Here is a 55107-nt window from a genome sequence, read left to right as displayed (position 1 = left end):
ACGTATGCAGAGAAAGTTTGTTTTATTGAGAAAAAGCAGTAGAGTGAAGCGGCCACTGCGCCACATAGTGCGAGGCGAAAAGACGGAATGAACGACGCATGCCGAATCCATTCATACAGATGAGCGAGCCCGATGCCACACAGCGTATAACAAGGAAAACGAATCAAGCGTGAATGGATAAACGCATCGATGAATGGTGCGAGACAAAATCCGAAAAGTAAAAAGAGCGGTAAAATAAAAAATAAACTGTATGTAAAATAAAGAGCAAAACTAAAGAAATAACTCGTTACCGAATCACGTGATTCTAAAAATAACATCGCAATGCTGAGCAAGCTTACAAATGTTGCAAAACTAAGCGCAGTCACTCTTCCATAAGCGCGCATAAAAATCCCTCCTTTCCTCTAAACAAGACGAAAGGAGGAAGAGAATGTTGCCGGTCTTTATTTCTTTTTTAGCTGTAAGTAAAAGCTGTATCCTCCGATGAATAACAGGGTAAGTGTTGCGATAGGGTACACGATAGAACGCATTGTCGCGATTTGAGGGAATCGCTCGACGAGAAGGACGAGAAGTAATGTACTCATAATGAGGAATACGAAAATACGCTTCATCGTTTCGTTCCGATCGTCTCGGTGCGGAAATGACGCTTCGTCATCCAGTATGAAAGACTATAAAGTAATAGTCCCACCACACTAATGATTACAGCAGCATTCCATAAGCTTGGCGACGTGCTGAATAGAACAGGAGAATCTGTTTTTGACCCTGCCATCATAATGACCGCTGATCCGATGTACAAGCTCGCGAATATGAGAATGGCACGATTCGTTGAAAAGCGTAAAAAGAGCCAAAGCACGACACTCATCGTTATTAATGTAATTCCCCACCAAATGAGCATGATTGCAGGATTTGGAAGTTCTTGAAACGCTCGAACATTGTAAGTGACGACGAGTGCCCCGTACATCGCGATGGCGAAGCTCGTCAGGTTGACGAAGTGAGCGAGAAAGCGAGCTGTCATCCATTCATCGCGTGACATTGGTAAACTTAATTCGAGCTCGATCGTCTTCGATTGGCGTTCGGTTATCACTTGATAAATAATCGCCCCCGTCATAAAAAAGGTGAGCGGCAATAAAATGCCATATTCCACAAAGTAGACGAGAAAACTACAAATGATGAGAAGCGGGATGACGTATTTCCAATACATCCATTCTTTATACAATGCGAGTCTCATTCGCTCACCTCCGTTAAAAAGTATAAAACATCTTCCAAACGAGCACGTTCGATGTACAAGTTTTCAGGGATGACCATGATTGTTCGGTCGATTAAAGCGGTCGCTTGATTGTTGTGCGATTCCATCGGTACACCGAGCGCTCGTACAGCATCGACCGGACCTTTCACGAGCACAAAACGCTCTTCTAACTCATCAGTCGGTAAGAAAAATCGCACATTCCCTTGATCGATACATAAAATATAATCGGCGAATTGTTCTAAGTCGGATGTAATATGTGTTGAAAAAAGCAATGTTCGATTTTCGCGTGCGGCCATCCAATCGCGCAATTGATGAATGAACGTACGACGAAATACAGGGTCGAGTCCAGATGTCGGTTCATCCATGATGAGCACATCGGGTTCATGAGAGAGCGCGAGTGCAATTTGGGCTTTCATTCTCGTCCCTTTCGACAATTGATGAATCGCTTGTCGTTCATTTAACCCGTACGCATCGAGCAACTGTGTATACAGCTGGGGTTGCCACGTCGGATAAGCGCGTTCATACAATTTGCGCACCGCTTTTAACTTCGTATTTTTCCAATGATGAAAATCATCATAGATGAATCCGATTTTTTCTTTTTGTTGTTGATCGAGTAGTGCGCCGTTCCATAGTACTTGTCCTGTCGTCGGTCGGTATAAGTCCATCATCGTTTTAATGAACGTCGTTTTCCCTGAACCGTTCCGCCCGATACATCCAATCACGTAGCCTTTCGGAATGGTGAGGGAAATATTTTTCATTTGAAAATGTTTAAATTGTAAAGATACTTCTTGAAATTCAATCATTGTTGGACGCCTCCTTTTTGAATGAGACTAAAGACGATGAGCAGGGCGAGTGCTACCGAAAAATAGCCGACTTCGTTTTGTATAATGCCGATCACAGAAATCGGAATCGTAGTTAGTAAGCCGAATCGAACGAGTTTCATGATTTTTCCTCCTCTATATAAATGCGTAACATGTCGAGCATTTCTTCATTGGATAGTCCAAGTGCTCGTCCTTCTTGAATGAGCGCTTCGCATTTTTGTTCGAATGCGAGGCGGAGCCATTCTGTTTTGACATTGTTCGTCTGTGCTTGAACGAAGCTTCCGCGTCCGTGGACAGAGTAGATCAAGCCTTCTTTTTCTAACTCTTCATACGCCCGCTTCGTCGTAATGACGCTCACTTCTAACTGTTTCGCTAAATTCCGAATCGATGGTAGTTGCTCGTCTGCTTGTAACGTACCGTCTGCAATTTGTCGTTTCATCTGTTCGACAATTTGCGCATAGAGCGGTGTCGGGTCTTGTGGAGAAATGATAATCGTCATCGTACACCTCCTTTTAAATTAAACTGTATATACTGTATATGTACACTATATACTCACATATACACACTGTCAATAAAAAATAATTGTTTCATATGGGAAACATTTCGGGTATACTGAAGATACGAACGAGAACGGAAGGAGATGAGAAGAATATGACAGTATTCATTTTAGCGGTGACGACGATGCTTACAGCCGTTCTCATCCTGAAAGCAAACGAACAAAAAAATCGCGCACGCGGATATAAAAATTAATGAAAATGCCCTCATTCGTTAAGGATCGGGGGCATTTTTTTAAGGAGCGTTACAGATGACATGGCAATCGTTAATTTTGAAAGAAGAAGGAAAAATCGAACAGCAATTACCATACATCCATTACATCGTACAAGATGAAGTTGTCGCGACACGTACTATGAACAATGGAGAAACGTATCGTATACAACAATATGCACCGGTTGGAAAAGCAGTTTCAGAAGAGGAAATGTGGCGCGCAGTCGCTCAATTAGGTGCGCTCATTCCCGCTCACTATACGTACGAGCGAGTACAGCGAGCAGACGACGGGGCGTGGGATATTTTTTATTACCGGGAAGAGCGAGGACACATCATCGATATTGATGGCATTACTTGTACAATTCGACGAGATGGACTCATGGAACAGTTCGAGCGAGAAGTATTTGTAGAGCTCGACTTCTCAGAGCCAGAAGAGCGTCCAAAGGATGTGTTGAACGAAGCGCTTCAACATAAGAGAATGTGCCTTCAATTAGCTCGTCCAACTCTTGGAGGGAAGATCCGTTACGTTTACACGATTGAACACAATGAAGGAGAAGAGCGATTACAAGAGAGAATCGATGAAACGAGACGTGAAGTTTGCGAGACGTTAGCGACTTGCCAGTCACTCATTCCGCATAGTGAGTGGCGTGTTCATTTTATTTCGGAAGAAGATGCTGAGACGACTGTATTTGTGGAACGATTGTGTGACGGTCAATCGACGAATCGCTTTGTCGAAGCAAAGTGGGAACGAAATCGTCTTCTCTCTCTTCATATCGACCCGCTTTTGTACGAATCGTGGGAAGAGGTAGAACTTGCGCAATGGAGTGAAGAAGAAGCGTTTCAAAAATGGAAAGCGTCATTGCGCGTGAAAGAGACGTGGGCATGGACGACACCGCGAACGCGTGCGTATTATGTCGACGTGCCGACAGCGATTGATGCGGTAACGGGAGAAGTTTATTTCTCTTCTTCTATTTTACGAGAAGGGAGACGAGATCAATGTTGACGAAACTTGCGCATCTATTACGAGCGACATGTGAAGACGGGATAGTGAAGAAGGATGGAGAGGAAATCGGCATTTATGAATACCGAGAAGATGCGCCGTATCCACTCCTTTATTATATGGCGACGACTGATGTGCCGATGCAAGAGCAGCTAGATCGTGAGACGCTCGAACGACGAGGTCGCGAGTCGCTCATGCATTTATACGGGGACTACGTGACGACTTCGACAGACGTGACGAGCGTGCGAGTGGACGACCAATATTATGTGACGCTTCATTTCATGCATGAACAACAAAGGCTGGAGTCTTACGGATTCGGTATCGTTCTTCGTTTAGATGGCGTCATTGAAATGATCAGCGCTCCGAGTGTAGCGTATGAAATCGTTCCTTCTCACGTACACACGACACCAAAACAATTAGCGACTCGTGTTGCAGAAGCGACAAAATGGACGTTGCGCTGGTTGTACGTGTCGCAAAATGATTTTGTCGGAGGAGATGATGCGTATCATCTCGTGTATGACGTTTCTTACGGGATGCCCGTTGTAGAAATGAACGGCGAAGTACAAAATCCCGCTGTTTCCGAGTTAACGTCGGAAGAAGAACGATGGGGAGAGCTTACGATCGAATGGATTCGGACGCACATTCATGACGCAACTTTACGCGTCGAACACGTCCTCATCGAAGAAGAAATCGTTCACGTCCATGTATCCCGTACGTATAAACAGTTACCCGTTGGCGACTCTATGCTCGTGCAATGGAATCAACCTTTACAAAAAGTAGAAGAAGCGCATATGACACATGCTTTATACGATCCAATCGACGAATGTGCCGAACCGCTCGTCTCATTAGAAGATGTGAAAGCAAAGTGGCGAGAAGATTTGCGCTATGAGTACGTATGGTTTCCGACGGAAGAAGTGGAAAAAGAGGGGCAAATCGTTCAACAATTTGAACAAAGTTTCATTCAACTGAATCCTCCTCATACTGGAAATATTCAAGCGTATGATGCTAAAACAGGAGCGGTTATTCGTTATAAGCTTAATTAGAAAAATAGGAAGAAAACGAGCGATTGAAAAGGCTGAACGAGAAAAATCGGGAGATTGTCCATTTTTGGATAAAATCTCTCTTTTTTACGTGCATTTATGTTGAGAATGATTATCAATACATGTATAGTGAGCGGTAACATCGAGTGAAGGAGAATGAATATGCAAATTTATTGGACGACGATTGAAGAGATTATTGAGGAAACACCACAAGTAAAAACGTATTTATTGAAAGTGCCAGAAGGGTTTACGTGGGAAGAAGGGGCGCATACACATTTCGCTTTAGAAGGATTTAACGCAGGAGAAAAACCGAATCGCAGCCTCATTCGTCACATGTCAATTTCTACATTGCCAAATGAGAATTACATCGGCATTACGACACGTATTAAAGAACAATGTTCGGAGTTTAAGTCGATTTTGCGCAATATGGAGCGAGGCGAAAAAGTAGCGATTTTTAAAACGTCATCGAATGTTCCGTTTAAACGACATGTTCCAAATGTTTACTTATTATCATCAGGAGTTGGACTTGCGACATTCCGTCCGCTCATTTTGCAATATTTAGAAGATCAAACAGGAATTGAGAAATTGCATTCTTTAAACGTCGACTCAACGAAAGATTATTTATATCCGAATGTTTTTGAATCGGTGGAGGGACATCATCAGCTCATTTCGGAATTTGTCGATAATCGCGCATACTATTACGAACGTGTGAAACAGTTAGCGGAAGATCGAGACGGACTATTTTACATCGTCGGTAGCGACCCATTTTTAGAACAAAATATTGAGATTTTACGAGCTGCGGGAATTGCGCCAGACCAAATGATGCTAGACAAACATCCTCACCAACGAGAAGCGTTCTTTACACAAGAAGAAATGGCTTAAGGTGAAACATGCAAAGGAAGCGAAACATACTTCCTTTGCATGTTTTGTTATATACTGCAGTAGGGGTGTTCCTATGGTGCTGTTCGGAGTGATACTCATTATTTTCATCACAACATATGTTTTAGGCAATCGAAAACGCTCGCCTTTATACGAGGAATGGGTGACGATGACCGAGAAGCGTTGGGCTGAGCAATATCCTACACTTTATAAAGAAGTGAAACGAGAAATGATGCACGGCGCTCAAAGTTATGTTTTTTCTCTACAAGACATCGATGGAGAAACGATGGATGACATGATCGAATGTCTCGTCGAATGTAGTCGGCAAGAGACGTATGTGGACAGTTGGGAGTTATGGGAAGATGAGGACGAGGGAGAAATTCGGTTCGACTATGAACTTCCGCGAGAAGAGATTGAACGACAGCGACAAATTGTTCAACGAGAAGTGAAACGAATCATTCATCGCGTTATTCACAGCGACATGACCGATACAGAACGTGTCAAGGCGCTCTATGATGATGTCGTGACGCAAGTCGTATACGATGACGATTTGGCGGAACGAGAAGCGGGCATTGATGCATATGGCTATCATTGTTCGAATACTGCTTACGGAGCGCTGACCGAACGAATGGCCGTATGTGAAGGGTTTGCTAGACTATTCGTCGCTTTATTAGATGCTGTCCATATTGAAAACTATTACGTCCAAGGCGTGAGTGACGGAGAAGGGCATGCGTGGAATCTCGTTAATATTGACGGTCAGTACGTCTATTTCGATGCGACGACGGATGCGAGAACACCTCATGAAGCACTTGCCATAACGTATGAAGATTTTCTCGTCCGAGGAAAGCAGCTCGACTATGAATGGAACGATCGAGACTATCCGCGCACGTAGTTGTTTTTGAATAGAAAAAGTAGGGAAAAGATATCGTATAAAGCGATGTCTTTTTTATTTTTTAAAAAAGTGTATACTTTTTCGTTCGTCATTCGTTATAAAGGTGAAAGGGGGAAAAGGAGTGGCCGAACAGACATTAGAACAGCTTTACGAAGAGAAAGCGCAACTCATTTTTAATTATTTGCGCAAGCTCGGTTGTCCGCGAGAAGATGCGGAAGATATCGTGCAAGTGACATTTTCAAAAGCGATTGAACAATGGATTCATATCGCCACCGATCAACCGTCTGCCTGGTTGTTTCGCGTCGCCATTCATCATTATTATGATCTGTATCGCCATCGCCAAGCTTTTCCTCACTTACAAGTCGATGAAACATTGATGGAACGATTGCTTCCGGGAATGGCAGAAGAAGGTGAAGCGAGTGTGCTCAAAAAAGAAGCACAAGAAGAGTTTCGCCATACTTTACAACAGATGAACCGTGCGTATGCTCATATTTTACTATTGAAATATGAAGCCGAATATAGCTACGAAGAGATTGGACAGTTGTTACAGATGAAGGAAGATTATGTGCGCACTTCCTTATATCGTGCGCGCAAACAGTTTAAACAACATTGGGAGGAACGAGTATATGGAAAAACGGGAACGATTTGAATTAGATTCGAACGTCATTCAAAAAGCGCGTCGCAAAAGTTATCGCAATATGGTCCTTGCCAGTTTCATCGTCGTCGTGACAATTGTTGTGACGAGTAGTTTACTCGCTTGGCAATGGAATAATTGGCGATTGCACGAGAAGATGGTCGATACAGAATTGCGCTATGACGTATACGGGATGAATCGTTACATCGGAAACTTTGAAGAGAAAGTACGTCCGTGGGGAGCGGAAGCGAAAGCGCCAACGTATTCACTCGTTGCCAATCGACCGGCAAATACCGCAAGGCTCGAGTCTCCTTTTCATGAACCGCGTGCGTATATCGAACCGAGTGAGACGGTGAGATATTTGCAAAATGGTCGCAAATTAAAAATGTGGTACGCTCCGTCTGCGTCGTACGGTGAGCTAGCGAATGAACGCGCTCAGCTGCTTCACATGCCCGAGACGAAACGATTGGAATTAGCGGTTTCTTTAGACCGGTCTTATTCCGTGGAAGAATGGAACTCGCGTTTCGGTTCACTTGAAGTCGCTTATTGGTTGGAAGATGGTGCGGAAGCAGAAAGCGATGAACCAATCGATGAACGTTTTGCAGTTGGTGTGTCGATAACGAATGAAGCAGGAAAGCGTTACGCCTCTCCTTTTGACCAGTTCGTAGAAGATGCGACGCGTTATGTGGAGCGGACGAAGGATACGTATGTAGGAAAGGTGCTCGAAGCGTATAAAAAAGAACCGCGCATACGTGGCGTGTTACTCGTCGGCAGTCCGAATGAGTTGTACGAAGCGACCGAGTCTGAAGCGGTGCGTGCAACGAGTATTGGCGCCATCATTGATTATTATGAGGAGGAAGTACAATGAATAAAACATTACAATGGATTTTAACGATAGCGATTGGGCTTGTCATTATCAGTTTAGCTTGGCCGATCGCTTCATTTTCACTTTTTGGTACGGCGGAAGGAACGTCGATTTTTTCGATTGATTACGCGATCGCCTTTTTATTAATGATCATTCCGTTATTCGTTGTCGGATTGCTCGCTGTGTCGACGTATCGCGGGGTGACGAAATGGGTGTATGCCGGCTACGGCTTAGCGACTATTGAAATGCTCGTTTTAGCAGGGCTCGTCTTTAGTTCTCTACCCTTTACTATATTCGTTATCGGAATTTTATTTGTCAGCGCAACGAGTGTGTACGGACTCGTTCAATTGAAAAAAGAAAGATAAAAATAAGCGCTCCCTTTAAAAGGGGCGCTTATTTTATAAACCTTCGTCTCTGTGAGGGAGTGCGTGCAAATAGTGTGAAGGGAAGAGACAAAGGGAATCAATGATTAATGATTATTCTTTTTTTGGTTGTTGTTACTGCTGTTGTTATTGCTGTTGTTATTATTGTTATTTTCTGCGTTTGCCTTTCCGCCTTTACTTCCAATTTCTTCGTAAAATTCGCGGTCATGGTTGCGTGATGTCGCTTCGCCACCTTTACGTCCAGCTTCTTCCACTGTCATGTTCCCGTCTTTGTTATTGTTGTTATTATTGTTGTTATTATTTTTAGCCATGTTAGTTCTCTCCTTTGAATTGTATAGTAAACCAATGTCTAAGAAACAAACTGTCCAAGGGCTTTTTAACATCTTCCAACGACAACTGAGGCGAGTAATGCATCGGATGTTTTGCGTTTAGTCAATCAGAAAATAACCCCTCCTTTAATCGTGATTATTGAGTGGTTACCCGGTTAAAATGTGAGTAAACATTTATTTTAAAATTATTTTTCGAAAAATAAACGAAAGAGAATCGTCAATTCATTCTAAACATTGTACAATGAACAAGAAACGTTGGACGATCGATTTTCTCTACAGTCATTGGCCGTATAATGAATGGTTAGACGATATGCTTATGATGGGACGAAGTGGGCAAAGGATCATCGAATGAATTTGAATGAGAAAAGAGCGTGGAATGATGACAAGTTTATTTGTTAATATTATTTTTTTATTTCCGTATAGCCAAATCGTTTTATTCGTAGTGGGCTATGCATTAAGTATTTTAGCGAATGTGCAGCGTGCTCAAAATGATATGATGCCGATGAGTTATGTGCCGTATCGTCAAGCGAGAATGGATTGGAAATTAGCCGATACATTAGCGCTCGTCGCTTTCGGTTTTGCGATTTTTACAGCAGTCGCCTATTTATTTATCGCGGGCTCTATTCAAGGATAAGGATTATTTGAAAGCAGCATAAATAAAATGACAGGAGCGATTTATCGAAAGGTAGATCGCTCTTTTTTTGTAGGAACGAGTAAAAATCAGTGTCATATAGAAAAAGTGAACGTTAAGTTAGAATAGTATTTTTATAAAGTATAATATCTCTACCTAAAGATAATAAAGAATAGTTTATTTATGTCAAAAACCTAATAATCAGGCGATTCTAAACAGTTTTATTGCTTTTATTATGAGCAAAATGATTGATAGACACATGTAATCATCCTATACTTAAACTATTCTACAAGAACGTTAAAACGTCAATCTCACTTGTGGAATTTACTCAAGGAGGATGCCTTATGGCTAAACAAAGTTCATTTTCAATGCCGACAACGAATCTTTTCGGTGCTGGCGCAATTCAAGAAACGGGAGTCCGTTTAAAAGGAGCAGGCGCTAAAAAAGTATTGTTAGTGACAGACGAAGGCTTATTCAATTTAGGATTAGCTGACAAAATTGCTGACATTATTAAAGCGGAAAATATCGAAGTTGAAATCTTCCCGAAAGCAGAGCCAAACCCAACGGATCAAAATGTTGCAGAAGGTGTGGAAGCATTCAAAGCAGCAAACTGTGATTCACTCGTCTCATTAGGTGGCGGGTCAAGCCATGACGCTGCAAAAGGTATCGGAATTGTCGCATCAAACGGTGGCACAATTCATGACTACGAAGGTGTAGACAAATCAGAACACCCGATGGTTCCATTAGTTGCGATCAATACGACAGCAGGAACAGCAAGTGAAATGACGAAATTTACGATCATTACAGACGTTGCACGTCATGTGAAAATGGCGATCGTGGACAAACACGTTACACCATTCGTCTCAATCAATGACCCTGAGTTAATGTACGGTCTTCCACCAGCATTAACAGCAGCGACTGGTCTTGATGCATTAACGCACGCAGTGGAAGCTTACGTATCAGTTGATGCGAACCCATTAACAGATTCAGCAGCTGAAAAAGTATTCGAATTAATTCCAACATACTTACCACGTGCTTATGCGAACGGTCAAGATGCAGAAGCTCGTGAAATGATGGTATACGCTCAATTTTTAGGTGGAATGGCGTTCAATAACGCAGGTCTTGGCTACGTTCACGCAATCGCTCACCAAATGGGTGGATTCTACAACTTACCACATGGTGTATGTAACGCATTATTATTACCGTACGTATGTAAGTTCAACTTAGTCGGACGCGAAGAGCGTTTCGCTAAAATTGCACACTACTTAGGCGAAAACATCGAAGGTCTTTCAACATTAGAAGCAGCTGAAAAAGCGATCGAACGTATCGAACGTTTAGCAACAGACCTCGGCATTCCAGAAGGATTCGCAGAGCTCGGTGCGAAAGAAGAAGACATTCCAACACTCGCAGCGAACGCAATGAAAGACGTAACAGCAGCAACAAACCCACGTCGTGCTCGCGTTGAACAAATTGAAGAAATTATTCGTCAAGCGATGTAAGCAACAAAACGTAACCAGTTTCTCTTTTAAGAGAAGCTGGTTTTTTATCGTTTTCTGAAAAGTAGTTGAGTTTTCCTAATCACTTGTGGAATAATGGTACAAACGAAAGGGGGAATGGGGATGGAATATCGTTTAGCCATTTACCAACAATTTAAAGAAGAAGGGAAACCATCGATTGAAGAAAAGCATGCGACGTCTACATTGTATGATGCGCTGATGTGGTTTTCAGACGAAACGACACGTTTAGGGATTACGGAAGACCGCATTGAAGTAGGAGCGTTAAATCAGTGGGTGGACGTAGAAGAACCGGTCAGCTATCGTTACATGTTAGAATTACATGTAAAAAACCCGTTAGGTGAATACGTTCCGTTTAAAACATTAAACGGATGACGAAACGCAATCTTTTGTTTGTTGTCGTCGGCGGTGCACTAGGGGCGGCTTGTCGGTACGGAGTCGATGTCGTATGGGGAGTGGCACTCACGTCATATGTTCGATTGCTATTCATTAACGGTATCGGAACTTTTGTGCTCGGACTTTGGACGACTGTAGAAGTACCTTGGAAAGAGCGTTGGCATCCACTCATTGCGACAGGTTTTTTAAGTTCATTTACGACGATGTCTGCCGTACACGTTCATTTACTCGAGCGCACATTAGACGAACCGTTACTCGGTCTTATTTTATTCATTTTTATTTTTTTCGTCGGGTTTATTAGTGCGATGCTCGGGCTAGTCGTAGGTGATCTGTGTAAAAGGAGGCGGTCGTCATGATGCTCGTTATATTTGGAGGAGCGCTCGGAGCCCTGGCGCGTTACGTTCTTCAAAGCGCGATGCAAGATGAAAGTCGTGCACTCGTCTGGACGAATAATATCGGTTCTATGTTGTTCGGATGGTTGGTCGCACTCGCTGTACGAGAGCCGCTTTATTTAGCATTCGGCATCGGTTTTTGCGGGGCTTTTACGACATTTTCTACTGTCTTCGTTCAGTTAGCACAACAGTGGAGAGCGAAACAGTATGCGCTTTTTTTCTCTTTTCTGATGAAAAGTACGCTTGAAGGTTTTCTATTTGCGACACTCGGATATTTTATCGGAATACTTTAAACACTCTACTTTTATAGTAGGGTGTTTTCTGTTATTTACGAACTATAGCGGCAACGATTGAATTGTCTAGAGTGAAAGACAAATTGAATGAAAAATCGGTCGATGTGTTCGGCGATATGAAAATATGTCTCCAAAAAGAAGATGAACTTCAACAAGTCGCTATATTGAAAGAAGTTCCGACGCAAATGGCATCGGAACGAAACCGTCCCCGTGAGGAGTATTTTGAACGTACTGCTTCGAATGAAACGAATATCGACGAAGTAATTGCGAAAGTGGAAGCTGCACTTTGGATTGACCGACTCATTTATCATGATTGGCGTGGGGCGACACGTCTTCAAAATTATGTGAATTTAAATACGAAACCGTCCAATTAAAAACGAGCACTTTACGATATCGTAGGGTGCTCGTTTTCGAAGCATTTAGCCATTTGTTCATAAAGTGCGATTAATTCATACAATAAAGTCATTTCAGGCGGAATCGTTTCGAATGTGGACGTATGGGTCGGCGCGAACAATTGCTGCGTCAACTGTAATACTTCAGCCGTATGTGTTTCGTGATCAAATGGTGTTTGTTGAATACGCAAAATGAGTCGCTCGATCGATTCAGTAATCATTTCACGGTCTTGTTTTGTCCACGTTAAATGAGTAGTCGAAGTATGCATCATATTTTCGATATGATAGACAACTTGTTCGAGTCGATGTAACTGCTCCATTTGCCATTCTAAATTTTCTTGGTCATGGGAGACGAACGGATGGAAATTGTCTTTCTCTTGAAAGTGGGCCAATGCTTCCGCTTGAGCAATTTCTTTTCGCGTTTGTTTCGTTAAACCGAGCACCGTTTCAGTGAAATCTGGGTCAGCATCCGTAAAATGACGGCCTGTCCAACTGAGGAGGGCATGTATATTTTTTTGGATGCGTGTAATTCGCGAGTCAATTTCTCTCGTATAGTCTGGGGGAAGGACGAACATATTGACGGCTGTAGAAACGAGCAGTCCTATCGTTGTCGCTCCGAGTCGCACGCCGAATGATGCTAAAAACTCTCCTTGTACCGCATCGACCATCGCGACCGCTGTCAATGTTGCGACTAATAATCCATCATGTAATTTTAGTTTATAGCTCGTTGCAATTGTGAAGACAGCTGATAAAGCATATGTAATAGGTGCATGACCGAAAATCGATACGAAAGTGACCGTGTAAAACGCGCCAATTGCGGACGCGGGAAAACGGACAAACCCTTTGCGAATCGAGTCTGAAACGGTCGGTTCAATCGTAACAATCGCTGTGATGACAGCGAATGCAGGTGACCAACCGAGGGCGTCGCAAATAAATGCGGTCAAAAAAGCAGCGATACCCGTTTTAATAATACGACCACCGCGCGTAGGGAAGCGGATCATGCCATCAAACTCCTTTTATTCGTAAGCTGTATTCCAGTATAACATGTCCGTCATGCATCGCAATGAAATGATGCGTGATTATCGCTTGTCTCCATCGCAATGGAAGAGAAAATGAGCAAAAAGCGAACGTTTGAAACTTTTGGAAAAGTGCTACGTCCTTTTAAATAAGAAGTGATAGAAAGAAGGAATGTTTATGCGTGTACGCTTAGGATGGACTTTTGCTTTAATCGTTTTAAGTGGTATGATGCTTTTTACGCATTCGACGACAAGTTATATCGATTCAAATGGAATTCTTCATGAACCCTTTTTCTTTTTTGTTCCTCTCACTTATAGTGTACTAGGGAGCCTTGTGCTTTTCTGGGGTTTACACGGAATGATTGCGTATGTGCAACGTCATCGAACAGCTTAATAATAGAAAAAACCAATCCCCTCCTTATGACTTAGGCGAGGATTGGTTTTTATTTTTGAAAATCGGTAAGGCGAGTGTATAACAAATGACTGTGATACTTAAAAATGCAGCTGCGAGTACATCTGTTGCAAAGTGCGCGCCTAAATACGTGCGACTAAAAGCTACGGCGAATGGCAGAGCGGCGAGCGTCATCGTCAGCTGTTTTTTATAAGGCATTTGCTTTTTAGAATAAAAGACAAATAGTAATAAAATACCGTAAATCGCGACAGCCCCCATCGTATGCCCACTCGGAAAACTGGAACCGGTCACTTCGACGATGCGTTCTACTGGGGGACGTTCGCGCTCGATGATGCGCTTAAACAATTGATTGACTATAATATAGCCTGTATAAATCGTACCGAGGATGATCGCATTTCGCTTTTTGTTAAATTTCACAAAGTAGATCATCGTTCCGAAAACAATGAAGGATAAAAATAAAATATCCCCAAATATAGTGAATAAGCGCATGAGCCATTGCAGTGGTGAAAATTGAATCGTCTCCATCACATCCATCCACCATTGGTCAAGCCACGTAATATTGTCGTGTAAAATAAAAAATCCAATTGTAGCAAATAAAATTAAACTACTAGATCCGATTATTAAAAAAGTTGCTGAAATCATAAAGTGTCTCCTTCAAGATGAGCTTGAATATTTTGTTGGACACGCTCGCGCTCTTCATCGGGTACCACATGATAATAAACCCCATCAATCCGTTTCCCTTCTCCTTCGATTTCAAAAGTTTCAATCGGGTAATGGCGCCAAGATTGTTGGTAGTTTAAAAACATATTTTTTAGCGTATCGAATGAAATATTCGTCTCTACATTATCGCCTAAAATTGTGAAAAGTTCATCCACTTTCCGCAATGTGTTCATCGAACTCGCTTTTGAAATCACTGCTTGAATGACTTGGCGTTGGCGTTCGTTGCGACCGAAGTCACCACGCGGATCTAATTTACGCATGCGTGCATAGTGGAGTGCGCGTTCTCCGTCTAAGTGAATCGGTCCTTCTTCGTAATAATGAGTCGCCACACTTAATTCATCTCGCTGTTCAAAAGCGAATGGATTATTTACTTCCACCCCTCCGAAAGCATCGACTAGCTCACGAAATCCGTTCATATTCACTTGGATAATGTAATCGATCGGCATATTTAAATATTCTTCTACTGTATGCACAGTCATTTCTGTCCGGCCGTATGCATACGCATGATTTAATTTGTCTGAACGGTTCGTTCCCGCAATGGGGACGTATGTATCGCGCGGTAAGTTAAAAGCGAGAATCGATTCAGTCATTGGGTTGACAGATACATAGATGATAGAGTCTGCGCGTCCTGGATCACCTGGGCGATCACCAATGCCGAGGAGCAGCACATTAAAAGCTTCTGTAATCGGGCGCACTTCAGGGCGTTCTTCTTCAAAAGTGAAATTCGTATTCATTTCGGCGACAACTTGTTGAGCTCGGTCGTAATGGTAGTACGCATAACTAAAAGCACTCACACCGATGATACTCAAGGCGATGAGTGTGACAATGAACCATTTTTTCATCATTTAACTTCCTTACAATTGATTTAATTTTTGAGAAGCGAGTTGAATCGCTAATGCATCATCGATATAGCCAATCGCAAATAAATAATCAGGGATGAGATCGAGCGGTGCGATAAAGTATAATAAAGCCCCACCTAAAATAGCGAGCTCTAGTGTAGGACGTTCTCGTTCACGGAATTGTTCGAAAAATGTTTGAATCGTTGTTAACCACTTTCCTTTTTGATTTAAAGTATTTATTTTTTTAGAAAATTTTTGTTCGACTTCTTCACGTCCTGCTTCGTCTATACTTTGTTGTTCGTATGAATGGAGCAAAGTGTGCAATTCGCTTTGCCACTGTGATTCACTCATTTGAGTAACATCGCTAATTTCATGTGCAATTTGTTGTAAATAAGGGGGCGTACGTTCAATCGGATAACCGGCAGCATGCAGTACGTCATTCATCGAGCAATTCAAACTTTCCGCAATCTTTTCGGCATGTTGAAGTGTAAGGGGACGTTTGCCGTTCATCATTTTTGATAAAGTCGCCACATCAATCGTCGTTTGCTCGCTTAAATAACGTAAAGACCAATCTCGTGCAATCAGTTGTTTTGTCATCCATCGCTTGAAATCCAAACATTTTCCCTCCTTGTCGTAAACTCCTTTCATTTTAAAAGACTGTTGACATATTGTCAACGAGTTTTGAACGTTGAGAAAAGGGGATAAGAAAATAAGGAGGAGATACGTATGAAGAAAGGAATATTCATTCTTGTCTTAAGCAGTTTATTATGGATTGGGGCATGTGGCAAAGGTGCCGATATAAATCCAGATGCTGAAGGACCGACGAATCGTGAAACGCCGAACCAACCTGCAGTGACAGAAACGGTGAGTGGAATCGTAGAGACAATTGTTGGAACGGACGTCACGGTTGATGTGACAGAAGGTGTCGTAACAGGACGAGTAGTTTTTCATATGGCGAATGTCGATGGAGATGCTTTTAAAAATTTAAAAGAAGGCGACACTATTGAAGTCGTCTTCAATGGTGTTGTCACAGACTCCATTCCACCGCAAGCGACGGCGAGCGATTTTTCTAAAAAATGATGTTGAATTGAATGAAACCCGGCTATAATGGAGATGAGGTGACTAAAATGAAAGCATATTTAGCAAACGGTTTATTTTCATTAGCCGATCGAATGGTGAACGAAGCCTGTGCGAAACAATTGCGAGAAGCCATTCCACAGATTGAACTGTACGTTCCACAAGAAAACCCAGCAATCAATGACAAAACAGCATTTGCAACGAGTGAACAAATTGCGGAAGCGGATTTACAAGCACTAGAAGAAAGCGACGTGTTAATCGCGTTTTTAGACGGAGTAGAAATCGATTCAGGCGTCGCAGCCGAAATTGGTTATTTTGCAAGTCTCGGTCGTCCGATTGTCGGCGTGTTCACAGACGTGCGTCAACAAGGGCGGACGAATGAGAAAAAAATCAATATTTTACAAGAAGACGCGACGGAAAATCAATTTGTGTATCGCAATTTATTCGTCGTCGGTTTAATTAAGAAAAATGGCATCATCGTTGATTCATTAGAACGTGTCGTAGAAGAAGTGAGGGCTTGCGATGTTTGTTGATTACGGTCCGCTAAGCACAGCATATTATGAAGCGACAAAGCCTGTCGGTTATTCGATTGGTGGCGATCTCGAATATTATCAATCGCGCTTAGCGAATGTGCGCGGGAAAGTGTTAGAAGCGGGTGTCGGAACAGGGCGCTTGTTCATCCCGCTCGCGCAAGCTGGGTTTCAAATGGAAGGCATCGAACTGTCCGAAGAGATGCTGGCGATTTGTCGCGCCCATTGCAAAACGCATCGTGTAGAAGGAAAATTGATACAAGGGGATTTGCTCACACTCAATCAACAAAATGTGTACGAGGCCATCATCATGCCGACGGGCTCTGTCGGATTGTTAGGGAGTGACCTTGAACCGTTATTCCGTCAATTTTATGAGGCGTTACAAGAAGGTGGACGCGCGATTGTCGACTTTGCGTTTCCGACAGATTGGTCGAATGTTCCGACAACGTCTGTCGTTCCTTTAACGGCAACGAGCGGTTTGACACTTGAAAGCAAACCGTTGTCAATTGACTGGATTGAGCAGTCGACGACGACTTTACTCAAATATGAAAAATGGCAAAACGGTCGCTGTATCGAAACAGAATTGCAATCGTTTACATTATATTGGCATAAGATGGACACGATTAAAAAGTTACTACATGAAATTGGGTTTAGAAAAGTCCATCTTTCCAGTAACTATATCTATAATAAAGCGCCCGATGTACAAAGTGATATTGTAACGATTGAAGCGACAAAATAATGGAAAATGTTTGAAATCTCCTTCGGAAGGGTATTATACTAATATATAGACTAAAAAGAAGGAGAGTGGAAAAGATGGAAAAGCGTGTAATTGTCATGACATTTGATGAAAATAGTAAAGCATACGAAGCATTTGCGAAGTTAAAAACAGAAAGTCGCCTTGGAAAAATTGAAATCGAACAACTAGCAATCGTCGAGAATGTGAAAGATGAAGGGTTTAAAATTTTAGAAGGTGCTGACTTGACTGGAAGCGATCGTTTATTTGCGGGAGGATTAATTGGCGCATTTGTCGGAATGTTTGGCGGACCGCTCGGCTTATTGCTCGGTTGGACGACAGGTTCTTTAATCGGCAGTGTCAGTGATATTCGAGAAGTGGAAGATGCGAACTCCACATTTAGCCGTACTGCGAATGTGCTAACAGAAGAATCTGTCGGCTTGATTGCCATCGCTTCTGAATTTTCACCGAATGTGCTGGATACGTTAATTAAAGAAGAACTCGGCGGAGAAGTCGTTCGTTTTACTTATTCTCAAGTAGAAGATGAGATTGAACGGGCGAAGGAAGCGGAGCGAGAGTTAAAAAAAGAAGCGCGCAGACATTGGCTCAAACGTACAAAAGAATAATGGATTCCACGCCGTGAGACATTTTGTTTCATGGCGTTTTTTTTCTGTTCACTTCGATTGAACGTTAGAAGAAAGCTCGCTATAATAAACAGAATGATGAAATTCAAAGGAGGATGGTCCATCATGTTACAACATATTCAAATGGTGAATCTCGTATTTGAAAATTGTGAAGTGATTCAAGTGCAGCAGAATCAAATTCGCGATTTGCGATTGAGTGGATTAAGTCAACGGCTCGTCGGTAGTTTAGAAACAGGTTTTCATCGTTATTTAGAAGTGGAGGAATTTGAGCTCATTTTAAAAAGTTCACTCCGTCATGATGTGTCCAGTCGCCTTCTTTATTTCGAAGTAGATGGGATGGACAATTTCGAACGCATTCAAAAGTATCATAATTTAGTGTATGTGATGATTACAGATAAAAAGGGAGTAGAAGAGCGGATCGATTTGCCTTGGGATGATGAGGAGAATCGCTGGTTTTATAACACGTTTGAAACGCATATTTATGATGAAGCGAAGGATGAATTGACGATTCGTGTTTCCCCTCATGTCGAAAAGACGAAGGAAAAAGACGCATGAATATTCAGCGAGTGACAGATGCTAGGGTGATATATGACCTAATGCAGAGCGCTTTTGCCCAATATCGCAACGCACCGATTTCTTCGAGCGCTTTAGAAGAGACAAGCGATTCGATTGCCTATGCTCTGTCCAATGGAGAGCGAGCGCTACAATTAAGTGTAGAGGAACGAGTGGAAGCGGTCGTCCGTTATAAAGTGCAGCGTGAGAAACTCACTTTTTTTCGCTTAGCAGTACGCCCTGAAAGTCGCCGCCAAGGCTATGCGAAAGCACTCATTCAACAGTTAGAAACAATTGCTTGCGAAGAACGATTACCGATCATCACGTGTGATGTGCGCATGCATGTGAAAGAAAATATCGAACTTTATGAGAAACTCGGTTACACGAAGGTCGCTCAGAAAGAAATTGAACGTTATGGACATCCTCTAGCCATCGTGACGATGGAGAAGACGCTCCTTTAACAACGAGATTTGTCACCATAAGAAAGAAGGAAGGAGTATCGGAATGATCATCCGAACAGAAAATAGTAATCAGTGTCACGACATTTATTGGAATTTAGGAGGGCTGGAGCAACCTCATACGCAAAGAGAAGTATTACAATTGATCGGCAGTCGCTTTACAGCACATATGGTACAAGAGCCTGAACATATGCAGTGGGTTTTACAAACCTCGATGCCAATACGTGAAATCCCGACATTTGTAGAAGATTTAGTGCGTGCAAAAATTCCGATTTTTGAAATTCGTAAAAAATAATGTCATAAAAAGCGTCCTTATTTCACGAAAGTGAAGAGGACGCTTTTTGCTTAAATCGTATGAAATTTTCCTTCGCGGTAATCGCGGAACGCTTCTTCTAATTGTTCGCGTGTGTTCATGACGAATGGTCCGCGTGCTGCAATTGGTTCACCGAGTGGCGTGCCTGAGTAAAATAAAATGTGTGCTTTTTCTGTCGCTCGGATGGCGATATCTCCCGCATCGAGTGAGAAGTGAATGACGGCAGGTGCAGTTGTCGCAATTGCTTCGTGTCCGAACTTCGCTTCACCGTCTAATAAAATGGCGAATGCTTTATCACCTTCTTGAATTGGAAACTGCAATGTGCTGTCGCGTTGCATCCGAATGTCGTACATGTTGACAGGGACGATATTTGTCGTCTCCGCGCGTATTCCTTGAAATTCTCCTGAAAAAATTCGTACGCTTGTGCCGTCTGTTTCGACTACCGGCATATCTTTTTGGAATAAGGTTTGGTAGTTAGAAGGCATCATTTTTTGTTCGGCAGGTAAGTTGAGCCACAATTGCAAAACATGTGCTTTCGTGCCTGGTGCTGGTTCTTCCGCATGGAGCACACCGCCACCTGCTGTCATCCATTGGACGTCTCCCGCTTGAATTGAGCCGTCTCCATGTGTCGTATCATGGTGCATCACTTCGCCTTCGAGCACATACGTAATCGTTTCAATGCCACGGTGCGGGTGAAGTCCGAATGTCCCTTCTGGAAAGACGACATCTTCCATAAATAAGAAAGGATCATTTGCTGTCATTTCATGTCCGGCAAGTACATTCCCTACGATAAATTGGCCATCTTCTGAATGATAGTGAATCGGTGTATTGCGTAATACGTTACGAATTGTCATCATTTCCACGTCCTTTTCTGTTGTTATACTTAGTATAGCGCATTATTATCTTGAATTCAAGATATATGTTAAAAGCCTAAAGGATTTAGGCTTTTAAGAAAGGAGAGGGCGCGCTTCACGGTGATGCCATTCTTGTTCTCCGTCATCTTCATCGAACGAAACGATGACACGATTCACTCCTTTTTGATATAAAATTTGTTCTGTCAACGTATCGCGCACGTCGTCTAAATAGGCGAGTGAATGATTCGGATTGACTTCCGCGACGAGTTCAACGTGTAAAAATTCGCCTTCTTTCACAACGTCGAGCCGTTCAATATCGATAATATCGGGATGATCTAAGACGAGATAAGCGATATGATTGAGCATCTCTTCGTCCGTTTCGCCAATGACTCCACGTGCATTGTCCAAAAAGACACGCCCGACGACGTAAAACATCATGATTCCGATAATGACAGAAGCGATTCCTTCCCCTGCATGAAATCCGGTCCACTGTGCAAGAATAATTGCGAAAATCGCGAGCACACCACCGAATGTCGCGACGAAATCTTCCATAAAGACGAGTTTTGTTGCTGGCTTTGCACGATTGACATTGCGAATAGCGAGCGGGATTGTTTTTAGTCCTGCGTGGTCGATGCCTACTTCGTGCGCAATTTCTTGTGCTGCTTTGTAAAAGACAATCCCTTCCATGACGACGCCGATTGCGAGGACGCCAATCGATAACCAAAAACCGGAAGAAGCGGTCGGGTTCCAAATGTGATGCCAGCCTTCTTTAATCGTTTCATATGCAAGAATCCCAACGATTAAAACAGCGCCTAAACAGACGAGATTGACGAGGCGACCGAATCCTTTCGGGAATTTTTGAGTCGGTGATTTTTTAGATAAAGCTGAACCGAAAAAGACGAAAAATTGGTTAGCGGAATCGCCGAGGGAATGCATCATTTCTGCGAATAATGCGACATTACCTGTAAAGAAAAAGACGACGCCTTTTAAAGTACCTAAAATAAAGTTGACGATCGCTGCGATGAGCGACGACCGATTGCCTCCTTTGAGCAATTGAAATAAGTCTTTCATGACCATTCCTCTTTTCTATAATTAATAGTTTTCTATACCCTTATTTGGGAAAACGAATCAAAAAAATAGATGCGCGAGGCATCTATTCGTTTTGCGTCTGTTGAAGATTTTCTATCATATGATCGACCGCTTGGACGACCGCTTGTGAAAATTGTTGTTGGTAGTTCGCATTTTCAAGCTTTATCGCTTCTTCTGGGTGAGATAAAAAGCCTGTTTCGAGCAACAGTGAAGCGGATGTCGTGCCGCGTAATACAGCGAGCTCTGGACGTGGGAGTACCCCGCGGTCAGGCGCTTGAAGTGCGCTGCTTAAGTGGCTCATCATAATCGTCGCAAGCTCCGCGTTGCGTTCCGCTTCGTCTGGATAATAGAGCACTTGCAATCCTTCGACCTCATCGTTATTTTCTAGCGCATTACCGTGAATGCTTAAAAATAAATCAATCGGTTTTGAGTTGGCTAATTGGACACGTTCGTTTAAAGATAATGTGACATCGTCTGTGCGGGTGAGGTATACTTCATAGTTCGCGTTGCGCAAAGCATCTGCAATTTTCAATGCGAATTGCAGGGCGATTTCTTTTTCGTGAACGCCTGTCATGCTCGTTGTTCCAGGATCTGTCCCGCCGTGGCCTGCATCGACGACGATGACGCCTTTTTTCTCTTTCGGCCAAAGTGAGAATCCAGCGATAAATAATAGTAAAATGGCTAAAAACGGAAACCACTTTTTCATAAGGACACCTCTTTTTTTATTCTAACTATAGTACGTCGTATTTCTGTTAAAGTTCCCATCAATTCTGTATGATGAACATACAGAATTGACAAAGGAGTTGGAATTGTATGAAAACATTACAAAATGGCGTGGGCATTCCGATGACCGGTCTCGGTGTCTTCAATATGAAAGATCGAGATGAAACGATTCAGGCCATTCATCATGCGATTGATACCGGATATCGCCTCATCGATACAGCGAAAGTGTACGGCAATGAAGAAGAGGTAGGGGAAGCGATTCGCACAGCGAACATTCCACGAGAACAGTTATTCATTACGACGAAAGTATGGAATAGCGACCAAGGGTATGACGAAACACTAAAAGCATTCGACGCCTCGCTACAACGTCTCGGTTTAGATTATATCGATCTTTATTTAACCCATTGGCCAGTGCCGGAAAAATTTACAGAAACGTACCGCGCGATTGAACGTTTGTACGAAGAAAAATTGATTCGCGTACCTGGTGTGTCGAATCACCACATTCACCATCTCGAACAATTAGCGCAAACCGCGAATGTTCAGCCGATGGTCAATCAAATTGAAATTCATCCGTATTTCCAACAAGAGGAGCTCGTTCGTTACTGTCAACAACAAAACATTGCTGTCACAGCATGGTCACCGCTCGGACGAGGAGATAGTTTCGATAATCCCGTGCTCGTTGAAATTGCAAAGCGTCACGGAAAGTCGCCTGCGCAAATTATTTTGAATTGGTTTAAAACACGTGATATTATTACAATTCCGAAGTCGGTGACACCGTCACGTATTGAAGAAAATTTTCATGCGTACGATTTCACATTGACGGCGGAAGAAATCGCTCAAATAAAAAGTATGAATCGTAACGCACGTCGTGGGGTAGATCCAGATGCAGCAGATATGGTGCAACAATTAGGCGGTTAATTTTGAATAGAAAGAAGAGATGAAATGAATTGGTATGATCGATCATTTGATGAATTAACGACGAAGCAATTGTATGAAATTTTGCGTGCGCGCACAGAAATTTTCGTCGTCGAACAACAATGTCCGTATTTAGAAGTGGACGGACGAGATGAAGAAAGTCGGCATCTTTGGTTGGAAGATGAAGCGGGCATTACCGCGTATTGTCGACTTATTCCGAAGCCGGAAGAGACGCATATCGGACGTGTCATCGTCGCAAGTCGCGTGCGCGGAACAGGACTCGGCTATACGTTGATGGAAGAAGCGGTGCGACGTGCAGAAAAATTTGAGCGACCGCTCTATTTACAAGCACAAGCGCATTTGAAAAAGTTTTACAGTTCGTTCGGATTTGTCCAAAAAGGCGAACCATATGATGAAGACGGCATTCCGCATATCGACATGTGGAAAATGTAAAAAAGAACTTCTCGAATAATATTCGGGAAGTTTTTTGTTTGAAAAAAATGATGGCGGGTAAAGAAGAGTAACGAACATTTCAAGGAGGAGATTCATTTGGCTAGTCAAACAGCAAAAGACATTTTAGGTCAAGAAGTCGCAAACTACGGAGTTCTTTTCGTCAAGCTTCACAATTATCATTGGTACGTATCAGGCCCTCACTTTTTCACTTACCATGAAAAATTAGAAGAGCTGTACAATTTAGTAGCCGTTTTATACGACGAGGCAGCGGAACGTCTACTTATGCATGGTGGAAAACCGGCAGCGACGATGAAAGAGTACTTAGAAATGGCAACGGTACAAGAAGGAGACGCAACGCTTTCTACAAAAGAAATGATTGATGATGTCATTACAGATTTCCGCAACATTTCAAAAGAGATGAAAACAGCGATCGAAAGCTTTACAGATGAAGATGATACAATTGAAGATACGTTAGTCGGTCATCTCGAGCAATTAGAAAAAGAAATTTGGATGTTGGAATCAACGATTGAAAAATAAGCAAAACTCTCGCTTTTATAGGCGAGAGTTTTTATTATGGAATAAAATCGTGTATGATGACAAATCATTAGGGGGTGTTTTGCATGGTCACGGTAAAACAGCTTGAACAAGAGTTATTACGAGAGAAACAGTCGCTACAAGAGTCGACAACTTATCGTCAACAAACTGCCGAGTTGGCTTTACAAGTACTAAAAACAGTGCAAAATACGAAGCCGTTCCTCAGTAGAGAAAGTGCAGAAAAGTTTGTTTCACGGGCGTTACCTTCAGCGGATCGAGACCAACAATTGGATGTAGCGAAGATGTTACATGTATTATGGACTCAAAAGAAAAACGAACAAAATTACTCAGGCGAATTTCAACGTCAGCTCGCTGAACGGAAAAAAAGCCGAGGGCCGATCTCTTTCGTTTTAACGAAATAGAGGGAAGCTATTCTTTATTAGAAGAGTAGCTTTTTTATTTTGTGTACTTTTCATGTAACGATGTGATTTAGCTCACAGCGCAGCTTTCTTTTTCAAGCTAGTATGGGGAAAAGGAGAGGATCAAATGCAAAAGTATCACATTCCGAAACAATCGAAAAAAGTACAAGCCATCATTCAATCACCGCCACTTCATGTGATGACGGTACAGTTGAAAGAAGGAGAGCAGTTAGCTAAACATCAAGTAGGGCGCCATGTACTCATTATCGTTCGAGAAGGTCGCGTCATTTTTGAAGGAGAATCGGGTACGTTTCCACTGACGCAAGATGACGTTTTCCACATGCACCCTGACACGCCCCATTCTGTCACTGCAGTGGAAGATACGCAGTTTTTCTTAATTCAATACGATGAGTAAAGTGATCCGTACAGTCTTGATTTGGACTGTACGGATCACTTTTGTTTATTATATTTGTCATTATGACTATTATCATTGTCAAAATGACAAATAAGGTATATAATTTTAAAAAAGGAGGGAGCGTATGCGGAATCGGGTAAAAGAATTGAGGGCTCGTCACGATTGGAATCAGACAGAGTTAGCTAAGCGAGCGGGCATGTCTCGACAAACGATTAGTTTAATTGAACGCAATGAATATATGCCATCGATTTTAATCGCGATGAAATTAGCACGCGTATTTGAAGAACCAGTAGAGTCTATTTTTATGTTTGATGAGGAGGAATTACGATGAAAAAATATACGAGAAGTTTCGTATTAGGTGGTGTCGGTGGTTTTCTTATCGCTGTATTCCTATTAGCGCAAGAGATCGAACTGCCGTTTGACACCAAAATTGAATGGCTCGTCGGAGGAAGTGTAGCGGTGGCAGCAGCTGTATTTGGCATTGCCTTTGTTCGCTTACAACGTTTGAAAAAGGCGGTAGCCACAAAAGGGATGCAAGTGGAAGAAGACGAGCGAGATCGGTGGATTGCGATTCAATCGAGTCATATTGCGGACTGGTTAATGGGAGGGCTCATCACTTCTTTATTTACATTCGGTGTGAGCGCGATGTATTACGAATGGACGCCGACGTGGCTCATTTTTGGACTCGGTGCTTATTTTTTATTTCAGCTCGTTTACATTCGTGTTGCGATGAAACAATTACTTCTGTTGTCTCATCCAGACATTGACATTCCGGAGGATTTGAATGTTTTGCCCCTTATGGATGAAGGGGAGAAATTCGTCATGTATGAAGGGATGATGAAGGCGTATCAAGTGATGAGTCAATTGTTGTTACTTAGTATTATATTGACAATTATGTATGGGGCGTGGACGAATACGACGCAACTGTTCCCCATCCTATTGATGAGCTTCATTTATTTAATCGGTCACGGCGCGTACCAAAAAACGTACCGTCATTTACAATATTAATTTTACTCAAAAACAACGTTGGAACGGAATTTTCCGAACCCGTTGTTTTTTTAAATGAAATGTGGATATCCATTTGAAAAGATGGAAGACGAGGCGTAGACAAGTTACACTTGTATGAAGAGAAGGAGGGAATGGGTTGGCCTATTGTTTTTGTCGATATCCGCTTTTCCAACAGATGGATGAACGAGTAGCTTCACGTTTTCACGAAGCGATCAGGACGACAACGTATCGGACGGGGGAGTCTGTTTTACAGATGGACGATGTTGTGACATCTTTTTATGTCGTGAAAGAAGGACGGTTGAAAATGGTGCGTTATTCAACGGGTGGGAAAGAGCATTTCGTTCGTCTTTTGCAACAAGGAGACGTATTTGGCCAAGAGTGGTTTGAGTCGAAACGAATGAGAACGACAGTCATCGCCTTACAACAGACAACATGCTGTGTCATTGACGCGCCCGTTGTGGAAAGTTGTTTGCAAGCGGACGTGACATTTGCGATGAATTGGATGCGTCGCTTCGCAAGTGAGCAAATGAGAACGGAAGAACGATTGTGGGAGCGGGATATTTTGTCCGTGAAAGAACGAATCGTTCGCTATTTACAAGAAGAACAGACGACATTGACACAAACCGAAATCGCGAACTACGTCGGAGCGACGAGAGAGACGGTTAATCGTATATTGCGTCAGCTAGAACAAGAATGTGAAAAGAGATAACAAACATCCTCTATTTGGTTACTTTTATCTTTTCAATTGCGAGTATTGATATGTATAGAAAAGAAAATAAAAAAGCATGGGGCGATTGCTGATGACGGGTTTTCGTATGATGTCGGTCGCTTCCATGCTTTTTTTCGTTAGAAGAGGGGGTCTTCTTCTTTCGTTAATTCATATTTTTGAGGCAAGATGAAGAAGGCATAGCTAAGTATCGCTACCGCAGCTAGCGCGAGCCAGAGCGGGTTCGGTTGAAGTAATAAGTTTACGAGTAAGAGAAATGGGATGCCGAGTGAGATTCGGACATTGCGTCGTCTCGTTTTTTTACTGATGCCGTTTTCTTTATGACAAACGGGGCATGTAACGGTTGGCTTTAAGGTAAAGCTTTGGCGAATGGCTTCTTTTTTCGAAAAGGTATGATGGCAATGAGCACATTGTGTCATTTTGCTACCTCCTTTCAAATGTTTGATATACTCATTGTACTAAAAGATTAATCAAATGTAAAAAAAGGGATTTGTTTCTATGACTTTACAGAAAAAAGTGATGACCGCGGTTATCGGTTTGTTGTTGTTGACGTTACTCATCATCGGGAGTGTTAGTCAATGGCTCGTGACGCGCAGTGTGGAAGAAGATGCGGGCAATAAAGCGATGCATGCCGCGTCGGTCATTTCGGAAGACCAGGCGATTATTCAAGCGATGACAGAGCGCGATCAACCGAAATTAGATGAATTAGCCCGTCGCTATGAACATGTTTTACAAGCGGATTATGTCGTCATCGGGGATGAGCGAGGAATTCGGTATGCCCATCCGTTGAAAGAACGGATCGGATTGCCGATGATTGGCGATGATAATGAACGCGCGTTAGAGTTAGGGGAGTCTTACATTTCGCGTAAAGAAGGGTCGCTCGGATTCGCCATTCGGGGAAAATCAGCGATTCATAACGATTCAGGCGATATTATCGGCGTCATTTCAGTCGGCTTTTTAGTCGATTCTTTTGAAAGTGTCATCGGGAAGCAACGTCTCGTTTTATGGGGTATGATTGCGATTTTATTTGTGATCGGAAGCATCGTGTCGTATTTGCTTTCACACCATATTAAGCGACTATTGCTCAATTTAGAACCGAAAGAAATTAGTCGTCAGTTGATGGAGCGCGATGCCATTATGCGCTCGACACGGGAAGGAATTATCGCTTATGATGCTGATGGACAGTATACGTTCATGAATGATTCCGCGAAAAGACTTTGCGAAGAAGCGGGCGTTCGTCAACCGGAGACGTTTTTACGAAAAAATCAAGAGAAGCGAAAAGATGAAATTGTAACATATGGCGATGTCAACTTTATCGTCAATGAGCGGTATATGAAAGAAGGGGAGCGCGTGGCAGGGTATGTCGTCACATTACGTAAAAAGACAGACCTTGAATTACTGACGCTCGAAATGCAACAATTACAAGCGTACACACATTTATTGCGCGCGCAAACACATGAATTTAAAAATCGTTTGCACACATTGCTCGGTTTAATGCAATTGCAAAAATGGGAAGAAGCGGAACGCTACATTCAAACATTGTTTGAAAATAGTGTAACGGAACAACGCACGGTTGAATCCCATATCCAAGATCCGTACATTCAAAGTTTATTATTAGGAAAATTAGAATATGCGAAAGAATGGAAAGTCGATGTGCAAATTGACGAAACGAGTCATTTAGCTCCGCTTCCACAATGGCTCGTCCCGAAGATGATTACGATAGTAGGGAATACGCTCGACAATGCGATTGAGGCAGCGAGTGAAAGTGAAGAAGCGTATGTCACGTGTTACATGAAAGAAACGGAAGAAGAATGGTATATCGAACTCATCGATTCGGGATTCGGTTTTCCAGATGAACTTGACGTGACGCAAGAAGGAGTATCTGAAAAAGGGGATCATCATGGTTACGGCATTCCAGCGGTCTTGACGATGCTCGCTTCATGCGAAGGTGAGTTGACGACGGAACGTTTCCAAGGGGAGACGATTGTGACAATTACGATTCCGAAAGGGGAGAAAGTATGAACGTACTCATTTTAGATGATGATTACCGCGTCGCGATGATTCATGAAGCGTATGTCAAACGTTACATTCCTCACGCGACGTGTGAAGTATTTTACCAAGTGGAGGCATTTTTACACCATGTGCAACGATCGGAGCGCACGTATGATTTATTGTTGCTCGATTTATTTTTACCGCATACACACGGCTTCCATATGATTCAGCAGTTGCGCGAAACACATCCTGAAACGGATATTATCGTCATTACAGCAGCGAATGATCAAGCGTCGATTTTAGAAGCGAAACGTTGGGGCGTGCTCGATTACATGACGAAGCCTGTTTCGGAAGAGCGCTTGAAAGAAAGCTTTCAGTGGTTTGTCGAATGGAAGGCGAAAGTGAAGCACAAACAACAATGGACGCAATCATTCATCGACGAAATTTTTCATTTCAATGTGCAGTCAACGAGAGAAGCAGCCTCTTTACCGAAAGGCATTCAAGAAGAGACGCTCGCCATTATTTTAAAAAATATCGAGATGCAAAAGATACCACAAACAGCATCGGAAGTCGCAGCGAGTGTCGATTTAAGTCGCTCGACAGGGAGACGATATTTAGAATATTTAGTAGAGGAAGAACGACTCGCGGTCGACTTAGACTATCAATCCATCGGACGGCCACGGAGAGTATATGTTATGCGTGAACAAAAAGAACAAAAAGGGAAATAAGAAAAAAATAAAAACACTCCTTCATTTTCTGATAAATTAAAAACATTGATGAAAGCGGTATCAATATATTTGAAGGAGTGAAACATATGTTAAGTTGGATTGGATTTTTAGCAATTGTCGTCATCGTGACGATTTTAATACGAGGAAAGACGACACCAATTATTCCACTCGTTTTAGTACCGATTATCGCAGCGCTAATCGCTGGATTTACATTTTCAGATATCGGTGAATTTTTCTCAGCGGGAATGAGTTCCGTATTAAACGTGGCGATCATGTTTATTTTCGCCATCATTTTCTTTGGAATTATGCAAGATGTCGGGTTATTCGATCCGATCATCGATAAAATTGTGAAAGCGACCCACGGGAACGTCGTACTCATTAGCGTCGGGACGGTCTTTATCGCGATGATTGCACAATTAGACGGTTCAGGCGCTTCGACATTTTTAATTACGATTCCAGCACTTTTACCTTTGTATCGTCAAATGAAAATGAGTCCGTATTTATTATTGTTACTCATCGCAGGAAGTGCGGGAATTATGAATATGCTTCCATGGGCAGGACCTTTAGGGCGAGCGGCGACAGTTTTAGAAATGGACGTCACCGAACTTTGGAAGCCACTCATTCCGATTCAAATCATTGGGATGCTCGTGATGGCAGCTTTAGCCTTTTATTTAGGGAAACGTGAACAGCGCCGTATTATTAAACAATACGGAAGTTTAGAACAAGCGATTGCGACGAAAGTCGATTCGTTTTTAGGGGAAGAAGTAGAAAGCGCTTCCGAACAAGTGGAAGTTGTGGCAACAGAACAGAAGCGTCGTATGTACGTATGGAATTTATTGTTGACGGTTCTTGTCATCGGTGTGCTCGTTGCGAACATTTTACCAGCAGGTTTAGCCTTTATGTCCGGGACAGCGATCGCATTGCTCATGAACTTCCGCTCAGCGAAATTGCAAGGAGAAACGATTCAACGTCATGCGCCGAACGCCTTGACGATGGCATCGATCATTTTAGCGGCAGGAACATTTTTAGGAATTTTAAATGGAACGGGTATGTTGACGTCGATTGCGGAAGATATGGTCAGTATTTTACCGAGCGCCGTTTCATCACAAATTCATATCATTATCGGTTTGTTAGGAATGCCGTTTGAATTGTTATTAAATACGGATGCGTATTATTACGGTTTACTCCCGGTCGTCGAACAAATCGCCTCGACATTTGGAACAGCACCGCAGTCGACTGCTTATGCGATGATTGTCGGAAATATTGTCGGAACGTTTATCAGCCCATTTTCACCGGCATTGTGGATGGGGCTCGGGCTTGCAGGAGCCGAACTTGGGAAACATATTAAATATTCATTTTTCTGGCTATGGGGTGTGACCCTCGTCCTCCTCGGTGTCGCTTTTACACTCGGATTATTTTAATACGTAAAAAGATAACGTTCGCTTCGGTGGACGTTATTTTTGTTCGAATGGATGAAAGAAGAAACATGGCAGAAGAGTATGTACATTTTTCGACAGTCTGTCAAAAAACGTGCAAGGTTAATAGTTTAATGCTAAACTATTAATAGTTAAGTGTTAAACTATTTGAAAAGGATGATGAACATGCGTTTACAAGGAAAAGTAGTACTCATTACAGGAGGAGCAGGAGGCATCGGACGCGGTATGGCGCTTGCGATGGCGAAAGAAGGAGCGAAACTCGTCATCGTCGATGTGAATGCGGAAACAGGAAAAGCGACGGAAGCGGAATTACAAGAAATAACAGAAGCCTTATTTATCGAAGCGGATTTAATGGACCGAGCTTCATTGCCTCGATTAATTGATCAAACGATCGAACGATTCGGGCAATTGAACGTGCTCGTGAACAATGCGCACGCTTCCCGTCAACATTCGTTCATGGAAACGACAGAAGATGACTTGAATTTATCGTTCGGCACAGGATTTTACCCGACTTTTTTACTTATGCAAGCGGCGTATCCTCATTTGAAAAAGACAGAAGGAACAGTCATTAACTTCGCAAGTGGAGCGGGTATTGCAGGCAATATTCATCAAGCGGCCTATGCAGCTGCAAAAGAAGCGATTCGAGGCATTACACGTGTCGCTGCGAACGAATGGGGTGTGGACAATATTAATTGTAACCTCATCTCTCCCATCGCCAACTCACCGGGTGTTCAACAGTGGAAAGAAGCGCAACCCGAAGCGTATGCGACGATGGTCGAAAAAATTCCGCTCCGCCGTTTAGGAGAATTGGAAGAAGATATCGGACGCGTTGCGGTGTTTTTAGCGAGCGATGATGCGAGCTACATGACAGGACAAACGTTAATGGTTGACGGAGGAGCGATTCAGTTACGATGACATCCATACTCAATCTCATCCGCTTAACGGAACAAGTGTCGAGCGAGATGACCGTTCAGTGGACGAAAGCGATGCCGTATGACCTTGGGGTTTCGGAAGCGCTCGTTTTAGCGGCGCTTCGCAACGGCCCTGAAAAATCGAGTGTCCTCGCTGCTCAATACGGGTATACGAAAGCGGCGATTACCCATATCGCTTCAAAGCTCGTTACACTCGGAGCGATTGAACGAATTTCGAGTGCTGAAGATAAGCGCATCGTTAAACTCACATTGACAGCTCACGGGCGCCACATACTAGAAGAAGCGCAACAAATCGGGGTTGCTTTACGTGAACAGTTATTTGAAGGATTAACAGAACAAGAACGACTCGCTTATGAAACGATCCAACGTAAAATGTTAACCCAGCTCCAACAAATGAATGAATAATATTCTCTCCTCTTCGCAGGAGAGTTTTTTTGTGAAAATGAAGCAATATGCTTTGCGCTATTTGCTCTTTCGTTTTAAAATAAAGAAGAATGCGAAAGGATGAACGATATGTTAAAAACAAAAGTATTTGAAATGATTAAACAAGCGATGCGTGACAAAGATCAGTTGACGAAAAGTGTGTTAACGATCGTGAAGTCAAATTTGGACCTCGCTGAAAAAGAAAAAGGTGAAGCGCTCACAGAAGCGGAAGAAATCGCCATCATCAATCGCGAAATGAAACAAGTGAACCAATCGCTCGACGGTGCGAAACAAGCAGGGCGCGATGATTTAATCGAGCAAGAAGAAGCGAAACTTCGCTTGTTAGAGCAATTTTTACCTGAGCAGTTATCGGAAGAAGAAGTGAAAGAAGCACTAGCAGAAGCAGGTGTGACGAGCGGGATGAACATGGGAGATGCGATGAAAATTGCGCGCCCACTCCTCGCAGGGAAAGCGGACGGAAAAACGATTGCTTCTGTCGTCAAACAGTTAATTCGTTAATCGATGCTTCCCCAATTTGGGGAAGTTTTTTACAGAAGAGATGGAGGGAAATCAGTGAATCAAGGTACATCGTTTTGGGACGAATTGCCGCGTCCTTTTTTTATTTTAGCGCCGATGGAAGATGTGACCGATGTCGTCTTTCGTCATGTCGTAAGTGAAGCGGCTCGCCCAGACGTTTTTTTTACAGAGTTTGCGAATTCAGAAAGTTACTGTCATCCAGATGGCAATGCGAGTGTACGAGGACGTTTGACGTTCACAGAAGACGAACAGCCGATTGTCGCGCACATTTGGGGAGATAAGCCACAATACTTTCGAGAGATGAGTATCGGGATGGCGAAGCAAGGATTCCGTGGCATCGATATTAATATGGGATGTCCGGTTCCGAACGTCGCTGGTAACGGTAAAGGGAGCGGCCTCATTTTGCGCCCAGATGTGGCAGCGGAAATTATTCAAGCAGCGAAAGCAGGCGGCTTACCTGTCAGTGTGAAAACGCGTCTCGGCTATACAGACGTCGAGGAGTGGAAACCGTGGTTGACCCACGTCTTACGTCAAAATATCGCTAATTTATCGATTCATTTACGGACTCGAAAAGAGATGAGTCAAGTGGCTGCACATTGGGAACTCATCCCAGAAATTAAAGCGCTCCGAGATGAAATTGCGCCAGATACGTTACTGACAATCAATGGCGACATCGAAGACCGTGCGATGGGGATGGAACTCGTCGAAAAATATGGTGTGGACGGTGTCATGATCGGCCGTGGTATTTTTAAAAACCCATTTGCGTTCGAAAAAGAGAAAAAAGAGCATACGAGTGAGGAGTTACTGCAATTATTACATTTGCATCTCGACTTGCACGACCGTTACTCGGCAGAACTCGAACCACGTCCTTTTAAAGCACTCCACCGCTTTTTCAAAATTTACGTTAAAGGGTTCCGCGGAGCAGGCGGCTTACGTCACGCTCTCATGAGCACGTCCAACACGGATGAAGTGCGCGAGATGTTGAAACAATTTCAAGCCCAATCTGATAGTTCAGACGAATCATTTGAATAAAAGCATCCACTCTTACTCCAAGTCTTTTCTAAAGGACGTGAAGTAAGAGTTGGATGCTTTTTGTATGCGGTCATTTAAGGTTTCGTATTTGCATTGGGGAGAAGGGAAAGGGGGATTCAATCGTTTCATTATGACGTCGTAACGCTTCGGCGAAGCCTGCTTTATCTTTCGGTGATACGATGGCGATATCGTACAACCCGTACGCAATTTCAATGCGATCTAGCGATAGCGCAGGACCTGCCAAAAGTGTTTTCGACGGCGTTAATTTTTTGATGTCAGCGATCGGAATCGTACTTTTAAATGGACCCGACCGAATGACGAGGTGTTGTTCTATTATTTCATAACCTGTTTTGAACCATAGAAAACTGATAAACGGAATGAAGGTAATGATGACGACATACCCTGTGATGCTTGGATGAATGATTACGTCCCAAAGGAGTGAGGCATTCGCTCCCCAAATAATCAAGCCTAATAAAATGCTTTTTTTTGATGGAAAATACAATATAGTCCCTCCTTCATCTTACTTATCACATGTGGAAGAGCAGGATGCGAATCGCATAGGTTTTAAACGATATAAAAATTTCAAATCTAGGAAGAACATGATGAAAACGTTGAAAACTAAAAACGCATGAAACAAAATTTTAACTTTATATTTCATGCGTTACGGTGAGAAACGTTTATGATCGATGCTCCGTCGCTTGTCGAATGACAGTAGGATGAATGATGTGGAACTGATCTGGTGTCACCTTTGTATCCACGAGCCATACTTTATGTTGTCGAATAATATTTTCACTCATATTTCGAGCGGTACGTCCATTCGCTCGCAAGGAAGTAGGTAAAGTAGCGTAATATGTCTCGACAGCCTCCCGCATGATCGTTTCATCAAATGTCCATTGAGACTGAAGTTGTTGAATGACGATGCTTGCCACGTCTTCTGGTGTATAATCTGGAAACTCGATTTCATAAGGGACGCGAGAGCGAAGACCAGGATTCGTATCGAAAAAGTCATGCATCTCTTTCGTATAGCCTGCAAAAATAACAATCCATTGATCCCGATAGTTTTCGAGTGCTGTCAATAATGTTTCAATCGCTTGTCTTCCGAAATCGTGCTCGCCTCCTTGAGCGAGTTGATACGCTTCGTCGATAAATAAAACACCACCCATCGCTCGTTGAATAATCGCTTCCGTTTGTTGTTCGGTATGACCGACATGAGAGCCGACGAGATCTGACCGATTGACGGAAATGACTTGGCGAGTTGGTAAAATCCCGATCGCGTGGAACAGAGAGGCGATGAGGTGAGCGACAGTTGTTTTTCCTGTCCCTGGATTTCCGATAAATGACATATGATAGGTCCCTGTTTCGAATACCATTCCTTGAGCATGCAGTTGTGTGTTAATTTGAGCTTCTTTTCGAAGTGTATCGACAAATTGTTTCACATTTTGTAAGCCTATTAACGCATGTAAAGAAGATGTAATTTCTTCAATTTTTATTTGAGGGTCATCCAGATGTTGTTTCGTCATCGTATAAAGGTCTTCACGCGTGATCGTTTGAACATCTGCGTCATTCGTCTCGATGACGCGATTGGCCATCGTCATGATGAGTGTCTGATTAAAATTGCGTACCCATCGCGCATTACTTTTATCGATACTTCGTGCATATTCTGTTTGTACGACATGTGCGTAAGTAGCAGTGTCTACAGTGTATGCTTGCCTCGTTAAATCGAGAAGGCCGATTTGAACGATTTCTTCCGGTGTATAGTCGTCGAAATAAAACGTATTCGGAATGCGTGAACGCAGTCCAGCATTGACTGATAAAAATTGTTGCATATCTTGTTCATACCCTGCAAAAATAATCATGAAGTCATCGCGGTGGTCCTCCATAAATTTTAAAATCGTTTCGATCGCTTCTTTACCGAAATCATTCCCTTGAGTTGAGTACAGTGTGTACGCTTCGTCAATGAATAAAATGCCGCCTTTTGCCCGTCGGAGAACTTCTTCCGTTTTTAAAGCGGTTTGGCCGATAAATTCACCGACTAGGTCTTGGCGAGACACTTCAATTAATTTCGTTGAAGGGAGGACGCCATGTTCATGTAAGGTTTGGGCGATGACACGTGCGATACTCGTTTTCCCTGTTCCTGGGTTACCTAAAAAGAGAGAGTGCAAGACGAGCGGTGTCGTTTCGAATCCATTTCTTTGACGCATTTGATGAAATTGGACGGTATGAATAAATTGTTGCACTTGTTCTTTTAAAGATTTGAGTCCGATAAAGTCATGTAAAGAAAGGGTCGGTTTTATTTGTTCTTGGGACGCGACTGTCGGACGGAAGAGTTCGCTCGTTTCATCTACATAAACGCTGTCTATTTCATAGCCGCTAAAAGTCGTCCCCTCGTCATAATGAACAACGCTTTGTTTGATTGCTTCTATTATGTATTCGCCATTCCCTTGTATGTCACAGGCTTCAATCGTAACCGTCGCTTCATCTTCTGCGAAAATTTGAAGATCGTCTGATTGAGCTGAAAAAGTACAATTTGTTAAAGACGCTTTCGCTTGTTCGCGCACCCAAAAAGCGAGTTGATGTTCATTCGTGAATGTACACCTTTCGAAATGAAAATCACTTTGCCCACTCAACGCAATATTCGGAGAAATATTGTTGTAAAACTTGCTATTTCGAATCGTTCCTTTAGATCGGTTATTGCTAAAAATACCGTGGATTTCACTTTCATAAACTTCGCAACGCTCCAAGAGAAGAGTGGCGTCTTCGTCTACAAAGACGTTAGAGTGGGGATGTTGATAAATGAAGCTATCGATCCCTTCAAGTTGTGCCTCTGTATGAACGTAGATTCCTTCCGCTTGTCCTTCGTAAATGTGACAACGCGATAATGTGATAAAGGAGTTTTGACCACCTGTTGCAATTTGGGCGAAAGCATTATGATGGACGTGACAATCTTGAAGTTCCGCTTGCGCTTCGTCCGTTACCCACACACCGTTTGCGGCAGAATGTGAAATCGTCGTTTGTTCGAGAAGAGGGTGTCCGCCTGTAATACTGATGACGTTTGAATTTTGGCTTGTCGTCAATTGGCATTCTTTGAAGTAGCCTCTCCCTTCTGATCGTATGAGGGCGTTATGTTGGGAGGCTTCTTGTAAAAGACAGTGATGAAACTGAGGATTCGCTTTTGTCTCAATGAGCACATTATACGTGCTTTGTTCAATAGTACAATTTGTAAAGGTCCCTTTTCCTCCATTAAAAACAAACACGCCAATCGATTGATTTGCACGGATGACGCATTGATGAAATGTAGGGTTTGCTCCATTCCCGATACCGACTCCGTTATGGCGACATTGTTCAATGAGGCACTGTTCTAAGTGGACTTCGTATTCTCCGTGATTGCAATAAAGGCCACTATGATAGACGGACTGAATCGTGACGTGTTTCATATGAACGGATAAATGATGGTGCTCGGGTGTATAAATGACGACAGCATCGAAGTTTTGAGAGGAATCCGTATGGTGGATAAATAATTCTTCTAGTTGAATATGTCCACTTTTGATGCTGATCGTAGAACCGCTATCTGTCGTAATCGTGACGGCTCCTCGTCCGACCAGCCGTACATCTTTTGTGAGCGTGAGTGCTTCGTGATACACGCCTTCTTCAATATAAATCGTTGCTCCAACAGGAGATGCATCAAGCGCTTCTTGAATCGTCTTATATTTTGAAAACATCTTTTGAGATACGACAATATCACCTTTTAAAAAATGAAACAAAACAATCCCTCCACTTTACATTTTTCCTTTTATCATACAGGATAGTAAAATCGTCTCGCAATAGTGAATGTGCAATTTTTTCATGGGAAAGTGGAAGAATCAAAAAGCTTCCATTCTCGATGAAAATGGAAGCGCGATACGTTAAAACATGATAAATGTTAAATATAGTCCACATAAAGTGATGAATAAAATCGGAATCGTTAATAGTAAGCCAACTTTCATGTATGTGAGCCATGAGAGGCGGACGCCGTGTAATTTCAAGACGTGAAGCCAGACGAGTGTCGCGAGAGAGCCGATCGGTGTAAATTTCGGACCGAGGTCGGAACCGATGACGTTCGCATAAATGAGCGCTTCTTTCATCACACCAGTCGTGCCGCTTTCCTCAATGGCGAGCGCGTGAATCATGACACTCGGTAAATTGTTCATAATCGAAGATGAAATCGCTGCTAAAAATCCGCCTCCGATCGTCGCTGTAAACAAACCGCCTTCTGTGAGAGATTGCATCATGCTTGCGACTTGTTCAGTAAATCCAGATTTCCCGAAGCCGTAGACGACGATATACATACCGACCGAGAAAACGACGATCGCCCAAGGAGCTTCTTTAACGACACGGCGTGTATGGACGACGTCGCTCTGTTTCGCGACGAGTAAAAATACAATCGTCGCCGCGCCAACGATGAAGGAGACCGGAATGTGGAGCGGTTCACTCACGACGTAACCGATAAGTAATACGCCGATGATCCACCAAGAAAAACGAAATAGTCGTTCATCTCGAATCGCTTCTCGTGGCTCGCGTAAAGACGCGACGTCGTACTGTTTCGGCAACTGTTTCCAAAAGTATAATGTTAAAACGAGCATCGTAGCGAGCAGTGAAAAGAAGTTCGGAATAATCATGCGAATCGCATATTCGACAAATCCGATTCCGAAAAAGTCCGCAGACACGATGTTCACTAAGTTACTAATGACGAACGGGAGAGAAGTCGTATCCGCAATAAAGCCACTCGCCATAATAAAGGGAAAAATGGCTGCCTCTTTCAACTGCAAATGGCGCATCATCGATAAGACGATCGGTGTTAAAATAAGAGCAGCCCCATCATTGGCAAAAAGAGCCGCTACAATCGCACCGAGTCCCATCAAAAGTAAAAAGAGTAACAGTCCGTGTCCCCGTGCTAAACGCGCCATGTGAAGCGCCGACCATTCAAACATGCCAATCTCATCTAATAAAAGCGAAATTAAAATGATGCCGACGAAAGCGAATGTCGCATTCCAAACGATGTCCGTGACGAACCAAACATCTGCCCAATCGACGACCCCGAATGCGAGGGCGACGAGCGCACCGATTGTGGCGGACCACCCGATCGATAACCCTCTCGGCTGCCAAATGACAAATAGTAATGTCATGATAAAAATGAGTGATGCAATGAACATAGCGAGCCTTCTTTCTTCATTCGCACAACAAACGGCGCTTTTCCGCAGTGAGCGGTTCGAGCGTGTTTGCGATGGAAGGTAATGTTTGGATAATGTGAAGAATGAGCGGATAGAGCGGGTGTGTGTGTCGTAATGAATAATACACCCATTTTCCTCGTCGTTCTTCGGTTACGATGGACGCTTCTTTCAGCCGTTTCATATGTTGACTAATAGAAGGCTGGCTCATGTCGAGTAAGGCGACGAGTTCACAAATACAAAAAGCGTCGTGGACTAAATAAGAGACGATACGTAAGCGCGTTTCTTCTCCGAGCGCTTTCAAAACATGTTCTGTTTCTAAAAATGTCATCGGTTTATTCCTTTCATATGCGTAATAATTGATTTGATTTTAAAATAAATCGCTATAAAACATGATAATTTAAAAATAATGAATAAGCAAATGATTATTTGATAGTGAATTGTAACCTTTTCAAAAAAAGAAGTCTCTAATAAGGGAGGAGGGATAGAATGGAACGATGGATTCAGCGAGCAAAGAAAGGAGACGAAGCTGCTTTTTCACAACTCGTCACACCGCTTCGCCCGCGTCTACTATACAAAGTATTGACGATTACGAAAGACTGGGAAATGGCAGAAGATGTCGTGCAAGAGGCGCTTTTTACGAGTTATCAAAAGCTCGAGCAATTGAAAGAAGCCCGCTATTTTGAAACGTGGGTCATGACGATTGCGATTCGACTAGCGTATCGGCACGTCCAAAAAGAGCTAGAGACAATACCTTTAGAAGAAAGTGTGATCGCTAGCATCCAGCATGAAAACGAACGTGAAGAAGTGCTCGTCCTATTGAAAGAACTGCGAGAGAGTGAAGCCCGCCTATTACAGACGTATTATTTTTCAGGTTATTCCATAAGAGAAATTGCCGAGCATTGGGAGTTGTCCGAAAGTGCGATAAAGACGAAATTACACCGCGCACGTCGAGCGTTTCGTCGTGTTTACGAACGTCAACGAGGAGGAATTGAAATGACAGAAGAGAACAGGCTACAACGACAATACGAACGAGCGAAAGAGATCGCAGGAGTCGCAACACCTCCAACCATTATCGATTACGATGAGGAAGAAGGAACGTATGTCATCGGTTGGGAAGAAGACGTCATGCTGACATTGACGAAAGAAGGGCGACTCCAAAGCTATGACCGAGAAGTGGAAGTGACGGGTGAACATCAGTCGCTTGAACCATTGCGCCGCATCGCTGAACAGTGGCTCGTTGCCCATATCGGTCCTGTCTTTTCACAATACCGAGCGGAGCGATTCGTTGCGCGAAAAGAAAGTGTGACGTTTTACTACGAGCAAGAAGCGGGCGGACTCCCACTTCCGTATAGTGGTTGCTATGTCAAAATAACAATGGATGGACAAGTTTCGGGGTGCTATCATTATGGTGAAGTAACAATTCCAGAAGTGAAAGACATCGTCCAACCGTCTGCCATACTCGAACATGCTGCCCGTCACGTCACTTTTGAAAAAGTGATTGATGAAGGAAGATGGGTGTATGTAGCGCGTAATGAAACGTATCGAGCAGATGTCGCAACACCGACTCTTCTCTACAATTGGGACATGGAAGACGAGCCTTCAAGTCGAGAAATGTCCATCGTTTGGCCGAAGAAAACGCCGCTCAGCTGGCAACAAATGCTCGGTGTCGACAAAGCCTGCATATTGCGCACACGAGAAGAACCGAAAGGAATCGTCTACGGTACGCCGCGAGAACGACCGAAAGATCCGATGTCGTTTGAGACGTATTTTCAAATTCAAAGTGCGGAGACGGTGAAAGTGACCATTGATGAAGAAACGAATTTGCCGAACGGTGCTTTTTCTTTTCGACAAGAAAAGGGAGAAAAGACGTGGACGGAAGAAAAGCGTCACGAGCGAGCGCTCCATTGGCTACAAGTCGTCATCCCTCACGCTGTCCCTTACCTCGTCGAAATCGAACGTGAATTTTTAGATGAACCGTACGTCTTTCATTGGATAAATGATAGAGGAGATCAATTGGCGCGTCTTTCCGTTCAAGTGAGTGAAGTGACGGGAGCGGTGACGTACTATGCAAGTGCTACACTTACAGCAGATGAAGCGCAACAGTTAACGGAGGCAGAAGTGTGGAGTGAAAAGGAAGTACGGGCTGACTATGTGAATCGCATGAGCGTTACAAAACGATGGGAACGAGTAGAAGGAGCGTATGTGTTAGTGTATGACATCGTCGATCACTCGACGAAACAACCGCTCGAACGCTGCGACGCACTCACTGGAAAATGGGAAAGCTAAAAGTTTTATAGTAATCGTATGTGAATGAAAGAGAAGGAATTTATTTTTCAAATAAAACAATGATACGAAGCGTATCGATACGTTTTGTAACGTTACGAAATGGTGCGTTACGAAATTTATCATTACGCCCGTATCGTTACGTTTTGTAACATAGCAAATCGTAACAAAATTCCGTATCGTTATGTTTTGTAACGTTATGAAATCGTACGTTACAAAACGTTACCCTTAATAATACCATTCTTAAAAATTACCAAGAGAAGATATAATAATCTTTATCCGTCAATGGATCTTATACACGTACAGAAATGAAGATGAAAAAGAAAAAAGAAAAAGTTGTCCAGAAAAAAGAAGAGAGGCGTAATGTAACGGGTGAAAGAAAAAACAAAGGAGATGACAAAGATGATGAAAGACATAACAAAAACGCCTATGAAAGATGAATTCATAAGCGTTTCGGATGACATTACTTGACCATTTCTTGTAAAAAATCATTCATTTCGGCACTCAATGTATTCAAGCGCTCGATAATGTCACTGAAATCTTGAACGAGTGTCGCTTGTTCATTCGATGCTTCAGCGATTTGGCCCATATTCGTTTTTAAGTTTTCCATATTATGTTTAATGTTTGATAAAGAATCTTCAATTTGTCCCGTTGCACCTGCTGTTTGAAGTGATAATTTACGAACTTCTTGCGCAACAATACTGAATCCAGCCCCGTGTTGACCGGCACGTGCTGCTTCGATCGCCGCATTTAATCCGAGTAAGTTCGTCTGTTGAGAAATGCTTTTAATTAAGCTCGTAATTTCATTCGTTTTTTCAGAGTCTTTTAACGCATGTTCCGATTGTTCGCTCATCTCTTCACTCGTTGCTGATAGTTCTTCCGAGTGCGCTGCGATAATGTGAACGCGATCTTGTAAAGAATCGATAATGCCTTTCATCGTGTCCATATATTCTTTTAATTGTTCTTCATTTTCGACAGGAAGTCCGATTGCCAATGCTCCGACGACTTCACGACCTTCTAAAATCGGGAAAGCGAATGCTTTAATCGGAACACCGTACACACTGCGATCGATATAGACGTCCGCATTTCTACCACTAAATGCGATGTACACATTGTCATCCCCTGGATTGACACGTTCTCCGTCTCGGTACCCTGAATCGACCCGACGTCCTGGTAAGTAACGTTCGACTGTGTCTTTTTTCTTATCTGCGACTGCCACAATCGCTTCGCCTTTCAACACTTTATGAATGTAAGGGGCTGCGATGCAAAGCGCCTCTAATGTATTCATCGTTTCTGTCATCATAATGCCTTCTTTCTATGTTAGTTTCCATTTTTAGTAGTATATCATTGACTGAGTGAAAAGTATCAGTTTTCTATAGAAATCTATAAAATTAACATAGATTTAAAACGATTATAAGAAATTAGGAATGAAGAATGATGATTCAGATTTCAAAAGAATATTGTGCCTTATAAATGACCTATCTTCAACGTAGAAGATAGGTTTTTTTGTGCAACTATACAATTGGTGTAAATTTGGTACAATATAAGACAAAATGTGAGGAATTGAATGACGGTAGGAAGATGGGAGGATGTTGAATGTTTTATGCGTTTTTAGAAAAAGAAGATTTACAGCTCGCTCAATTTTTAGAGGAGCTAGAGCTTGCGGTGTTTCAAAATCCGCGTGCTTTATTGACGCATAGTCGGACGTTGATTGAAATTATTTTCCAAAAGATTGACAAAGTGGAAGGAATCGAACGCCCTTACGGATTTAAATTAATCGATCATTTAAATGATCAAGATGTTTATGAGATGCCACAACATATATTGGATGCGTGCCATGCGATACGGGTGGAAGGGAATCGGGCGACGCATCAAATTGAACAAGTGTATCTCGTTCAGTCCTTGACTGTATGGCGCCACATTTATGATGTCATGCGCTGGTATATGGAAGCATATTTAAGCCCAGACTTAGAAATGCCACCGTATCGCGATCCGAAAACACATGATGCGCTTCGAACATTAGAAATCGGCGAATTAACATTGCGTTTGGAGCAATTAGAAAAGCAATGGCAAGATGGGACAGATCTCACGGAAGTGGCTCCTGTAGAACGAGGGGTAATATTGCCTGGTATGACGACCGTTCGTACGCTCACTTTCCGAGAAGAGTCGATCGATATTCCGTACTTTTTACGAGACGCCCTTTTACTCCCTCAACGTTTTGAAAAGAGTGAATCGTATCTCATCGCTTTAAACAATAAACAAGAAGCGCGCTTCATGAGCGAATTACCATATTCGTTGGATGACCTACATACCCGTACGCCACGCCGTAAACAAGAACATACCGCCGTTTTTGTCGAAGAATTAAAGCACTTTATCGAAGAGGAAATTCGGAGAAAACAAGTGCGTGCGGAACGTCAAGGAGATGGCGAGTTATTGTTGTTTTACGAAGGGGAACAGCTCGTCATTACAGAAAGTCGCGCGGCAATCAACATCGACGACGAACTGTTACCGCGATCTCCGAAACTCGTTGAACATTTACAACGCGACGGCATTACAAGCGTTGGATTACTACCGAAAGAATTCGTCCTCATCGGCAAATACGACCAAATCGGCCCCCAACGTGTAAGAGATTTTTGGGAAATTTTGAAGAAGACGGAGTAATAAAAAAGTACCCTTACAATAAACGCATGAAATCAAGATTTTGTATTGATTTCATGCGTTTTTAAATTTGAGGAGATTATCAACTCTTTCTGTCTTATTTATCGTGCAGAAGAATGAGTGTGTAGAGGGCGATGCAGTTTTGGAAGGAGTCGAGAGGAAGGTCGATTTGTTCTTCTATTTGTTTTAAGCGATATGTTAACGTATTGCGATGAATAAATAAATCTCGGGCTGCTTCACTGCTATTAAAATTAGCGTGGCAATAGGCGATAAAAGTATCTTTTAGCTCGATATAATTTTTATGTTGAAACAGTGGTGCCAGACGTTGAATCAGTTTCGTATAAGCTTGTTCCGGTGTATGCTGGACGAGGTGATTAAAAATTGTTTCACCTTGTTTGTAATGAAAAAATGTAGCAGATGTTCGGTGGGAACGGCTTGCTTTTATTAAGTTTTCCGCTTCTCGGTACGAATGCACGACGTCGATAATGGATAGTTGACCATCTCCGACTGCAATATGTAAATCCTCCTTTCGCACTTCCATCCATCGTTGTTTCAATCGCAATAAAGTATGTTCCAATTGTTGTAAAGTGGTGGAACTGAGAGAAACATGTGGAATCGTTTTTAAAATACAAATCGTATTTGGGCCAATTTGACCAATGACATCTTGTTCATTTAATTGTAAAATTGTTCGAATCATTTCGATAAGTATGGACGCTTCATTGACCGAACTAATTTTTTGGTCGAGTTCCAACAAGATACAAAATCGAGGACGGTCCATTTCGATGTTTAAAATGGTGCTCACCGTTTCGACATGTTGAATCGTTAAATTTTCGCGTTCGAAAAAAAGTAAGTAATGAAGAAAAGTATCGATCGTTTGTTGATTTAACGATTGAAATTCTTTACGTATCGCTTCATGACAGCGCATTTCGATATGGTTTTTCACTAATTGAATATAGTTTTCAGTTTCTTGATCTCTTTTCACTTTTCCTAAAATTCCGATGGCGCCAAGCACGGTACCGTTGACGATAATCGGTGCCGCCACTCCAGGAAAGATATTTACTAAATCTTTCACTGCTTCCTCTCCCCAATAAATCATCTCTTTTTGAACGATGACTTCATGTAGTAAAGGATCAAATAAGCCAAGTCGGGATGTATCATTGACGCCGATTAAATGTCCCGCTTGATCTGAAATACTAATCGGATATCCGATAATGCTTTTAGTATCTTCTGAAATTTTTTGCGCAATTTTTGTAAGTATCATGTCACAACTCCTCCACATTTTGTGCACTTTGTATAAGAAAACCTCTCTTATCTCCATGAAATTCATCCAATATTGACATAGCTGCACGAGTAAGCGTTTTCATATAATTGGATTATAACAAGTTGCATAACAAGTTACAAAGCGCAGGGAGGACATGGGATGAAAAATTATGATGTATTAATTGTAGGTGGAGGAATTATGGCAGCGAGTGTTGCCTATCACCTACGCGAACAAGGGTATTCAGGTTCGATTGGAATCTTTGAAAAAGATGCGATGTATGAATATTCCTCAACACCTAGAAGTGAAGGAGGGATACGCCAAACGTTCAGTACGGAAATTAATATTAAAATGAGTCAGTATAGCTTTAATATGTATGAGAAGTTTGAACAAGAAATGGCACTCGATGGAGACGAAACACTGATTGATTTTAAAAAGAATGGCTATTTGTATTTATTGAATGAGATGTCTTTACCTATTTTTGAAGATATTTTAAAAATTCATCGAAAGTTAAATGTGAAATCGGAGTATTGGACACCTGCGGAATTGAAAGAGCGCTATCCGGATTTTTGCGTAGAGGATTTAGCAGGAGCGGTATTTGATCCGGATGCTGGAAATGCAGACCCTTATTCTGTCTTACAAGCGTACAATCGTCACAATAAAAGACGTGATGTCGATTATATGTATGAAGAAGTCGACACGATTTTAAGAGAAGGGGATCGTGTGACGGGAGTTCGTTTAGCGAATGGAGAAGTGTATCACGCGAATATCGTCGTGAACGCAGCCGGAGCTTGGTCTGGTGAGTTAAGTGATAAATTAGCCTTGCCGATTCCAGTGAAGCCGCTTCGTCGCCAGTTATATACAATCGATATGACAGAACGTTTTTCTCAAACGATACCGTTTACTTTTGATCCGACCGGATTGCATTTCCGTACGGAAGGAGATCGCTATGTCGTCGGTTGGGCAAGAGAAGATGCTTATGGATACAATTTTAAGTTAAATCGTTCGTTTTTTGAAGAAGAGATTTGGCCTGTGTTAGCCTCACGTAGCCCACTTTTCGAACAGTTGAAAATGGAGCGTGGATGGGCAGGTTTATACGATTATAATACGGCGGACCAAAATGCGGTTATTGGCGAACATCCTGAACTGACGGGGTATTACATCATTACAGGATTCAGTGGTCATGGGTTCCAACATGCGCCAGCAGCTGGAAATGGATTGGCTGAATTAATTCATTACGGCAAGTATGAAACGATTGATTTACATCCATTGCGAGTAGAACGCTTCAAAGAGAAGGATCTCGTGTTAGAAACAGCAGTTTATTAAAAAAAGGAGTGGAATGAAGATGCGTTTACAAAATAAAGTCGTCATTATTACAGGTGGTAGCCAAGGGATTGGACGAGCGACAGCTTTTCGTCTAGGAGAAGAAGGGGCAAAAGTCGTCATTGCGGATATTAATGACGAAGCAGGAGCTCAAACGGTTCAAGATTTGAAAGATGTGAATGTCGAAGCATTGTACGTTCGCACAGATGTGAGTCAAGAAGAAGACGTGAAGCAGTTGATGGAAAGAACAGAAGAGCATTTCGGTGGCATTGATGGGTTGATCAATAATGCAGCAGCTACTGTTCGCAAGTCAGTGGAAGACACGACGTTAGCAGAATGGAATAAAGTTATCGGCGTGAATTTGACAGGCGCCTTTCTCTGTTCGAAATATGTCGTCGCACCGATGCGTCGTCGGGGTGGTGGAGGCATTGTCAATATGGCTTCATGGCATGCGGATCGTACGATTACACGTTTTGCTGCATATGCTTCTTCAAAAGGTGGTATGACAGCGCTTACGCGTCAAATGGCTCTCGATGTCGGGGTGGATCAAATCAGAGTGAACGCAGTCTTGCCAAGCACAGTCGATACGCCGATGTTGTATGAAACATTTAAAGCGTTGCCAGATCCGGAAGAAGCGATGAAACAAACATTACAACATCAGCCACTCGGAAGAATTGCAACAGGAGAAGATATTGCGAATGCTTGTCTTTTCTTATTATCTGATGAGTCAGCATTTATTAGTGGACATTCTTTACGTGTCGATGGTGCTGCCTTCAATAAAGTAGCGCGCCCTCTCATGTTCGACTAAGCGAGAGGAAAAAAGGGGGAATGGATATGAAAACAGTCAGGTTACCGAATAAAACTGAAATTGTACTCATTATCATTTTATTTTTAGCCATTATGTATGTCTCACTCGCCGTTTTTGAATTACCGATTCAATTAGCGCTACTCGCTGCATGGGTGGTGGTCGGGCTTTTAGGTTTGCGTCTTGGTCATACGTACGATGCCATTCAAGGCTCTATTGTGAAAGGAATCAATCAAGGGGTAGAGGCTTTACTTGTCATCATCTTTGTCGGTGCATTGATTGGAGGATGGATTGCAGGAGGTGTCGTTCCGACTTTAATTTATTACGGTCTTGACATTTTACATCCTTCTATCTTTTTATTCGCAACATTGATCATTTGTGCGTTAACGGCGATTGCGACAGGAACGAGCTGGGGGACAGTTGGAACGGTCGGGATTGCAATGATGGGAATCGGGCAGAGCTTCGGGGTGCCGATGCCACTCGTAGCAGGTGCCATCATTTCAGGAGCTTATTTCGGAGATAAATTATCCCCGCTTTCCGATTCAACCGTCATGGCTGCTTCTTTAGCGAAAGTTGAAATTATTACCCATGTGCGCTCGATGCTATACATTAGTGTGCCCGCTTTAGTAATTTCAAGTGTTCTTTATTTAGGAGCTGGGTTTTTATTTTTAGATAAAACGGGGGAGGCAGATATTGGCATCGTCGCAACGAATATGGCGGCTATTCAAGAGAACTTCCAAATCGGTTGGTATATGCTCATTCCTATCGTCCTCGTTTTAGTATTATTAGCTAATCGTTTTCCAGCTATTCCAACGATTGCAATTGGTGCTTTGCTCGGAATGATTTGGGCATACTTATTCCAAGGAATGGATCTCGTCTCGGCAACGACGGTGTTGTATGAAGGCTATACAATCGAATCCGGAACACCTTTCATCGATACATTATTTAATCGAGGTGGTATCGTATCGATGCTCGGGGTCATCGTCGTCATGATTTTAGCATTAGGATTCGGTGGTTTAATGGAACAAATTGGCATATTAGAGGTGATGCGTGCGAGTTTCTCCAATTGGATTAACAATACAGGGCGTCTTACAGTCGCGACAATCGTTTCTGCGTTTCTAGGAAATTTCTTCGGAAGTGCAGGCTATGTGTCTCTCATTACAGGGACGAAAGTGACGGAGAAAAACTACGACGAAATGGGAATTGATCGTAAAGTGTTGTCTCGTAACACAGAGAGTGGTGGGATTTTGACAGCGCCGATGGTTCCTTGGTCAGATAATGGAATTTATATGGCGACTGTATTAGGAGTTTCTACGATGTCTTATTTACCATTTTTATGGTTGAACTTTGTAGGAATCGGGATTGCGATTTTCTATGGCTATACAGGACGCTTTATGTGGAAAGCGGAAGATGCAGGAGAAGAAATTGAACGAGAAGAGGAGGAACTGGTATATGAAAGTCATTGATTTAAATTGTGATCTCGGGGAAAGTTTTGGTGATTATAAGATGGGGCTCGATGAGCAAGTCATCCCTCTTATTTCATCAGCGAATGTCGCTTGCGGCTTTCATGCGGGAGATCCGAATGTGATGAATGACACTGTGCAAACGGCGAAGCAACATCATGTCGCAGTCGGTGCACATATAGGATATCCTGACTTAGTCGGCTTTGGACGTAGAAACTTAGATATCACAAATGAACAACTACGCAACGACATCATTTATCAAATCGGAGCGTTACGCCAATTCGTAGAACTTCATGGCTTAACATTACAACATGTAAAGCCACACGGTGCAATGGGAAATATGGCGTTTGTCGATGAACGAATTGCGCGTGTCATCGTCGAGACGATGTTGGAAGTAACTCCTGAACTTTATTTATATGTTTTACCTGGTACGGCAGCACATCGCATCGCCGAGCAGAGTGGTTTACCTTTTATTTTGGAAGTGTTCGCGGACCGAGCGTATAACGATGATTTAACGCTCGTGTCTCGAAAAGAAGAAGGAGCGGTCATTCACGAACCAGAACGTGCCGCGGAGCACGTGTTACGGATGATTCAAGATGGAGTCGTCAAAACAAGGACGGGCGCGTACGTACCGATTCAAGCGGAAAGTATTTGCGTGCATGGAGATACAGCGGGTGCTATTCATATCGTCAAGTCGATTCGAACATTATTACAACAAGAGGGCATTGCGATCCAATCGTTCCAGCAACGAGAGGCGGTTGAATGACATGACGTGGATGGAAGAACAAATCGTCGATATTTTTCCGATGGGCGATCGTGCAGTCGTCTTTCAATTTGAACATACCATCGATGTGAAAGTGAATGAACTCGTTCATCAAATGAAACATACAATTACACAATGTGCGTTAGAAGGGATTGAAACACTCATCCCATCCTTTAACAATTTAACAATTGTGTACAATCCGAGTATTCAAACATATGATTCGCTCGTGCATCAAATTCTCCAATTGCGTTATGAAGAACAACCGGATATGTGGCAAACGAAAACGATTCATCTTCCTGTTGTTTTTAACGCAACGTACGGTCCAGACTTATCGCTCATTGCGGAACATGCAAATCAAACGGTAGAAGAGGTTGTAGACTATTTTACGAGTCATTCTTTTTATACGTATATGATCGGTTTTATTGCGGGATATCCGTATAGTGGAGATATTGCTGAATGTTATGCCTTACCAAGAAGGAAAGAACCGCGATTGCGCGTCCCGAAAGGAACGATTCAAATTGCGAATCGGATGACGGGGATTTCAACGCTGACGTCCCCTTCTGGTTGGCATATGATCGGCTGGACACCGATGGATATGTTTGATCCTTATGCTACACCGCCAACAACTGTGCAAGCAGGAACGCTTATCCGTTATGTCGCGATTACGGAAGAAGAGGCAGTGAATTGGAATGATCATGTACAGAGAGAGTGGAATGCGAAATGGAATGTATAAGTGTAAGGAAGAAAGGCCTTTTTACAACGATTCAAGATGAAGGGCGCCTCGCCTATGCAGCTGATGGAGTGTCTCGTTCCGGAGTGATGGATGGGTTCGCTGCTCGATACGCCAACATACTCGTTGGCAACCCACAACATGCTGCTGTCTTGGAAATGACACTTGTCGGAACCGATGTGGACATTTTAACGAAAAGCGCCATCGCTATTACAGGAGCGAACTTATCACCTGCATTAAACGGACAACCGATGGACTTATGGAAAGTGTATCTCGTACAAGCAGGAGATCGTGTGACATTCGGGCGTCGCATAACAGGGGCACGTGCTTATATGGCGATTGATGGAGGATTTGATGTTCCGCTCGTCATGGGAAGTGCTTCTACTTTTACAAGAGGCGCTTATGGAGGTTTTGAAGGGCGAACATTAGAAAAAGGGGATGTGCTTTGTAAGAAGCGAAATATGCACCCTTTAGAAAAATTAAAAGGTCGACGCCTTCGCCCACAAGAAATCCCTGTTTATGATGCCAATCGTCCGATTCGTTTCATTCGGGGACCGCATTTCGATCAATTCGAACAAGCGAGCTTGGAAGAGTTTTTAACGAAGTCTTATACGATTACGAATGATTCGGATCGAATGGGCTATCGTTTAACGGGTCCGTCGCTACAACATCGACAAGGACCCGATATTATTTCAGATTATGTTGCATGTGGCACGATTCAAGTGCCCGGAAGTGAACAACCGATTATTCATATGGCGGACTGTGGAACGTCTGGCGGTTATACGAAAATCGGTGTCATCATTACCGTTGATTTATCAGAAGTAGCACAACGCATACCAGGGGAACAGATTCGGTTCGATATGATTGATGTGGACGAAGCGAACCGAATCTATCGTGAACAGAATCAACAAATGACGAAAGTGGCCTTGAATAACCGAATGATTTAGGAGATGGACAAATGAAACAGACAAAACAAGTCATCGCATGGATGGAAAAATTCCATGAACTTTCTCTCACTTCTTTTGAATGCGAAACAGACACAATGAGCGTGCGCATGACGAAAGAATTCGTAGAAGGAACAGAGGTAACGAAAGTAAATGAAGCACAAAAAATAGCAGTGGTGACAAACGAGAGTAAAGAAAATATTGAGACAGAAGAAATGAAACAACAGGTTAACGTAGAAGAAATGACTTACATTGTGACGGCTCCGATGGTTGGTATTTACTACAGTAAGCCGAGTCCTGATGAGCCTTCTTATGTAGAGGAAGGTCAAACGGTTACAGAAGGTGATCCGCTATGTGTATTAGAATCGATGAAACTCTTTAATGAAGTAGAAGCGACGAAATGCGGTAAAGTCGTGAACGTGTACAAACAAGATGGCGATTTTGTAGAATTTGGGGATGCTTTGTTTGAAATACAGCTAGAGGAGGAAGTATGATGCGCCGAATTTTAATTGCGAATCGTGGTGAAATTGCTGTGCGTATTATACGAGCATGTCGAGATCTCGGGCTTACGGCAATTGCGGTTTATTCCGAAGCAGATCGAGCGGCACTCCATGTCCAAATGGCGGACGAAGCTTACTGTATAGGGCCTGCTCCTGCTCATGATAGTTATCTTAATATTAAAAATATTTTAACGGTAGCGATAGAAAAAAATGTCGATGCCATTCATCCAGGGTATGGATTTTTAGCAGAAAATGCGAATTTCGCTGCCCTTTGTGAAAAAGAAAATATTAAATTTATCGGTCCGTCTTCCCATGTCATTGAACGTATGGGAGATAAAGCAGAAGCGCGCAAAACCGTGGCAAGTCAAGGGGTACCTACAATTCCAGGAAGTCCAGATATCGTGCCTACTGTGGAGGAGGCACTCGATATTGCAAAACAGTATGGATATCCGGTCATGATTAAAGCGACAGCTGGAGGAGGCGGAAAAGGAATGCGTGTCGCGCATGATGCCAAAGAAATGAAAACAGCCTTTCAACAAGCAACACGTGAAGCAGAAGCCGCATTTGGAAACGGAGCGGTTTATATTGAGAAATTTATTGTAGCCCCTCGTCATATCGAAGTTCAAATTGCCCAAGACCAACACGGACAAGCTGTTCATTTTGGGGAGAGGGATTGTTCTGTACAACGTCGTCATCAAAAACTAATCGAAGAAGCTCCTTCGCCGTTTGTCGATGATGTATTGCGCGACAAGATGGGAGTCGCTGCAGTACAAGTAGCACTTGCTGTTGGGTATGAAGGGGTCGGCACAGTAGAGTTTTTAGTCGATGCGGATAAAAACTTTTACTTTATGGAAATGAATACGCGCATTCAAGTCGAACATCCGATTACAGAAGAAGTAACATCGGTCGATTTAGTGAAAGAGCAATTCACTATCGCGCGTGGAGATCAATTATCCGTAAAGCAAGAAGAAATTCAAATGACGGGCTGGGCGATGGAATGTCGCATTAATGCAGAAGATGTGGACAAAGATTTTCAACCATCACCCGGTACCATTACGTCCTTACTCGCTCCAGGAGGTATTGGTGTCCGTCTTGATAGCGCAGCACATATGCATTCTGTCATCAGTCCGTATTATGATTCGATGATTGCAAAATTGATTGTGACAGGAAAGACTCGAGAAGAAACACTCATTCGTCTAGAACGAGCATTGCGTGAATTTCAAATCGAAGGGGTCAAAACGACGATTCCATTTCACCTCGCATTTCTTCAAAGAGAAGCTTTTCGACAAGGAAATTATGATACGAGCATTTTAGAATAAAGGGGAGAGTATGATGAATTTCGAACAAGAACGTCAAAAGAGAAAAGAACAATTAGCAGGAGCTTTTCGTATATTTTCGCGCTTCGGATTTGACGAAGGGAACGCAGGACACATTACCGTACGTGACCCAGAGTTTGAAGATCACTTTTGGGTGAATCCTTACAATATGCACTTTAGTTTAATTCGTGTGTCTGATTTGCTTCTCGTCAATCATGAGGGAGAAGTAGTAGAAGGAAAGCATGAAGTGAATAAAGCAGGGTTTACGATTCACTCGGAACTTCATAAAGCGCGTCCGGATGTCATTGCGGCTGCTCATGCGCATTCTGTCTATGGGAAAGCATTTTCCACATTAGGTCGTCTCCTTGATCCAATCAATCAGGAAGCATGTGCTTTTTATGAACATCATAGTTTATTCGATGATTACACGGGTGTCGTCCATGACTTATCGGAAGGCCAACGCATTGCAGAAGCCCTTCAAATGAATAAAGCGGTCATTTTACAAAACCATGGATTGTTGACGGTCGGTGGATCGATTGAAGAAGCGGTATGGTGGTTTATTAATATGGAACGCTCTTGCCAAATTCAATTGATTGCGGAAGCGGCAGGTCAACCCGTTTTCATCAATGAAAAAGATGCAAAACATACAGCGAAACAAGTCGGTTCACCCGCAGAAGCGAAACGTTGCTTTGCACCAATTTGGGGTCGTATCGTGAACGAACAGCCTGATTTTTTAAGCTAATCGAAAAGATTTAAAAAGGGGGCATCTCAATCGAGGTGTCTCCTTTTTAGATTTAAAGTATAGTTAGAGAAGAAATAATGGTAAGTGTTACGTTTTTTGAAGCGTTGAGATGATAACATCAGACCGTCTTTCTTATGACAAGGAAGACGGTTTTTTATATGCTTATCGTTCGATCATCATCGATTGTAAAATTTCGGCGACGATTTCGGGGCTTCCTTTCGGTACTCGTTTTTTCGGGACCGTTTGCAACGCTCGCTCGGTCGCTTTCGTCATAGAAGCATCCTATCTTGATGCCAATGAGAAGGGACGTCGTATACATTCACCGTTCCGTCTCCATTACTATGATACGTCACCATGCCGACTGCGGTAAATTCTCCGACTAAAACGACGACATCTTCAGGGAAGACGAGGGTCGTATCTTCAATGTACGGATTGACAGGCGTTCCTTTTTCGTCAAATAAGACGGTGAGAGGCGGTGCTGGAGAAGTGTTCGTATATTGATGCCACATACGCGCATATTCGATTTCTTCTGGAGTCTATTCAGAGAAAAGAACTGCATCTCCTGGTGCATTCATTTCTTTATATCGTACAGAAGGTGTTAGGTTGAACCCATTTTGAACCCATTTGAAAAAAGATTTATTTTGTTGATAGGTTTTGGAGTGTTGCATCGTTATATAGAGTGAAAAGCGCTTTTCGAATAGGAGGAAATCCGATGTTAACGAATCGACAACTGCGACGTTTGGCGCGCCACGATGAACGGCTGTTGCCTGTCGTTATCGATGCATACGGGCCGTGGGTGAAGGCGATTTGTTATCGCATCGTGGCTCCGATTGCAGGCACTTCCGCTGTGGAGGAATGTGTCAATGATGTATTTTTACGAATTTGGACAAAGGCACCGACCTTTGACGGCACGCCGGAACAATTTAAAGGATGGGTCGGGCAAGTGACGAAGTCTGTCGCAATCGATCATTATCGCAAAGTTCAACGTCAATTGGAGCGAGAAGCTCTTTATGCCAATATTCCAGAAACGCCCGTAGAGGAGAAAGATGATTCTTTCCATGAACAAATTGCAACATTATCCACGATCGACCAGCACATTTTTAAGATGAAATATGAGGCGGGGTATTCCAGCAAA

Annotated in this window: 70 protein-coding genes and 1 pseudogene (2 of these 71 running past the window's edge); 49 read left to right on the top strand and 22 right to left on the bottom strand. The window is 42.8% G+C overall.

Annotated features, from left to right (window positions below; all coding sequences use genetic code 11):
- The 6 genes in view from IRY55_RS04790 to IRY55_RS04765 are tightly spaced (at most 57 nt apart) and all read right to left on the bottom strand, a layout consistent with a single transcriptional unit that may run on beyond the window.
- Nucleotides 1-383, bottom strand: partial view of a hypothetical protein gene (locus tag IRY55_RS04790; RefSeq protein ID WP_194562104.1) — the 5' portion only. The gene continues 19 nt to the left of window position 1, outside the view; only the first 383 of its 402 coding nucleotides appear in the window; it begins with the start codon at nt 381-383; its stop codon lies beyond the left edge, outside the window.
- A gap of 57 nt (nt 384-440) precedes the next feature.
- Nucleotides 441-608, bottom strand: a complete 168-nt coding sequence (locus tag IRY55_RS04785) for a hypothetical protein (protein ID WP_194562103.1) — start codon at nt 606-608, stop codon at nt 441-443.
- On the bottom strand, nt 605-1225 hold the full coding sequence (locus tag IRY55_RS04780) for an ABC-2 transporter permease (RefSeq protein WP_194562102.1): 621 nt from the start codon (nt 1223-1225) through the stop codon (nt 605-607). The genes IRY55_RS04785 and IRY55_RS04780 overlap by 4 nt, the downstream gene beginning before the upstream one ends.
- Nucleotides 1222-2046, bottom strand: coding sequence for an ABC transporter ATP-binding protein (locus tag IRY55_RS04775; RefSeq protein ID WP_194562101.1), 825 nt, complete (start codon nt 2044-2046; stop codon nt 1222-1224). The genes IRY55_RS04780 and IRY55_RS04775 overlap by 4 nt, the downstream gene beginning before the upstream one ends.
- Entirely contained in the window at nt 2043-2186 is a 144-nt protein-coding gene (locus IRY55_RS04770; RefSeq protein ID WP_194562100.1) for a hypothetical protein, read from the bottom strand. Before IRY55_RS04770 ends, IRY55_RS04775 begins: the two co-directional genes overlap by 4 nt.
- Entirely contained in the window at nt 2183-2563 is a 381-nt protein-coding gene (locus IRY55_RS04765; RefSeq protein WP_194562099.1) for a GntR family transcriptional regulator, read from the bottom strand. Before IRY55_RS04765 ends, IRY55_RS04770 begins: the two co-directional genes overlap by 4 nt.
- A gap of 306 nt (nt 2564-2869) precedes the next feature.
- On the opposite strand from IRY55_RS04765, the gene IRY55_RS04760 reads away from it, so the two are divergent.
- The 7 genes from IRY55_RS04760 to IRY55_RS04730 all read left to right on the top strand — a co-directional run bounded on the left by IRY55_RS04760 (nt 2870) and on the right by IRY55_RS04730 (nt 8504).
- Nucleotides 2870-3832: a hypothetical protein gene (locus IRY55_RS04760; protein ID WP_194562098.1), complete on the top strand. Its 963-nt coding sequence runs from the start codon at nt 2870-2872 to the stop codon at nt 3830-3832.
- Nucleotides 3826-4872, top strand: a complete 1047-nt coding sequence (locus IRY55_RS04755; protein ID WP_194562097.1) for a hypothetical protein — start codon at nt 3826-3828, stop codon at nt 4870-4872. Before IRY55_RS04760 ends, IRY55_RS04755 begins: the two co-directional genes overlap by 7 nt.
- A 159-nt stretch (nt 4873-5031) precedes the next feature.
- Complete coding sequence (locus IRY55_RS04750) at nt 5032-5751, top strand: dihydropteridine reductase (RefSeq protein ID WP_194562096.1); 720 nt, start codon at nt 5032-5034, stop codon at nt 5749-5751.
- Between the two features lie 73 nt (nt 5752-5824).
- A complete protein-coding gene (locus IRY55_RS04745; RefSeq protein ID WP_194562095.1) occupies nt 5825-6640 on the top strand; it encodes a transglutaminase domain-containing protein in 816 nt (271 codons plus the stop codon).
- A gap of 121 nt (nt 6641-6761) precedes the next feature.
- Nucleotides 6762-7289, top strand: a complete 528-nt coding sequence (locus IRY55_RS04740) for an RNA polymerase sigma factor (RefSeq protein ID WP_194562094.1) — start codon at nt 6762-6764, stop codon at nt 7287-7289.
- Nucleotides 7267-8142, top strand: a complete 876-nt coding sequence (locus IRY55_RS04735; protein ID WP_194562093.1) for a hypothetical protein — start codon at nt 7267-7269, stop codon at nt 8140-8142. Before IRY55_RS04740 ends, IRY55_RS04735 begins: the two co-directional genes overlap by 23 nt.
- A complete protein-coding gene (locus IRY55_RS04730) occupies nt 8139-8504 on the top strand; it encodes a hypothetical protein (RefSeq protein ID WP_194562092.1) in 366 nt (121 codons plus the stop codon). The genes IRY55_RS04735 and IRY55_RS04730 overlap by 4 nt, the downstream gene beginning before the upstream one ends.
- 104 nt (nt 8505-8608) lie before the next feature.
- Here the strand turns inward: IRY55_RS04730 and IRY55_RS04725 are convergent.
- A pseudogene (locus IRY55_RS04725) lies at nt 8609-8770 on the bottom strand (KGG domain-containing protein); the annotation flags it as partial.
- A gap of 460 nt (nt 8771-9230) precedes the next feature.
- Here IRY55_RS04725 and IRY55_RS04720 point away from each other — a divergent pair.
- The 6 genes from IRY55_RS04720 to IRY55_RS04695 all read left to right on the top strand — a co-directional run bounded on the left by IRY55_RS04720 (nt 9231) and on the right by IRY55_RS04695 (nt 12451).
- Nucleotides 9231-9485, top strand: coding sequence for a hypothetical protein (locus IRY55_RS04720; RefSeq protein ID WP_194562090.1), 255 nt, complete (start codon nt 9231-9233; stop codon nt 9483-9485).
- Between the two features lie 341 nt (nt 9486-9826).
- Nucleotides 9827-10981, top strand: coding sequence for an iron-containing alcohol dehydrogenase (locus IRY55_RS04715; RefSeq protein ID WP_194562089.1), 1155 nt, complete (start codon nt 9827-9829; stop codon nt 10979-10981).
- A 120-nt stretch (nt 10982-11101) separates the two neighbouring features.
- Nucleotides 11102-11371, top strand: coding sequence for a hypothetical protein (locus IRY55_RS04710; protein ID WP_194562088.1), 270 nt, complete (start codon nt 11102-11104; stop codon nt 11369-11371).
- Nucleotides 11368-11748, top strand: a complete 381-nt coding sequence (locus IRY55_RS04705) for a fluoride efflux transporter FluC (protein ID WP_194562087.1) — start codon at nt 11368-11370, stop codon at nt 11746-11748. The genes IRY55_RS04710 and IRY55_RS04705 overlap by 4 nt, the downstream gene beginning before the upstream one ends.
- Complete coding sequence (locus tag IRY55_RS04700) at nt 11745-12077, top strand: fluoride efflux transporter FluC (RefSeq protein WP_194562086.1); 333 nt, start codon at nt 11745-11747, stop codon at nt 12075-12077. Before IRY55_RS04705 ends, IRY55_RS04700 begins: the two co-directional genes overlap by 4 nt.
- Before the next feature lie 62 nt (nt 12078-12139).
- Complete coding sequence (locus IRY55_RS04695) at nt 12140-12451, top strand: hypothetical protein (protein ID WP_194562085.1); 312 nt, start codon at nt 12140-12142, stop codon at nt 12449-12451.
- Nucleotides 12452-12462: 11 nt separating this feature from the next.
- Here the strand turns inward: IRY55_RS04695 and IRY55_RS04690 are convergent, their stop codons facing one another.
- Nucleotides 12463-13470, bottom strand: a complete 1008-nt coding sequence (locus IRY55_RS04690; RefSeq protein ID WP_194562084.1) for an aromatic acid exporter family protein — start codon at nt 13468-13470, stop codon at nt 12463-12465.
- Nucleotides 13471-13663: 193 nt separating this feature from the next.
- Between IRY55_RS04690 and IRY55_RS04685 the strand changes: the two genes are divergently transcribed.
- Nucleotides 13664-13879 carry a DUF3955 domain-containing protein gene (locus IRY55_RS04685; RefSeq protein ID WP_194562083.1) on the top strand — a complete coding sequence of 72 codons (216 nt, stop codon included), beginning with the start codon at nt 13664-13666 and terminating at the stop codon, nt 13877-13879.
- 24 nt (nt 13880-13903) lie between these two features.
- Here IRY55_RS04685 and IRY55_RS04680 read toward each other — a convergent pair whose 3' ends face one another.
- From IRY55_RS04680 to IRY55_RS04670, 3 genes are read right to left on the bottom strand one after another with little or no spacing between them, the layout of a single operon-like run.
- A complete protein-coding gene (locus IRY55_RS04680) occupies nt 13904-14539 on the bottom strand; it encodes a phosphatase PAP2 family protein (RefSeq protein ID WP_194562082.1) in 636 nt (211 codons plus the stop codon).
- Complete coding sequence (locus tag IRY55_RS04675; protein ID WP_194562081.1) at nt 14536-15459, bottom strand: LCP family glycopolymer transferase; 924 nt, start codon at nt 15457-15459, stop codon at nt 14536-14538. The genes IRY55_RS04680 and IRY55_RS04675 overlap by 4 nt, the downstream gene beginning before the upstream one ends.
- Before the next feature lie 12 nt (nt 15460-15471).
- Entirely contained in the window at nt 15472-16071 is a 600-nt protein-coding gene (locus tag IRY55_RS04670; protein WP_194562080.1) for a DUF1232 domain-containing protein, read from the bottom strand.
- Between the two features lie 111 nt (nt 16072-16182).
- Between IRY55_RS04670 and IRY55_RS04665 the strand changes: the two genes are divergently transcribed.
- The 7 genes from IRY55_RS04665 (at nt 16183) to IRY55_RS04635 (ending at nt 19745) form a co-directional block, all read left to right on the top strand.
- Nucleotides 16183-16536 carry a hypothetical protein gene (locus tag IRY55_RS04665; protein WP_194562079.1) on the top strand — a complete coding sequence of 118 codons (354 nt, stop codon included), beginning with the start codon at nt 16183-16185 and terminating at the stop codon, nt 16534-16536.
- Nucleotides 16537-16583: 47 nt separating this feature from the next.
- Entirely contained in the window at nt 16584-17066 is a 483-nt protein-coding gene (locus IRY55_RS04660; RefSeq protein WP_194562078.1) for a nucleoside 2-deoxyribosyltransferase, read from the top strand.
- Nucleotides 17056-17802, top strand: a complete 747-nt coding sequence (locus IRY55_RS04655) for a class I SAM-dependent DNA methyltransferase (protein WP_194562077.1) — start codon at nt 17056-17058, stop codon at nt 17800-17802. The genes IRY55_RS04660 and IRY55_RS04655 overlap by 11 nt, the downstream gene beginning before the upstream one ends.
- A gap of 74 nt (nt 17803-17876) precedes the next feature.
- Nucleotides 17877-18422, top strand: coding sequence for a DUF1269 domain-containing protein (locus IRY55_RS04650; RefSeq protein ID WP_194562076.1), 546 nt, complete (start codon nt 17877-17879; stop codon nt 18420-18422).
- 123 nt (nt 18423-18545) lie between these two features.
- Entirely contained in the window at nt 18546-18995 is a 450-nt protein-coding gene (locus tag IRY55_RS04645) for a hypothetical protein (RefSeq protein ID WP_194562075.1), read from the top strand.
- The gene (locus tag IRY55_RS04640; protein WP_194562074.1) at nt 18992-19453 is read left to right on the top strand and encodes a GNAT family N-acetyltransferase; all 462 of its coding nucleotides are present in this window, start codon (nt 18992-18994) and stop codon (nt 19451-19453) included. Before IRY55_RS04645 ends, IRY55_RS04640 begins: the two co-directional genes overlap by 4 nt.
- Nucleotides 19454-19496: 43 nt before the next feature.
- On the top strand, nt 19497-19745 hold the full coding sequence (locus tag IRY55_RS04635; protein ID WP_194562073.1) for a hypothetical protein: 249 nt from the start codon (nt 19497-19499) through the stop codon (nt 19743-19745).
- A 50-nt stretch (nt 19746-19795) separates the two neighbouring features.
- Here IRY55_RS04635 and IRY55_RS04630 read toward each other — a convergent pair whose 3' ends face one another.
- From IRY55_RS04630 to IRY55_RS04620, 3 genes are all read right to left on the bottom strand, one after another.
- Nucleotides 19796-20617, bottom strand: a complete 822-nt coding sequence (locus tag IRY55_RS04630) for a pirin family protein (RefSeq protein WP_194562072.1) — start codon at nt 20615-20617, stop codon at nt 19796-19798.
- Between the two features lie 93 nt (nt 20618-20710).
- Complete coding sequence (locus IRY55_RS04625) at nt 20711-21688, bottom strand: cation diffusion facilitator family transporter (RefSeq protein ID WP_194562071.1); 978 nt, start codon at nt 21686-21688, stop codon at nt 20711-20713.
- Between the two features lie 82 nt (nt 21689-21770).
- Nucleotides 21771-22412, bottom strand: coding sequence for an N-acetylmuramoyl-L-alanine amidase (locus IRY55_RS04620; RefSeq protein ID WP_194562070.1), 642 nt, complete (start codon nt 22410-22412; stop codon nt 21771-21773).
- Nucleotides 22413-22519: 107 nt separating this feature from the next.
- Here IRY55_RS04620 and IRY55_RS04615 point away from each other — a divergent pair, with 107 nt between their 5' ends.
- The 8 genes from IRY55_RS04615 (at nt 22520) to IRY55_RS04580 (ending at nt 26882) form a co-directional block, all read left to right on the top strand.
- Nucleotides 22520-23347: an aldo/keto reductase gene (locus tag IRY55_RS04615; RefSeq protein ID WP_194562069.1), complete on the top strand. Its 828-nt coding sequence runs from the start codon at nt 22520-22522 to the stop codon at nt 23345-23347.
- Nucleotides 23348-23371: 24 nt separating this feature from the next.
- The gene (locus tag IRY55_RS04610; RefSeq protein WP_194562068.1) at nt 23372-23797 is read left to right on the top strand and encodes a GNAT family N-acetyltransferase; all 426 of its coding nucleotides are present in this window, start codon (nt 23372-23374) and stop codon (nt 23795-23797) included.
- 96 nt (nt 23798-23893) lie between these two features.
- Nucleotides 23894-24334 (top strand): Dps family protein, encoded by a 441-nt coding sequence (locus IRY55_RS04605; RefSeq protein ID WP_194562067.1) that lies wholly within the window; start codon nt 23894-23896, stop codon nt 24332-24334.
- 83 nt (nt 24335-24417) lie between these two features.
- The gene (locus tag IRY55_RS04600; protein WP_194562066.1) at nt 24418-24753 is read left to right on the top strand and encodes a hypothetical protein; all 336 of its coding nucleotides are present in this window, start codon (nt 24418-24420) and stop codon (nt 24751-24753) included.
- Between the two features lie 124 nt (nt 24754-24877).
- On the top strand, nt 24878-25165 hold the full coding sequence (locus IRY55_RS04595; RefSeq protein ID WP_194562065.1) for an AraC family ligand binding domain-containing protein: 288 nt from the start codon (nt 24878-24880) through the stop codon (nt 25163-25165).
- Between the two features lie 124 nt (nt 25166-25289).
- The gene (locus IRY55_RS04590; RefSeq protein ID WP_194562064.1) at nt 25290-25496 is read left to right on the top strand and encodes a helix-turn-helix transcriptional regulator; all 207 of its coding nucleotides are present in this window, start codon (nt 25290-25292) and stop codon (nt 25494-25496) included.
- Entirely contained in the window at nt 25493-26173 is a 681-nt protein-coding gene (locus IRY55_RS04585) for a DUF3169 family protein (protein WP_194562063.1), read from the top strand. Before IRY55_RS04590 ends, IRY55_RS04585 begins: the two co-directional genes overlap by 4 nt.
- A gap of 136 nt (nt 26174-26309) precedes the next feature.
- Nucleotides 26310-26882, top strand: a complete 573-nt coding sequence (locus tag IRY55_RS04580) for a Crp/Fnr family transcriptional regulator (RefSeq protein WP_194562062.1) — start codon at nt 26310-26312, stop codon at nt 26880-26882.
- Between the two features lie 137 nt (nt 26883-27019).
- Here IRY55_RS04580 and IRY55_RS04575 read toward each other — a convergent pair whose 3' ends face one another.
- Nucleotides 27020-27319: a TIGR04104 family putative zinc finger protein gene (locus IRY55_RS04575; protein ID WP_194562061.1), complete on the bottom strand. Its 300-nt coding sequence runs from the start codon at nt 27317-27319 to the stop codon at nt 27020-27022.
- Nucleotides 27320-27398: 79 nt separating this feature from the next.
- On the opposite strand from IRY55_RS04575, the gene IRY55_RS04570 reads away from it, so the two are divergent.
- The 7 genes from IRY55_RS04570 to IRY55_RS04540 all read left to right on the top strand — a co-directional run bounded on the left by IRY55_RS04570 (nt 27399) and on the right by IRY55_RS04540 (nt 33980).
- Nucleotides 27399-28922, top strand: coding sequence for a Spo0B domain-containing protein (locus IRY55_RS04570; RefSeq protein ID WP_194562060.1), 1524 nt, complete (start codon nt 27399-27401; stop codon nt 28920-28922).
- Entirely contained in the window at nt 28919-29620 is a 702-nt protein-coding gene (locus tag IRY55_RS04565; RefSeq protein WP_194562059.1) for a response regulator, read from the top strand. Before IRY55_RS04570 ends, IRY55_RS04565 begins: the two co-directional genes overlap by 4 nt.
- Before the next feature lie 86 nt (nt 29621-29706).
- Nucleotides 29707-31041 (top strand): CitMHS family transporter, encoded by a 1335-nt coding sequence (locus tag IRY55_RS04560; RefSeq protein WP_194562058.1) that lies wholly within the window; start codon nt 29707-29709, stop codon nt 31039-31041.
- A gap of 180 nt (nt 31042-31221) precedes the next feature.
- Nucleotides 31222-31971, top strand: coding sequence for an SDR family NAD(P)-dependent oxidoreductase (locus IRY55_RS04555; protein WP_194562057.1), 750 nt, complete (start codon nt 31222-31224; stop codon nt 31969-31971).
- Nucleotides 31968-32393: a MarR family winged helix-turn-helix transcriptional regulator gene (locus tag IRY55_RS04550; protein ID WP_194562056.1), complete on the top strand. Its 426-nt coding sequence runs from the start codon at nt 31968-31970 to the stop codon at nt 32391-32393. Before IRY55_RS04555 ends, IRY55_RS04550 begins: the two co-directional genes overlap by 4 nt.
- 108 nt (nt 32394-32501) lie before the next feature.
- On the top strand, nt 32502-32930 hold the full coding sequence (locus tag IRY55_RS04545) for a GatB/YqeY domain-containing protein (protein ID WP_194562055.1): 429 nt from the start codon (nt 32502-32504) through the stop codon (nt 32928-32930).
- 114 nt (nt 32931-33044) lie between these two features.
- Nucleotides 33045-33980: a tRNA dihydrouridine synthase gene (locus tag IRY55_RS04540; RefSeq protein ID WP_235961059.1), complete on the top strand. Its 936-nt coding sequence runs from the start codon at nt 33045-33047 to the stop codon at nt 33978-33980.
- A gap of 70 nt (nt 33981-34050) precedes the next feature.
- Here IRY55_RS04540 and IRY55_RS04535 read toward each other — a convergent pair whose 3' ends face one another.
- The 4 genes from IRY55_RS04535 to IRY55_RS04520 form a co-directional block, all read right to left on the bottom strand.
- Nucleotides 34051-34482 carry a PH domain-containing protein gene (locus tag IRY55_RS04535; protein ID WP_194562053.1) on the bottom strand — a complete coding sequence of 144 codons (432 nt, stop codon included), beginning with the start codon at nt 34480-34482 and terminating at the stop codon, nt 34051-34053.
- A gap of 175 nt (nt 34483-34657) precedes the next feature.
- The gene (locus IRY55_RS04530; RefSeq protein ID WP_194562052.1) at nt 34658-37741 is read right to left on the bottom strand and encodes an AAA family ATPase; all 3084 of its coding nucleotides are present in this window, start codon (nt 37739-37741) and stop codon (nt 34658-34660) included.
- A gap of 141 nt (nt 37742-37882) precedes the next feature.
- Entirely contained in the window at nt 37883-39169 is a 1287-nt protein-coding gene (locus tag IRY55_RS04525; protein WP_194562051.1) for an arsenic transporter, read from the bottom strand.
- Between the two features lie 16 nt (nt 39170-39185).
- Nucleotides 39186-39515, bottom strand: coding sequence for an ArsR/SmtB family transcription factor (locus IRY55_RS04520; RefSeq protein WP_194562050.1), 330 nt, complete (start codon nt 39513-39515; stop codon nt 39186-39188).
- A gap of 158 nt (nt 39516-39673) precedes the next feature.
- On the opposite strand from IRY55_RS04520, the gene IRY55_RS04515 reads away from it, so the two are divergent.
- Both IRY55_RS04515 and IRY55_RS13540 read left to right on the top strand, forming a co-directional pair.
- Nucleotides 39674-41473 (top strand): sigma-70 family RNA polymerase sigma factor, encoded by a 1800-nt coding sequence (locus IRY55_RS04515; protein ID WP_194562049.1) that lies wholly within the window; start codon nt 39674-39676, stop codon nt 41471-41473.
- Between the two features lie 311 nt (nt 41474-41784).
- A complete protein-coding gene (locus IRY55_RS13540) occupies nt 41785-41910 on the top strand; it encodes a hypothetical protein (RefSeq protein WP_268920768.1) in 126 nt (41 codons plus the stop codon).
- Nucleotides 41911-41933: 23 nt separating this feature from the next.
- On the opposite strand, the gene IRY55_RS13620 is transcribed toward IRY55_RS13540, so the two are convergent.
- Nucleotides 41934-42323, bottom strand: coding sequence for a methyl-accepting chemotaxis protein (locus IRY55_RS13620; protein WP_408015131.1), 390 nt, complete (start codon nt 42321-42323; stop codon nt 41934-41936).
- 743 nt (nt 42324-43066) lie between these two features.
- Between IRY55_RS13620 and IRY55_RS04505 the strand changes: the two genes are divergently transcribed.
- Nucleotides 43067-44131 carry a DUF4145 domain-containing protein gene (locus IRY55_RS04505; RefSeq protein ID WP_194562048.1) on the top strand — a complete coding sequence of 355 codons (1065 nt, stop codon included), beginning with the start codon at nt 43067-43069 and terminating at the stop codon, nt 44129-44131.
- Nucleotides 44132-44225: 94 nt separating this feature from the next.
- On the opposite strand, the gene IRY55_RS04500 is transcribed toward IRY55_RS04505, so the two are convergent.
- Nucleotides 44226-45389 carry a sugar diacid recognition domain-containing protein gene (locus IRY55_RS04500; RefSeq protein ID WP_194562047.1) on the bottom strand — a complete coding sequence of 388 codons (1164 nt, stop codon included), beginning with the start codon at nt 45387-45389 and terminating at the stop codon, nt 44226-44228.
- A gap of 159 nt (nt 45390-45548) precedes the next feature.
- Here IRY55_RS04500 and IRY55_RS04495 point away from each other — a divergent pair, with 159 nt between their 5' ends.
- From IRY55_RS04495 to IRY55_RS04455, 9 genes are read left to right on the top strand one after another with little or no spacing between them, the layout of a single operon-like run.
- A complete protein-coding gene (locus IRY55_RS04495; RefSeq protein WP_194562046.1) occupies nt 45549-46712 on the top strand; it encodes an NAD(P)/FAD-dependent oxidoreductase in 1164 nt (387 codons plus the stop codon).
- Nucleotides 46713-46731: 19 nt separating this feature from the next.
- A complete protein-coding gene (locus tag IRY55_RS04490; RefSeq protein ID WP_194562045.1) occupies nt 46732-47517 on the top strand; it encodes an SDR family NAD(P)-dependent oxidoreductase in 786 nt (261 codons plus the stop codon).
- Between the two features lie 26 nt (nt 47518-47543).
- Nucleotides 47544-48980: a Na+/H+ antiporter NhaC gene (gene nhaC / locus IRY55_RS04485; protein WP_194562044.1), complete on the top strand. Its 1437-nt coding sequence runs from the start codon at nt 47544-47546 to the stop codon at nt 48978-48980.
- A complete protein-coding gene (locus tag IRY55_RS04480) occupies nt 48967-49743 on the top strand; it encodes a LamB/YcsF family protein (RefSeq protein WP_194562043.1) in 777 nt (258 codons plus the stop codon). Before nhaC ends, IRY55_RS04480 begins: the two co-directional genes overlap by 14 nt.
- A 1-nt stretch (nt 49744) precedes the next feature.
- Complete coding sequence (gene pxpB, locus IRY55_RS04475) at nt 49745-50473, top strand: 5-oxoprolinase subunit PxpB (RefSeq protein WP_194562042.1); 729 nt, start codon at nt 49745-49747, stop codon at nt 50471-50473.
- On the top strand, nt 50461-51417 hold the full coding sequence (locus IRY55_RS04470; RefSeq protein WP_194562041.1) for a 5-oxoprolinase subunit C family protein: 957 nt from the start codon (nt 50461-50463) through the stop codon (nt 51415-51417). Before pxpB ends, IRY55_RS04470 begins: the two co-directional genes overlap by 13 nt.
- A gap of 11 nt (nt 51418-51428) precedes the next feature.
- The gene (locus IRY55_RS04465) at nt 51429-51908 is read left to right on the top strand and encodes an acetyl-CoA carboxylase biotin carboxyl carrier protein (RefSeq protein WP_194562040.1); all 480 of its coding nucleotides are present in this window, start codon (nt 51429-51431) and stop codon (nt 51906-51908) included.
- The gene (gene accC / locus IRY55_RS04460; protein ID WP_194562039.1) at nt 51905-53233 is read left to right on the top strand and encodes an acetyl-CoA carboxylase biotin carboxylase subunit; all 1329 of its coding nucleotides are present in this window, start codon (nt 51905-51907) and stop codon (nt 53231-53233) included. Before IRY55_RS04465 ends, accC begins: the two co-directional genes overlap by 4 nt.
- A 13-nt stretch (nt 53234-53246) precedes the next feature.
- On the top strand, nt 53247-53972 hold the full coding sequence (locus tag IRY55_RS04455; protein ID WP_235961012.1) for a class II aldolase/adducin family protein: 726 nt from the start codon (nt 53247-53249) through the stop codon (nt 53970-53972).
- Nucleotides 53973-54241: 269 nt separating this feature from the next.
- On the opposite strand, the gene IRY55_RS04450 is transcribed toward IRY55_RS04455, so the two are convergent.
- A complete protein-coding gene (locus IRY55_RS04450) occupies nt 54242-54481 on the bottom strand; it encodes a hypothetical protein (RefSeq protein ID WP_194562037.1) in 240 nt (79 codons plus the stop codon).
- A 203-nt stretch (nt 54482-54684) separates the two neighbouring features.
- On the opposite strand from IRY55_RS04450, the gene IRY55_RS04445 reads away from it, so the two are divergent.
- On the top strand, nt 54685-55107 hold the 5' portion of the coding sequence (locus tag IRY55_RS04445; protein ID WP_194562036.1) for a sigma-70 family RNA polymerase sigma factor. 126 nt of this gene lie beyond the right edge of the window; the window shows 423 of its 549 coding nt (coding positions 1-423); it begins with the start codon at nt 54685-54687; its stop codon lies off the right edge, out of view.

Source organism: Savagea serpentis (genome assembly GCF_015351395.1).
Classification (GTDB): Bacteria; Bacillota; Bacilli; order Bacillales_A; family Planococcaceae; genus Savagea; species Savagea serpentis.
This window is presented reverse-complemented; position numbering and strand designations above follow the sequence as displayed.

Coding starts and splice junctions, on each gene's coding strand:
- IRY55_RS04785 (WP_194562103.1), bottom strand. CDS start 608: ATGAAGCGTATTTTCGTATTCCTCATTATGAGTACATTACTTCTCGTC.
- IRY55_RS04780 (WP_194562102.1), bottom strand. CDS start 1,225: ATGAGACTCGCATTGTATAAAGAATGGATGTATTGGAAATACGTCATC.
- IRY55_RS04775 (WP_194562101.1), bottom strand. CDS start 2,046: ATGATTGAATTTCAAGAAGTATCTTTACAATTTAAACATTTTCAAATG.
- IRY55_RS04770 (WP_194562100.1), bottom strand. CDS start 2,186: ATGAAACTCGTTCGATTCGGCTTACTAACTACGATTCCGATTTCTGTG.
- IRY55_RS04765 (WP_194562099.1), bottom strand. CDS start 2,563: ATGACGATTATCATTTCTCCACAAGACCCGACACCGCTCTATGCGCAA.
- IRY55_RS04760 (WP_194562098.1), top strand. CDS start 2,870: ATGACATGGCAATCGTTAATTTTGAAAGAAGAAGGAAAAATCGAACAG.
- IRY55_RS04755 (WP_194562097.1), top strand. CDS start 3,826: ATGTTGACGAAACTTGCGCATCTATTACGAGCGACATGTGAAGACGGG.
- IRY55_RS04750 (WP_194562096.1), top strand. CDS start 5,032: ATGCAAATTTATTGGACGACGATTGAAGAGATTATTGAGGAAACACCA.
- IRY55_RS04745 (WP_194562095.1), top strand. CDS start 5,825: ATGGTGCTGTTCGGAGTGATACTCATTATTTTCATCACAACATATGTT.
- IRY55_RS04735 (WP_194562093.1), top strand. CDS start 7,267: ATGGAAAAACGGGAACGATTTGAATTAGATTCGAACGTCATTCAAAAA.
- IRY55_RS04730 (WP_194562092.1), top strand. CDS start 8,139: ATGAATAAAACATTACAATGGATTTTAACGATAGCGATTGGGCTTGTC.
- IRY55_RS04720 (WP_194562090.1), top strand. CDS start 9,231: ATGACAAGTTTATTTGTTAATATTATTTTTTTATTTCCGTATAGCCAA.
- IRY55_RS04715 (WP_194562089.1), top strand. CDS start 9,827: ATGGCTAAACAAAGTTCATTTTCAATGCCGACAACGAATCTTTTCGGT.
- IRY55_RS04710 (WP_194562088.1), top strand. CDS start 11,102: ATGGAATATCGTTTAGCCATTTACCAACAATTTAAAGAAGAAGGGAAA.
- IRY55_RS04705 (WP_194562087.1), top strand. CDS start 11,368: ATGACGAAACGCAATCTTTTGTTTGTTGTCGTCGGCGGTGCACTAGGG.
- IRY55_RS04700 (WP_194562086.1), top strand. CDS start 11,745: ATGATGCTCGTTATATTTGGAGGAGCGCTCGGAGCCCTGGCGCGTTAC.
- IRY55_RS04690 (WP_194562084.1), bottom strand. CDS start 13,470: ATGATCCGCTTCCCTACGCGCGGTGGTCGTATTATTAAAACGGGTATC.
- IRY55_RS04685 (WP_194562083.1), top strand. CDS start 13,664: ATGCGTGTACGCTTAGGATGGACTTTTGCTTTAATCGTTTTAAGTGGT.
- IRY55_RS04680 (WP_194562082.1), bottom strand. CDS start 14,539: ATGATTTCAGCAACTTTTTTAATAATCGGATCTAGTAGTTTAATTTTA.
- IRY55_RS04675 (WP_194562081.1), bottom strand. CDS start 15,459: ATGAAAAAATGGTTCATTGTCACACTCATCGCCTTGAGTATCATCGGT.
- IRY55_RS04665 (WP_194562079.1), top strand. CDS start 16,183: ATGAAGAAAGGAATATTCATTCTTGTCTTAAGCAGTTTATTATGGATT.
- IRY55_RS04660 (WP_194562078.1), top strand. CDS start 16,584: ATGAAAGCATATTTAGCAAACGGTTTATTTTCATTAGCCGATCGAATG.
- IRY55_RS04655 (WP_194562077.1), top strand. CDS start 17,056: ATGTTTGTTGATTACGGTCCGCTAAGCACAGCATATTATGAAGCGACA.
- IRY55_RS04650 (WP_194562076.1), top strand. CDS start 17,877: ATGGAAAAGCGTGTAATTGTCATGACATTTGATGAAAATAGTAAAGCA.
- IRY55_RS04645 (WP_194562075.1), top strand. CDS start 18,546: ATGTTACAACATATTCAAATGGTGAATCTCGTATTTGAAAATTGTGAA.
- IRY55_RS04640 (WP_194562074.1), top strand. CDS start 18,992: ATGAATATTCAGCGAGTGACAGATGCTAGGGTGATATATGACCTAATG.
- IRY55_RS04635 (WP_194562073.1), top strand. CDS start 19,497: ATGATCATCCGAACAGAAAATAGTAATCAGTGTCACGACATTTATTGG.
- IRY55_RS04630 (WP_194562072.1), bottom strand. CDS start 20,617: ATGACAATTCGTAACGTATTACGCAATACACCGATTCACTATCATTCA.
- IRY55_RS04625 (WP_194562071.1), bottom strand. CDS start 21,688: ATGAAAGACTTATTTCAATTGCTCAAAGGAGGCAATCGGTCGTCGCTC.
- IRY55_RS04620 (WP_194562070.1), bottom strand. CDS start 22,412: ATGAAAAAGTGGTTTCCGTTTTTAGCCATTTTACTATTATTTATCGCT.
- IRY55_RS04615 (WP_194562069.1), top strand. CDS start 22,520: ATGAAAACATTACAAAATGGCGTGGGCATTCCGATGACCGGTCTCGGT.
- IRY55_RS04610 (WP_194562068.1), top strand. CDS start 23,372: ATGAATTGGTATGATCGATCATTTGATGAATTAACGACGAAGCAATTG.
- IRY55_RS04600 (WP_194562066.1), top strand. CDS start 24,418: ATGGTCACGGTAAAACAGCTTGAACAAGAGTTATTACGAGAGAAACAG.
- IRY55_RS04595 (WP_194562065.1), top strand. CDS start 24,878: ATGCAAAAGTATCACATTCCGAAACAATCGAAAAAAGTACAAGCCATC.
- IRY55_RS04590 (WP_194562064.1), top strand. CDS start 25,290: ATGCGGAATCGGGTAAAAGAATTGAGGGCTCGTCACGATTGGAATCAG.
- IRY55_RS04585 (WP_194562063.1), top strand. CDS start 25,493: ATGAAAAAATATACGAGAAGTTTCGTATTAGGTGGTGTCGGTGGTTTT.
- IRY55_RS04575 (WP_194562061.1), bottom strand. CDS start 27,319: ATGACACAATGTGCTCATTGCCATCATACCTTTTCGAAAAAAGAAGCC.
- IRY55_RS04570 (WP_194562060.1), top strand. CDS start 27,399: ATGACTTTACAGAAAAAAGTGATGACCGCGGTTATCGGTTTGTTGTTG.
- IRY55_RS04565 (WP_194562059.1), top strand. CDS start 28,919: ATGAACGTACTCATTTTAGATGATGATTACCGCGTCGCGATGATTCAT.
- IRY55_RS04560 (WP_194562058.1), top strand. CDS start 29,707: ATGTTAAGTTGGATTGGATTTTTAGCAATTGTCGTCATCGTGACGATT.
- IRY55_RS04555 (WP_194562057.1), top strand. CDS start 31,222: ATGCGTTTACAAGGAAAAGTAGTACTCATTACAGGAGGAGCAGGAGGC.
- IRY55_RS04550 (WP_194562056.1), top strand. CDS start 31,968: ATGACATCCATACTCAATCTCATCCGCTTAACGGAACAAGTGTCGAGC.
- IRY55_RS04545 (WP_194562055.1), top strand. CDS start 32,502: ATGTTAAAAACAAAAGTATTTGAAATGATTAAACAAGCGATGCGTGAC.
- IRY55_RS04540 (WP_235961059.1), top strand. CDS start 33,045: ATGGAAGATGTGACCGATGTCGTCTTTCGTCATGTCGTAAGTGAAGCG.
- IRY55_RS04525 (WP_194562051.1), bottom strand. CDS start 39,169: ATGTTCATTGCATCACTCATTTTTATCATGACATTACTATTTGTCATT.
- IRY55_RS04520 (WP_194562050.1), bottom strand. CDS start 39,515: ATGACATTTTTAGAAACAGAACATGTTTTGAAAGCGCTCGGAGAAGAA.
- IRY55_RS04515 (WP_194562049.1), top strand. CDS start 39,674: ATGGAACGATGGATTCAGCGAGCAAAGAAAGGAGACGAAGCTGCTTTT.
- IRY55_RS13540 (WP_268920768.1), top strand. CDS start 41,785: ATGAAAAAGAAAAAAGAAAAAGTTGTCCAGAAAAAAGAAGAGAGGCGT.
- IRY55_RS13620 (WP_408015131.1), bottom strand. CDS start 42,323: ATGAGCGAACAATCGGAACATGCGTTAAAAGACTCTGAAAAAACGAAT.
- IRY55_RS04505 (WP_194562048.1), top strand. CDS start 43,067: ATGTTTTATGCGTTTTTAGAAAAAGAAGATTTACAGCTCGCTCAATTT.
- IRY55_RS04500 (WP_194562047.1), bottom strand. CDS start 45,389: ATGATACTTACAAAAATTGCGCAAAAAATTTCAGAAGATACTAAAAGC.
- IRY55_RS04495 (WP_194562046.1), top strand. CDS start 45,549: ATGAAAAATTATGATGTATTAATTGTAGGTGGAGGAATTATGGCAGCG.
- IRY55_RS04490 (WP_194562045.1), top strand. CDS start 46,732: ATGCGTTTACAAAATAAAGTCGTCATTATTACAGGTGGTAGCCAAGGG.
- nhaC (WP_194562044.1), top strand. CDS start 47,544: ATGAAAACAGTCAGGTTACCGAATAAAACTGAAATTGTACTCATTATC.
- IRY55_RS04480 (WP_194562043.1), top strand. CDS start 48,967: ATGAAAGTCATTGATTTAAATTGTGATCTCGGGGAAAGTTTTGGTGAT.
- pxpB (WP_194562042.1), top strand. CDS start 49,745: ATGACGTGGATGGAAGAACAAATCGTCGATATTTTTCCGATGGGCGAT.
- IRY55_RS04470 (WP_194562041.1), top strand. CDS start 50,461: ATGGAATGTATAAGTGTAAGGAAGAAAGGCCTTTTTACAACGATTCAA.
- IRY55_RS04465 (WP_194562040.1), top strand. CDS start 51,429: ATGAAACAGACAAAACAAGTCATCGCATGGATGGAAAAATTCCATGAA.
- accC (WP_194562039.1), top strand. CDS start 51,905: ATGATGCGCCGAATTTTAATTGCGAATCGTGGTGAAATTGCTGTGCGT.
- IRY55_RS04455 (WP_235961012.1), top strand. CDS start 53,247: ATGAATTTCGAACAAGAACGTCAAAAGAGAAAAGAACAATTAGCAGGA.
- IRY55_RS04450 (WP_194562037.1), bottom strand. CDS start 54,481: ATGTGGCATCAATATACGAACACTTCTCCAGCACCGCCTCTCACCGTC.